We start from the raw sequence: 57671 nt of genomic DNA, 5'->3' as shown, positions 1-57671 counted from the left end.
GCGGCAATAAATCCGCCCACAATTGCCCAGCTCATGCCCGATAAAAACAGCACGAAAATGCCCGATGCGGCAACCAAAATCGAGGTGCCTAGGTCAGGTTGTTTGGCAATTAAAAGCGTCGGCACTAAGAGGATCACTGCTGCGCCCGCAAGGTAGCGTTTCTTCGGTGGCAGAGGGAACTTACTGATATACCAAGCCATAGTAATGGGGAAGGCGAGCTTAATCAGCTCCGAAGGCTGAAACTCCATAAAGCCTAAGTTCAACCAGCGCTGTGCGCCTTTGTTAATTTCCCCAAAAAAATGTACCCCAAGCAGCAGCACAATCCCCGCAAGGTAAATCGGTAGGGCCCAGCGTTTGAGCGCCTCGGGATTGATCTGCGCCATAGTAAACATAATGCCTAGGGATAAAAACATCCTAAACAGTTGACGCTCCATCATGCCAAGGTCTTCACCGCTGGCGGAGTAGATAACGAACAGGCCAAAGCCCATGACGGCAAACAGGCCGAGCAGTAAGGGCAAGTCGATATGCAATCGTTGCCAGATGTTTTGACGTTGATGGGCACTCATGGCGTTGGTTTCCAAGTGTCTCTTAGCATGTATTCATCGAGCATGGCGCGGGCAACTGGGCCTGCGTTTGCGCCACCCCAGCCAGCGTTTTCCATCACCACAGCGAGGACGATTTTAGGATCTTCAAAGGGCGCGTAGGCGACCACGAGGGCGTTATCGCGGAAATGCTCGGCAATCTTATTGGCATCGTACTTAGTGTTTTCGGCCACGCCAATGACCTGTGCCGTACCAGTTTTCATCGCAGCCGTGTAACTGGCATCGGTGAAGCGAGACTTATGAGCCGTTTGGCGCATGGCTTCGTTGATGATTTTCCAGTTGCGCGGGTTCTTAAGTTCAATCGGCGGTAACTCGTTAATTGGTGAGTCAATTTTGGCCGTATTATCCTTAATCGACTTTAACAAATGTGGTGGGAAGCGGCGGCCATCATTGGCGAGAATGGCGGTGGCGCTGGCTAATTGCAATGGCGTTGCAGTCCAGTAACCTTGGCCGATACCGACAGAAATGGTGTCACCTATGTACCAAGCTTGGTTGTATTTTAAGCGCTTCCATTCCTTCGACGGCATATTGCCCGCCGACTCTTCGAAAATATCGACACCGGTATTTTGTCCAAAGCCGAATTGCTCCATAAAGCGGGCGATAGGATCGACACCAATTTTATAAGCCAATTCATAGAAGTAGGTATCGCAGGATTCCACGATGGCGCTGTAGACGTTCACCCAGCCATGGCCCCAACGTTTCCAGTCGCGGTATTTGCGCTCAACGCCGGGGATTTGCCAAAAGCCAGGGTCCCAAATACGAGTGTGTTCGGTGACGGCTTTTTCATCCAATCCCAGCAGGGCAATAATGGGTTTAACCGTCGATGCCGGCGCATACTGACCTTGGGTCGCGCGGTTAATCAGCGGGCGAGATTTATCATTCAATAAATCGCTGTAATCTTTGCTGTTAATCCCTTGAACGAACTGATTCGGGTCGTAACTTGGGCTTGAGACTAGGGCTAAGATGCCGCCGTCCCTCGGGTCGATAGCAACGATTGAGCCTTTATGGCCTTGGAGTAACTCCACAGCCTTTTGCTGCAATTGCAAATCTAGGGTTAAGTAAATATCTTGCCCTGGCTCTGGTGGCACGATTTTAAGGGTACGGATAGTACGCCCGCGGTTGTTCACTTCTTCTTCGAGGTGGCCCGGTGTGCCGTGCAGCAGAGATTCATAAAACTTTTCAATGCCTTGCTTACCAATATCCTTGGTGGCAGCATAGTTTTTCCATTGATCGTTACGCTCCAATTGGGCGCGATCGCGGGTGTTGATCTTGCCCACATAACCCAGCACATGGGTGAGTTGGCTTGCATAGGGGTAGTTACGTTTTAAACCCGCCTCGACGGAAATTCCGGGAAAGCGATGCTGGTTCACGCTAAAAATCGCCACTTGTTCTTCGGTCAGCTGATTTTTAAGGGTAAGTGGCTTAAAGCGGCGGTGAAACTTTAATGCCTCGGTAAAGGTTTCGCGCTCATCTGGGGTGATTTCGATTAACTTGCCTAGCTCGTCCAAGGTTTCGGACATATTGGCAATTTTCTCAGGCACCAGATCGAGGGAATAAAAGGGTTGGTTTTCGGCGAGGAGTACGCCGTTTCTGTCGTAAATCAGGCCACGGCTTGGGGCGATGGGCACGACACGAATACGGTTGTCATTAGAACGTGTTGCGTAATCTTTATAGGATTCAACCTGAAGGTGATAAAGATTGGTCACCAACACGCTCAGGAGGGCGACAACACAAAAAAAAGTGAACAGCGCACGGCGCTTAAACAGTGACGCCTCGGCGGCGTGGTCGTGCATGGTTATCCGCTTTTTTGGCGACACTTAGGCTATCTCCAGCTGATCCCATCCGGGTGGTTGACACTCGTTAACATCAAGATCCCGTTATTCTCTGTGATAAGGATGATTGTTGTTCACGCTCCACGCGCGGTATAAGCTTTCGGCAACCACAATCCGCACCAATGGATGGGGCAGGGTCAATGCCGACAGGCACCAACTCTGATGGGCGGCTTCCTTACAGGCGGGCGCTAAGCCTTCGGGGCCGCCAACCAGTAAGCTCACATCACGACCATCGAGTTGCCATTTGTTCATGGCGGTCGCCAGTTCTGGCGTAGTCCAGTTTTTGCCGGGAAGATCTAAGGTGACAATGTGATTGCCCTTAGGGATTGCCGCTAACATTTGCTCGCCTTCCTTTTGCAGGATACGAACGATATCAGCGTTTTTTCCGCGCTTGCCGGCAGGGATTTCAATCAGTTCCAGCGCCATATCTCGGGGGAAGCGGCGTTGGTACTCTTCAAAGCCGCGGGTGACCCAATCGGGCATCCGTGTCCCTACTGCGATAAGTTGCAACTTCATTAGGCTTGCTTTTCTGACCAGAGCTTTTCAAGCTGGTAGAAATCGCGGGTTTGGTCTTGCATAACATGCAGGATCACGTTGCCCATATCCACCAATACCCATTCGCTGCTGTCGCGGCCTTCGATACCGATTGGTGGAATGCCAGCGGCTTTTGCCTCGAGCACGAGGTTTTCGGCGATCGCTTTCACGTGAGTTTTAGATGTACCTGAACAAATCACCATATAGTCGGTGATGTTAGATTGGTTGCTGACATCGATAACCACGACGTCACGGGCTTTTAAATCGTCGATTTTGTCGACAACAAACTGCTTTAATTCGGCGCTCTGCACGCTGATGTACCTCATTTATTTTAAATAGCGCGCTAGTATATCAGTCTTAAGCGGTGGAATACATTATCTTAGCGGCCGAGTTTGTATTATTGGCGCGGGATTTTGGGCCTAGGAAAAATAAAGCCGTTGTTTTTGAATGTAATTTAAAGTGACGGGCAGCAGGGCATCCTGTGGAATTTCCCCCATCGCCAGTTGTGAGCGAATTTGGGTGGACGAAATATCCTGTGGGCTGATATCGACGGTAAAGATGCGTCCATGTTGCGGCGCGCTTGAGTGACTTAACGCATCAAGCGTTGCGTGACGTACGTTTAACTCATGCAGCATCGGGTGCCCTTCGGCTAAATGCCAGCCCGGGCGCTGACATACTACGATATTGGATAATTCAAACAATTGCTGCCATTGGTGCCAGCTTTGCAGATGAATAAACGAATCCATCCCCATGATAAAAAACAGTTCGTCATCGGGATAAAGCCGAGTTAACTGCTTAAGGGTGACAACCGTATAGGATGGACTGTCGCGTTTAGCTTCGATATCACAGAGCTCGAAGCCGGGTAAACTCGCACATACCTGCGCGACCATTTCGAGCCGCTGCGCCGTGCTCGAGTGGGTGGTGTTTTTATGCGGCGGAATATGGTTGGGCATCAGCAGGATTTTATCCAGCTTGAGGCTAGCTTTGACTTCCATCGCGGGGCGAATATGGCCGTAATGTATGGGGTCGAAGGTGCCGCCTAAAATACCGATACGCATTCAGTCAGTGCCTTAATCTAAGCTGATGTGGGCCAAATGGCCGTGGGCCTTGGGATCGAATAATAAGCACAGATGGCTGAGCCCTGTCCAATCTTCATGGCCTAATTGCTTTAGGTTCAGCTCTAGCTTAGACGCGAAGGCAAGCATATGTTCGATTTGGGTGAGGCTTAAGCGCTGCAACGCGGTTTGGTACAAGGGTTTGCGTTTATCCCAAATTCGATGTTTACCAAAGAGACTATTTAAGGGCGCGCCTTGGGCTTGTTCACTCTTGAGGCTAAGCAGTAGCTGCAGCTCTTTAAACAAGGCCCAGAGTAAAATCGGCATGGCCGTGCCTTCACCGTTGAGTTGGGCCAGCATATGTTGAGCACTGTCTTGACGATTATTCAGCAGTGCATCGGTGAGCTGAAACACGGTAAAGCGGGATTGATCTTCAAAGTAATGGCTTAATTCGTCAGCACCAATAGGTTGGCTTGGGCTTAACAGTTGTAGCAACTGCATGGCCTGATCGGCGGCGAGTAAATTCCCTTCGTACAGGGTGTAGAGCATAGCGCGCGCATCGGGTTGTAAATTAAGCTTAAAGTGCGCAATGCGTGAGTCGAGCCAACGTCTGAATTGGTCGCCCTCTGGCGTGGTGCAGGGCAAATAAATCCCTAAGCTATCTAAGGTTTTAAACCACTTGCTATTGGTTTGCTCGCTGGCGAGTTTTGGGCCTTCGAGGATCAGCAGTACATCGGGATTAGGCGTTTGCAGTAACGCTTGCAGCGCCGCCGAACCATCTGCACCGGGTTTTGCGTTGGGCAGAGTTAGCTCAATGATGCGCCGACTAGAAAACAGGCTCATGGATTGCCATTCTTGGGTCAAGTCACCCCAGTTAAAACCCGTTTCTTGAATTAACTGAACGCGCTCTTCAAACCCTTGGCGTTTGGCCGCTTGGCGGATCTGATCCTTGGAGGTTTCGAGCAACCAAGGATCATCACCAAAAATCAGGTAGCAAGCGTGAAGCGGATTGAGATGGCGGGAGAGTTGATCAGGATAAACACGCATTTAAATCACTCTCCACATTTTGTTGCAGTGCCACATTAATTGGGACCCTGCATTAATTCACCTCAGTGCTGGCCATGGATTGCAGGATCCGGTCGGCCGCTTGGATACGCATTTCTTTGACTAACAGTTCCATCTCACGGCTTTTAGCCAGTGCGGTGCGAGGATCGTCTAAGTAATCGCGGCGAATTTCAATCTTGAAAGGCTGCGCCTCTTTGCCTGGCAAGGCCACGGCAAATTCGACGAAATAGATAAGCTCATACTCGGCCACATTGCCCGTTGGGTAAAGTGACAGGGTCGAACGCTCTAAGGAGTCGGTGATGAGCCTTAACACAGGCACATCATTGGCGGCATCGACAATCTTGACGTTGTTCAAACGTAACCGCTCACGCACCAAACGGGTGAGTTCGCTGTATTCGTCCGAGCTACTCAAACTGAGTTGATTGAGCTGCTCGGGGATTTGATAGCTACGTTGAAGCTTAAAACCGCAACCTGCGCTGGTCATAAGAACCAGCGCCATGATTGCGAAAGCTAAGCGTTTAATTAGCATAAGTTTTCGCGGTTTCCTGTTTGTCTTGTGGACAGCATCCGTTTATCACAGCAACGATGTTAGTTGGCAACGATGCTGAGCAGTTTACCGGGTACATAGATAACTTTACGAACCGTAACACCATCTAAGTACTTGATGACTTGCTCGTCCGCCATACCCAAAGCCTCAACAGACGCTTGGTCAGCATCGGCAGCGACAGTGATCTTAGCGCGTACTTTACCGTTCACTTGTACCACGATGAGCTTGCTGTCTTCTACCAGAGCAGATTCATCGACAACAGGCCATTGGCTGTCTTCGATGCTGTTGGTGTTGCCCAGTTCATTCCACAGGGTAAAGCTCACGTGTGGGATGATTGGATACAGTAAACGCACTACCGCAGTTAAGGCTTCGCCGATAATGGCTCGGTCTTGACCTGTGGTTTGTGGCGCTTTTTGCAGGTGGTTCATCAGTTCCATCACGGCGGCAACCGCGGTGTTGAACATCTGACGACGGCCGATATCATCGGTCACCTTAGCGATGGTCTTGTGCACTTCACGGCGCAGCGCTTTTTGCTCGCTAGTTAATTTGCTCACGTCTAACGCTTCGCTGTTGTCCTGCGCCACATAATCGCTGGCCAGTTTCCACAGACGTTTGATAAAGCGGTGCGCGCCTTCAACGCCAGACTCTTGCCATTCCAGGGTTAATTCTGGTGGAGAGGCGAACATCATAAACAAACGAACTGTGTCGGCGCCGTATTTCTCAACCATCACCTGAGGATCGATACCGTTGTTTTTCGACTTCGACATCTTGCTCATACCGGTATAAACCAGCTCGTTACCGTCTTTATCGATGGCTTTGGTGACTCGGCCTTTATCGTCTTTTTCTGTGGTTACTACATCCAGCGGAGACACCCATACACGGGCACCCTTGTCATTGGTGTAGTAGAAGGCATCGGCTAAAACCATGCCCTGAGTCAGCAGTTGTTTTGCTGGCTCGTTAGAGTTAACTAGACCCGCATCACGCAACAACTTGTGGAAGAAGCGGAAGTATAACAAGTGCATACAAGCGTGTTCGATACCACCAATATACTGATCTACTGGTAACCAGTAGTTAGCCTTAGTCGGATCTAACATTTGGTCTGCTTGTGGGCTGCAGTAACGGGCGTAATACCAAGAAGATTCCATAAAGGTATCGAAGGTATCGGTTTCGCGCAGCGCATCTTGGCCGTTAACTTGGGTTTTCGCCCATTCTTTGTCGGCCTTGATTGGGCTTTGAATACCATCCATCACCACATCTTCTGGCAGAATAACTGGCAGTTGATCTTCAGGCGTTGGAATAACAGTGCCGTCGGCTAAGGTCACCATAGGAATAGGTGCGCCCCAGTAACGTTGACGTGATACACCCCAGTCGCGCAGACGGTAGTTGACTTGGCGTTTGCCTTTACCTTCAGCCACTAACTTGTCGGCGATGGCATTGAAGGCGCCGTCAAAGTCTAAACCGTCGAACTCGCCAGAGTTAAACAGTACGCCTTTTTCGGTGTAAGCCGCTTCGCTGATGTCTAAGTCGCCATCAACAGGCTTGATTACCGCTTCGATGGACAGATTGTACTTTTTAGCAAATTCGTAATCGCGTTGGTCGTGGCCAGGGACTGACATCACGGCGCCGGTGCCGTAGTTCATCAGTACAAAGTTCGCCGCCCAAATGGGCACTTGTTTGCCAGAGATGGGGTGAATTGCGTATAGACCAGTCGCCACACCACGTTTTTCCATGGTGGCCAAATCGGCTTCTGAAGTGGTGCTGTTTTTGCACTCTTCAATAAATTGAGCCAGCTCTGGGTTAGATTGAGCGGCTAATTCTGCTAATGGATGACCCGCAGCAATAGCCACATAGGTTACGCCCATTAAGGTATCGGGACGCGTTGTGTAGATATCGAATGACTTATCGCTACCCGCTACACCGAAGGTCATTTCAACGCCTTCACTGCGACCAATCCAGTTGCGCTGCATGGTCTTAACTTGCTCAGGCCAGCCGTCTAAGGTGTCGATATCGTTTAACAGTTCTTCAGCGTAGGCGGTGATCTTAATGAACCACTGTGGAATTTCTTTTTGTTCTACAGGGGTATCACAACGCCAGCAGCAACCGTCTTGTACCTGCTCGTTTGCCAGTACGGTTTCATCGTTAGGGCACCAGTTAACAGAAGCTGTCTTCTTGTAAACTAAGCCTTTTTCGTACAGTTTAGTGAAGAACCATTGTTCCCAGCGGTAGTATTCTGGGGTACAAGTGGCGATTTCACGGCTCCAGTCATAGCCAAAACCTAACAGTTTTAGCTGATTCTTCATGTACTCAATATTTTGATAAGTCCATGGTGCTGGCGCTGTTTTGTTGTTGATTGCGGCGTTTTCTGCAGGCAAACCGAAAGAGTCCCAACCGATAGGTTGTAGCACGTTTTTGCCTTGAAGACGCTGGAAGCGGGCAACCACATCGCCTATGGTATAGTTGCGAACGTGTCCCATGTGGAGTCGACCTGAAGGATAGGGGAACATCGAAAGGCAATAAAACTTTTCTTTGTTCGCATCTTCAGTAACTTCAAAGGTTTTGTTGTCGTGCCAGTGCTTTTGCACTAAGGCTTCAATTTCTGAGGGATTATATTGCTCTTGCATCACGCTATTTCCGGCAGTGCCGCCTATTTATTTGATCTAACGCCATATCGACGCGAATAAGATCTGCATAGAATAAACTAGAAGCGATGCATTAAAAAGGTTCTATGAAGGAGTATTGGTTATGAATGATAGAAGTAGTGCGCTACTAGGATTGTATCAAGCCTTAATTAACGAAGTGAAAGCGCAATTTGCGGAAGATAACTCGCTGACTGCAAAGAATTTATTTAAGTCTGTCACTCAAGGGAAGGAGTTTTTACGCCTCAAAGAACAAGCAGGGGAAGATGAACTCGCCTTAGTGGAGCAATTCTTAAAGCGTGATATCGCCAGCTTTTTGCGTGAGCAAAATGCCGACAGCTTAAGTCACAGCCCGACGGTGATCACCCTTGAAAACACCCTTTGGCATTGGTTAAGTGAAATCACTGACCGCAGCCAAGTGGAGTGGCACGAGTTGACTCAAGACTTCAAGCACCACGGCTATTACCAAAGTGGCGATATTGTCAGCCAAGGGGTGATGGTATGCACTAACTGCGGCCATGAAATGAGTATCGAGTTCCCGGGAGTGATCCCTGATTGCCCCGAGTGTGACCATGAGGAGTTTACCCGCGAGGCGTTAACGCCTTAAGGATTTTTCTTCTGCTCGCATAAATAAAAAAACGACGCTTTGCGTCGTTTTTTTGTGAGTCATTAACAGCCTTGAACATTGATATCGTAAAGCGGCGGAGTGCTCGAATCGGCAGCTTGGGTGTAGCGGAAATAACACTGATCGTCATCTACGATAGAATTGTCATTTAAGTCGTAACCAATGTAAGTAATATCAATGCCTTGATATTGGATGACGAGTTTATCGTCTTTCGTTATCCATTTTTCGATATCGGTATTGTCCAGATATCCCCACTTGAGACGGGTGTCGGGGTCGCCATCACCATCGAGGTCGATGTCGATAATATCGTCACGGCCTACAACGGCTTGGCTTTGCAAACTGGGCATTTGGGTCTTGGAATAGGCCAAGGTATTGGCGGTTTTGACGCTGGCTTGGAGTTGCAGCAGACTTTTCTCCCGCGCCTCTTTGCTCATACCGATAAATTTCGGCGCCGCAATAACCGCTAAAATCCCGAGCACTATGATAACGACGACGAGTTCGATTAAGGTAAAACCTTGAATGCGTTTCTGATTAATCAATTTCTAACTCTATTGTTATTTTTTACGACGAATAAACCCGACGAACAGCAGCGCGCCACACAGCAGTAGCAGTGGTGTTTGGCCGATTTTGGCAAACCAAGTTTGGCCTGTAACCAGTGGAATCGTCGCGCTCAGTACACCCGTTTCGAATTGCGGTAGTGCAGCTGTGATATTGCCTTTCTCATCAACTACCGCGGTCACACCGTTGTTGGTGGCGCGCACTAGCGGACGGCCTAATTCGATGGCGCGCATTTGGGCAATTTCCATATGCTGCAACGGCCCATTTGAGGTACCAAACCACGCATCGTTCGATACGGTTAACAGCAGATCGGTGCCGAGGTTAACACTGTCACGCAGCTGTTCTGGGAAGGCGATTTCATAACAAATTGCCGGAGCAATTTTATGGCCTACGGCGCTCAAGTTCGGCTGTTGATAATCGCCCCGAGCGAAGGAGGACATCGGCAGATTGAAGAAAGGTGCAATCGGGCGCAGTAAGGCTTCAAAGGGTACAAACTCGCCGATAGGCAGTAGATGGTGTTTCTTAAACTGGTTGCTGCCATCGCTCTCATAATCCGGCGTATCTTGCTGCTTTTGATTATGGTTACCTAGCACGATCAAAGAGTTATAAAACTCGTTCTGTTGACGGCTAATAATCCCCGTGATGATGGAAGTGTGGTTAAGGTTGGCAACCTTGTTAGCATTATCCAAAAAGTCTTGCACCATAGATTCTGGCGCCGGGATAGCAGCTTCTGGCCAGACGATAATGTCAGCGTCGAAGTGCTCACGGGATAAATCCATGTATTTCAATAGGGTTGGCCAGAGCGCCTCGGGTTCCCATTTCATACTCTGGGGAATGTTTCCCTGCACCAATGCAACTTTAACTGATTCGCCTGTCGGCTGGATCTGCGTTAGCTTTGGGGCAACCCAAGCCGCAACTGCGATGATGGGCAGTAAAACCATCAGGCTTTTGTAGCGCTTGCTAAAACATAGGGCTAAGGCGCCTGCGAGCATCGCAATTAAGAAACTGAGTCCTAGGGCACCAATAATACTCGCGAGTTCCTTTAATGGACCTTGGGTTTGGGAGTAGCCGGCCCAGATCCAGGGAAATCCTGTCATCACCCAGCCTCTAGCCCATTCGGTTAAGACCCAAAGCGCGGGGAAGAGGAGCTGGTTACGCCATAGCGACGGAGTATTAGTGCGAGTCAACCATGCTAAACCGAGACCCGTTAAGGCCGGATAGAGGGCTAAATAGAGGGCTAACAGTGCCATTAGCCCCACTGACGCGGCTAAGGGTAGGCCACCGAAGGTGTCCATACTAACATGCACCCAACTGATCCCAACGGCAAAACAGCCAAAACCAAAGCTTAACCAATGGAAGAAGCTGGCTTTAGGAGTCAAGGAGCCACTCAGCCACAGGGCTAAGGCCATGGCGACGGGATAGATAATCCACAAGGAATAAGGGGCAAAGGAAAGCGCCGTACTGGCGCCTAAAATAAACGCCAGCACGAGCCGTAACACGCTCAGTCGGGACTTTTGTTGGGCAAAAGCCCGAATGTTAGTTAGCACGGATAATTCTTCTTACACTGAGCGTTATTCTTACGCAGAGGCTTATTCTACGTCTTCACCGATATTGGGATCGGGGAGTTTAACTCTGAGTTGGATTAAGCGTCTGGTATCGGCATTGATGACTTTAAATTCAATACCTTCGATCATAATGCTCTCATTGCGCTCTGGCAGATGACCAAAGGCATGGGACACTAAACCACCGACGGTATCAAACTCTTCATCGCTGAAGTGAGTGTTGAATTCTTCGTTAAAATCCTCGATAGGCGTCAACGCTTTCACCATGTAGACAGTGTTACCGACCTTGCGGATCTCAGTGTCTTCAGGGCTATCGTGGTCGAATTCGTCTTCAATCTCACCGACAATTTCTTCGAGAATATCTTCAATGGTTACCAGACCCGATACGCCGCCGTATTCGTCGACGACAATCGCCATATGGTAACGCTGGGAGCGGAATTCTTTGAGTAACACATCGACGCGTTTGCTCTCAGGCACAACGACGGCGGGGCGGATCACGCGCTCAAGGGAGAAGGGTTCTTCACTGTTTGAGAAACCATAAGGGATCAAATCTTTAGCCAGTAAAATGCCTTCGATATGGTCTTTATCTTCGTTAACCACAGGGAAGCGAGAATGGCCTGAACCGATAACAGTTGCGAGCAATTCTTCGACGGTATTGTCGATTTGAATCGCAACAATTTGAGCTCGTGGGATCATAATATCCCGAACACGCATATCAGAAACTTCTAATACACCTTTGATCATTTCGCGGGTGTCTTCGGTGATTAACTCGCGCTGTTCTGCGCCATCAATCACATCGACTAAGTCTTCGCGATTTTGAGGTTCGCCCTGAAATAACTGACTTACTCTGTCAAACCAGCCTTTCTTTTGGGCGCTCGTACTCGGGGGGATATCGTCACTCATAGTTTTCTCATTAACCTTGATGCTGTGCACCGCGGTTAATTATTGTTCCTTATATGGGTCAGTAAAACCTAAGCTTTCAATGAGTTGAGTCTCTAACGACTCCATCTCTTCGGCTTCTTCGTCTTCAATGTGATCATAACCTAGCAGATGCAGGCAACCATGTACAACCATGTGTGCCCAATGGGCTTCTAGGGTTTTATCTTGTTCACGCGCTTCATTTTCAACGACTGCGGCACAAATGACAAGATCTCCAAGCAGTGGAAGTTCAATTTCTGGCGGTGCTTCAAAGGGAAACGACAACACATTGGTCGGTTTGTCTTTCCCTCTGTAGGTGCTGTTTAGCATTTGGCTTTCACGGGCATCGACGATGCGAATGGTCAGCTCCGCCTGTTCCATGCTGTTACCAATGGCGGTTTTTACCCAAAGAGCAAACTGCTCTTCACTGGGCAGATAGTCACTCGCCGTGGCGTATTGCACATCTAAGGCTAAATCAAGACTCATGCTTTAAGACTTCCTGTTGCGTTTGTGGATGCGCTTGTTGATAGTCGCGGCGCTCTTTCTCGGCCTTTAACGCTTGCTCCTTACGATCGTAAGCATCATAGGCTTCAACAATCCGAGCAACCACAGGGTGACGCACTACGTCTTGAGACACGAAGAAGTTAAAGCTGATTTCCTCGACTTGGCTCAGGACTTCAATGGCGTGGCGCAGACCCGACTTAACATGTTTGGGTAAGTCTGTCTGGGTGATGTCACCCGTGATCACCGCGCGCGAGTTAAAGCCAATACGGGTTAAGAACATCTTCATCTGTTCGACCGTGGTGTTCTGGCTCTCATCGAGAATAATAAAGGCATCGTTTAGGGTGCGACCACGCATATAGGCGAGCGGCGCCACTTCGATGACGTTTTTCTCAATTAAGCGTTCCACCTTTTCAAAGCCGAGCATTTCGAACAAGGCATCATAAAGTGGGCGCAGGTAAGGGTCGACTTTCTGGCTTAAATCACCGGGTAAGAAGCCGAGTTTTTCCCCTGCTTCAACCGCGGGGCGGGTGAGCAGAATACGGCGCACTTCTTGACGCTCTAATGCATCAACGGCGGCGGCCACTGCTAAGTAGGTTTTACCCGTTCCCGCAGGGCCAATACCAAAGGTAATATCATGGCGCACAATGTTGGCCACATAGGTGCTTTGGTTGGGGTTGCGCGGTTTAATCACACCACGGCGGGTTTTGATAAATAAAGATTTATCGTCACCGCTGTCGTCCTGTTCGAGGGCGATGGCTTCTTGAATTGCCAAATGCACCTGCTCAGGATCGAGGTCTGGCGTGCTGCCCTTGACCGTTTGGGTCTCGATATAGAGCTGCTTAAGTAAGTTATTGGCACTTAAACAGTTACGCGGCAGTCCGGTAATTTGAAAATGGTTGTTCTTACGGACTATCTCAACGCCAACGCGACGCTCAATCTGTTTGATATTGTCATCGAAGGGACCGCACAGCGAGGCCAAACGGCGGGTTTCTGCGGGTTCGAGATACAGATTCATTGTGGTTAATTTACTGGACAAATAGTACTCCTATTGTCAAATACCAAGCAAAGTGCTGAGTGAAAAGCCAAGTGCGATGCCTGTTTGCTATCGCAGTCTCTAATCAGAAGATAATCTCAGTTTACGAGCCATAGCGGATAATTGCTAACGGAAAATCGTTAAGCCCAAGGGTTTTGAATGACTGCTCTATAAAAGGCAAAAGTACACAAAACAAAAAGGGCGACACTGAGGTTAGCTAAACCATGTCGCCCTGATATAGGTGCTGCTTGCTCGATTTTAAACCCTTAAGGTTTAAATTGTGTCACACCGAGATCGTCATCCTGTTTGTGTTTGGCCAGAATATCCGATGGGCGCAGGTTGCGGCGCAGATCCATTTCATCTTCACCACGGATAAATTTACCGCGCAGTGAGTTAGTGTAAACGTCAACAATTTCGACATCCACAAAGCTACCAATGTGCTTTGGCAGACCTTCGAAGTTGACGACACGGTTGTTTTCGGTACGGCCGCGCAGCTCCATAGGGTTTTTCACCGATGGGCCTTCAACCAGAATACGTTGTACTGTGCCCATCATATGGCGGCTGTAACGCATAGCTTGTTGAGTGATACGGTCCTGCAGAATCGCCAGACGTTGTTTTTTCTCTTCCATATCAACGTCATCGGGTAAATCTGCCGCAGGTGTACCTGGGCGCGCACTGTAGATAAAGCTAAAGCTGTGGTCAAAGCCTACATCTTCAATCAGCTTCATGGTATCGGCGAAGTCTTCTTTGGTTTCGCCTGGGAAGCCAATGATAAAGTCAGAGCTGATTTGGATATCTGGGCGAGCTTTACGCAGACGGCGGATGATTGACTTGTACTCAATCGCCATATGGCCACGCTTCATTGCCGTCAGAATGCGGTCAGAACCGGATTGCACTGGTAAATGCAGGAAGCTGACTAATTCAGGGGTATCTTCGTAAACGTCGATAATGTCCTGCGTAAATTCTATCGGGTGACTGGTGGTGAAGCGAATACGGTCGATACCATCGATAGCGGCGACATAGCGTAATAGCTCGGCAAAGGTACAAATGCCGCCATCGTGGGTTGCACCACGGTAGGCGTTAACGTTTTGACCGAGCAGGTTGACTTCGCGCACACCTTGTTCTGCCAGTTGGGCAATCTCGAGGATGATGTCGTCCGATGGACGGCTGACTTCTTCACCACGGGTATAAGGCACCACGCAGAATGAACAGTACTTGCTGCAACCTTCCATGATAGACACAAACGCCGTTGGGCCTTCGGCGCGCGGTTCTGGTAGACGGTCAAATTTCTCGATTTCAGGGAAGCTCACGTCGATCACGGCCTTTTCGCCACGACGTACTTGGTCGATCATATCTGGCAGACGGTGCAGTGTCTGTGGTCCAAAGATGATGTCGACGCACTGAGCACGGTCTTTGATCGCCTTACCTTCCTGCGATGCAACACAACCACCCACACCAATAATCAGATCGGGATTTTTATCTTTGAGGGTTTTCCAACGACCTAACTGATGGAACACTTTTTCCTGCGCTTTTTCGCGGATAGAACAAGTGTTTAGCAGTAGAATATCTGCTTCTTCCGCTTCTTCAGTTAAGGTGTAACCTTGGTATTCGCCTAAAAGATCCGCCATCTTGGATGAGTCGTACTCATTCATTTGACAGCCCCAAGTTTTAATATGGAGTTTTTTGCTCATCAGTTGTGTTGCCCTACGCTGCCCTGTAAAAAGAGTCCCGAGCCGTCGTTGCCCCATAAAAAGGCCAACAGACTGCCCAGTCAAAATAGCGCGACATTTTACCCGCAGTTATGGCTGCTGACCAGCTTTGTCCACATTTTTACTCGCTAATCCCCTGAGATTGTGATACCCACAAAGAAGCTAGGTTTATCTCAGTTGGTTGATTTTGCGCGAGCGATGGTTGGCTAAATTGGGCGGCATTTGCCATTTCTAACAAGCTATTACGGGCTTGAATGCTAATGTCTTCACGGATTTCGAGTCGAAATACGCTCAACATTTCCGTGGTATGTATATATAAGGCATAATCGACGGGATCGCGGTAGCTGACGGTGATGGTTTCCATCGTTGGTATTGCGGCCAAGGCATAACTAAATGGGATCGCGCTGCAAATGAGTAGACTACTGGCTATCTGCAAGTGGATGAGTGTTTTCATGACATCCTCACAAACTCTATTAAGTGGATTCACTGGTAACTCGTCCCGAACGGCTAGGGCTCGCTAAGTGAGAGGCTAATCGGTTGAACCCCGCTGACAGCCTTAAATTCCCGCGGGGATGTTTTAGAGTGTAACGGGTTTAAGGGAAGGGAAAACTCGCCTTTGTAAGCAACTGTGAGCAAATGCCCCTCTAGCAACATTTGCTCACCGTTGAGCCGAAATTGACATGCTTTTAACAATGTCCCGATTAAGAGTGATGTGCTTTAACTGAGATAAAGTGCGTCAGATAAATGGAAAGAATTCTAAAGAGTGGTAATTAAGATGAGCCAAGCGATAAGCCAAACACAGCAACCAAGCCAGACAACCTCAGACACTCGCGTATTTGATGTGATCCTTGTCGGTGGCGGTATGGTGGGCGCGGCAACGGCTATCGGGCTGGCGAAGCAAGGCTTGCAGGTGGCGGTGATTGAATCATTTGCCCCCGAGGCTTATTCCCCCGAGCAGGCATTAGATGTCCGCGTGTCGGCGATAAGCGTAGCCTCTGAACAGTTACTCGAGCAGTTAGGCGCGCTCGAGAGTCTGCTTAACATGCGTAATGTGCCTTATCTGGGCTTAGAAACCTGGGAGCTTGATGGCTGCATTACTCAATTCCATAGCTCACAAATTGGCGCGAGCCATTTAGGGCATATTGTTGAAAACCGTTTGGTGCAACTTGCCCTGTGGGAGCAAATGCAGCAATGGGATGCGATTAAATTGTTTTGCCCCGAACGTGTAGCGACATTTTCGCGCCTCACAGACGGGGTAAGCGTGTACTTACAATCCGGTATTCAGCTTGAGGCAAAGCTGCTCATCGGGGCCGATGGTGCCAACTCGCAGGTGCGTCAATGGGCGGGGATTGGCATTTCGGGGTGGGACTATGCCCAATCGGCGATGCTGATTAATATCCAAACCGCTCAAGGTCAGCAAGATGTCACCTGGCAACAATTTACCCCTAACGGCCCGCGCTCGTTATTACCTCTACCCGGCAATCATGCGTCGTTAGTCTGGTATGACGATGCCAATCGCATTAAACAGTTAATTCAGCTGAATCATAAGCAGCTTGCCGACCAAATCCGCCAGCATTTCCCCGCTCGCTTAGACAGTGACTTTACAGTAGAAGCCAAAGGCAGTTTTGCCCTCACGCGCCGCCACGCGAATGCCTATTTTAAGTCGAATGTGGTGATTTTAGGGGATGCGGCGCACACCATTAACCCGTTGGCGGGCCAAGGAGTTAACCTCGGCTTTAAAGATGTCGAGGCCTTACTGGTGGTCATCAAGACTGCATTAACCGAAGATAAACCTTGGTGGTCTACCGAGGTATTAAATGCCTACCAAGCCAAACGTTATCGCGATAATCAACTGATGATGACGACCATGGATGTGTTTTACGCAGGCTTTAGTAATGACATTCTGCCACTTAAATTACTGCGTAACGGCGCGTTAAAACTGGCCAATATTAACTCCCCCATCAAGCGAACCGTGCTGAAGTATGCGATGGGGCTCAATTAGGCCACATCATTAGTGCTGACTCACTCGGCATTTGTTGACTTACGCATTGAGTGCTAAAATGCCGCGTTTTTAACGAGCATAAGCGGCATTATTAACTCAAGATGGTCGTCCATGTGCACTTTGCCATCGACCAATTAACACAGTATTGAGTGCCATTAGTGAGTGTCATGAGCGAAATTAAATTAATCGTAGGTCTTGCCAATCCGGGCGCTGAATATGCGCAGACTCGCCATAATGCGGGTGCTTGGTATGTGGAAGAATTGGCCCGCATCTGTGGCGTCAGCTTAGTGCCGGATAGCAAGTATTTTGGCCTCACCGCCAGAGCCGTATTGCATGGCAAAGATGTGCGTTTACTGATCCCAACGACTTATATGAACTTAAGCGGCAAAGCCGTGGGAGCTTTAGCGAATTTCTTCCGTATTACCCCTGAAGAAATTCTGGTGGCCCACGATGAGTTGGATATGCCGCCCGGTGTGGCTAAATTTAAACTCGGTGGCGGTCATGGTGGTCATAACGGTTTAAAAGACATTATTGCTAAACTGGCTAATGATAAAAACTTCTACCGTTTACGGATTGGGATTGGCCATCCCGGCGATAAGAATAAAGTAAGTGGTTACGTACTGGGTAAGGCGCCAGCTAAAGAACAAGAGCTGATCAACGCCGCCGTAGATGAAGCCGTACGTTCCACTGAAGTGCTATTTAAAGAAGACATGGTGAAAGCCATGACTCGCTTACACTCCTTTAAAGCGGAGTAAGCCCTGTGCTCGCGGCCTGCATAAAGGACAGCGAACACCAGGACAATAGAATTAATCAATGTACTGCCTAAGGGCAGGGTGACTATAAACTTGCTGGTGAGTGTGACTCGCCAGCCTATCATCGAGAGAAAGGTAAGAATATGGGTTTTAAATGCGGCATTGTTGGTCTTCCTAACGTAGGTAAATCAACGCTTTTTAATGCGTTAACTAAGGCTGGCATCGAAGCGGCAAACTTCCCGTTTTGTACCATCGAGCCAAACACTGGCGTTGTACCTGTGCCGGATCCACGCTTAGACGCGCTGGCGGCGATTGTTAATCCGCAACGTGTGCTGCCAACCACGATGGAATTCGTGGATATTGCCGGTCTAGTCGCGGGTGCGTCTAAAGGTGAAGGCTTAGGTAACAAGTTTCTTGCTAACATCCGCGAAACCGATGCTATCGGTCACGTTGTGCGTTGCTTTGAAGATGACAACATTGTCCACGTGGCTAACCGTGTTGACCCTGCGCGCGATATCGAAGTTATCAACACTGAATTGGCATTAGCCGACTTAGACAGCTTAGAGCGTGCGGTGATCCGTCAACAAAAACGCGCTAAGGGCGGCGACAAAGACGCTAAGTTTGAAGTGGATGTTCTCGAGAAGATGCGTCCAATCCTCGATGAAGGCCATATGTTGCGTTCTATGGAGCTGTCTAAAGAAGAATTAGAAGCGGTTGCTTACTTAAACTTCTTAACCTTAAAGCCAACCATGTACATCGCGAACGTGGCTGAAGATGGTTTCGAAAATAACCCACACTTAGATGCAGTGCGTGCCATTGCTGAAAAAGAAAACGCCATTGTTGTGTCTGTGTGCGCCGCCATTGAGTCAGAACTGGCTGAAATGGAGGCCGAAGAGCGTGATGAGTTTATGGCTGACCTCGGTTTAGAAGAGCCAGGGTTAGACCGCGTTATTCGCGCTGGTTACCAATTGCTGAGCCTGCAAACTTACTTTACAGCGGGTGTAAAAGAAGTGCGTGCTTGGACCGTTTCTGTGGGCGCGACTGCACCACAAGCAGCGGGTGTTATCCACACCGACTTCGAACGTGGCTTTATTCGTGCTCAAGTGATGGCATTTGACGACTTTATTACCTATAAAGGTGAAGCGGGCGCCAAAGAAGCGGGTAAGTTACGTGTAGAAGGCAAGACATACATTGTTCAAGACGGCGATGTAATGCACTTCCTGTTTAACGTATAACGGGTTTGACAAAGGGCTAAGCTTTAGAAAGTAAGGCAAAATACGGGCAACAGAGGTCGATTTAGCGCATCTGTTGCTCAGTTTGGTGAAGTAATAGCCGAACGGTTTGTCTCAAGGAAAATAGCGAAAAAAAGCTGTTGACCTCGATACCTCGAATAAGCATAATACGCCCCGTTCCTCGCTACGAGGGGCGCGCAATAACGAAGTGGCAATGTAGCTCAGCTGGTTAGAGCACAGCACTCATAATGCTGGGGTCGCAGGTTCAAGTCCCGCCATTGCTACCATTTCGTTATCCTAGCGTTTGCTAGCATCAATTCAGGATGTCAACTTGAAGCAGTGCGGGAATGGTGAAATTGGTAGACACGCCAGATTTAGGTTCTGGTGCCGAAAGGTGTGAGAGTTCAAGTCTCTCTTCCCGTACCATTATTTTTAAACATCGGCGTAAGCGGATGTATGAAACAAGTTAGTGATGGGGTATCGCCAAGCGGTAAGGCACCGGGTTTTGATCCCGGCATACCTAGGTTCGAATCCTAGTACCCCAGCCATCATTTCATGTTTCTCAGTTTTTGGGGTATCGCCAAGCGGTAAGGCACCGGGTTTTGATCCCGGCATACCTAGGTTCGAATCCTAGTACCCCAGCCATGGCAATGTAGCTCAGCTGGTTAGAGCACAGCACTCATAATGCTGGGGTCGCAGGTTCAAGTCCCGCCATTGCTACCATATTTAAATCCACGTTAAATCAATTTGATTTATCTGGTAAAAATCCAGAGACGCCTTTGTTTGCCAATCTGGTACATTTTGATGCGGGAATGGTGAAATTGGTAGACACGCCAGATTTAGGTTCTGGTGCCGCGAGGTGTGAGAGTTCAAGTCTCTCTTCCCGTACCATCAAAGTGAAACCTTCTAGGTTGATGAAAAGTTAATTGGGGTATCGCCAAGCGGTAAGGCACCGGGTTTTGATCCCGGCATACCTAGGTTCGAATCCTAGTACCCCAGCCATAGTTAAAAAGCCCGTCCTACGACGGGCTTTTTGCTTTCTGTCTTTTGTGATGTGCTTTTCGAGTCACTCCCTCATTACTTCGTTATTTTTCAATCTTCTCCGATATCGCTCGCGTGTTATGGCTTTACTCGAGCAAGCCTCGTGCTTGCACTTTGGCTATGTGCGAATGACTAAGATGTACTTTGGGGTTGGAATGGGTGCGTCATCGAGATAAAAAGCCACAGTGCTTAATAAACACTGTGGCTGACACCGACAAAAGTGAAATGCGACTAAAACGATTAGTTGTTATTGTATGGGTTTAACTTCTTTAACCGCTTCGGGAGCTGCGACTTCGCTCGCTGCCTTTTCAAGCACCGCTTCCTGTGTCGCTTTTACATCGCCTGTGACAACGGCTTTTAGGGGCGCAGCCGCTGGGATTTGTTCTTGCAGTTTTTCCGTGCCAGCATCTATCGCCTTTTGCTGTAGTTTTTGCGGATCTGTGTAGTCAGCGAGTTCTTTAGGCCAGCTTGGTACCAGTTTCTCAGCCTGATCGGTAAATTGCTCAGAGATAATTTTTGGCGAGCCACCCGTAAGCAACATCACCGCCATTTGGTTGGTTTCTGAGTTCCACACAAAGCCTGCTTTTTCGGCCATTTCCGGCACTGGCGTATAGGTCGAGACCATATAAAACAGTGGGCCTTCCTGCTGGATTTTATCGGCGGTTTTCAGCAGCGATACTGTGGTTTCGTAGTTGTCTCCGAGCAGAGCCTTCATTCGATCTTTAATCAGCGGCTGTTCGAATAGCCCCACGTCATTTGGATTTAATCCGACAAGGGGTTTTAGCAGTGCCCACATCAGTTGGCCTTGGGGTGACATCAATAGCAGCGGGGCAACACAGGCATTAAGCATTAGTGCGAGCCAGATAATATGTAGGCAACGCATTTTTTTGAGCAGAGTTGTACTCAAGATGATATTTCCTTTGGAAGTACCAGCAAGTCGCCGGCGGCGGATTGTAGCCGATTGCGATTCTGTAAACGAGAGGGGTGAATAAGTAAATTTTTACAGAGATTAGAGGGTAAAAGGTTAAGTTTTATCTAATTGAATTTATATTGGTTTTACAATTATTTCTGTTTTCTCCACCTCATTTCTCGCTCTGCGAGTTTGCGATATTTCCCATCAACTTTGCCGTTATACCGTACTCCTGATGTAAAGAATGTAAACCTGGGTTTTGTTGATAATAAATATCATTTACTCTCTATCCCATTAACTTTCGTTAATACAGGCTATTAGCTAACGGTTGGTGGCGATTTAGGCGCTTGCCTAATATCCCTTCTTGAGAGTCAGTCATTGAAATTAAAAGTTAGTAAATCATCACTTTCCTTCGCTCGGATTATTCATGTTTATGTCTCTATGGCACTGCTGCTGTTAATGCTGTTTTTTGCCGTAACCGGGATCACCTTAAACCATCCCAATTGGTTTTCATCAGCAGATCAAGAACCGCGACGTGAACAGTTTGATATTCCTAACTACTTGATACCCGCAGCGCCGCAGGAGCCAGAGTGGCGTTTAGCGGCGGGGCATTGGTTAAAAAGCCAGTGGGATATGGATATTGGCACTGCCGATATCGATGAGGATGAGATAAGCCTTGTGAATAAAGGCCCTGGCACGTATCGCACCGTCACCTTAGATCTGCTCGACGGCAAAGCCTATGTTGAGACCTTAGATTATGGCGTTGTTGCAGTGCTTAACGATCTGCACAAGGGGCGCAATACCGGGATAGTCTGGGCTTGGGTGTTAGATCTCTGCGCCTTGTTGATTATTCTCTTTTCGCTCACCGGCGCTTATTTGCTGCTGCCTCAAACGAAACGACTTAAAAAATCCTTGTTTTATATGGTGCTCGTCAGCTCAGGCTGTGCACTTGTGTACGTCTATTTTGTTCCATAGGGAGAACCGATTAATGATGCGTCAGCTTATTCGCACCAGCGCCATCGGTGCGTTGTTTGTGAGTTCTGCGGTATTTGCCGCGCCGAAAATGACCGTTGATTTGACCTTGCCTGAAATTACCGAAGGCCAGTATCACCGTCCCTATGTGGCCGTGTGGGTTGAGGATGCCAAGGGCCAAACCGTTAAAACTTTAAGCCTATGGGTATGGGACGAGGGCCATAAATGGCTTAAGGACATTCGCCGTTGGTGGCGAAAGGCGGGGCGTGAAGATATGAGTTTTGTCGACGGTATCGCCTCGGCGACCAAGCCAGCAGGCCATTACAAAATTGATTGGGACTTAACGGATGACGCGGGTAAACCGCTGACTCCTGCCTCTTACACTGTGTTTATCGAAGTGGTGCGCGAGCACGGCGGGCGTGACCTCGTGAGACAAAATATTGATTTAACGGCGGGGGATTTTACCGCCCAACTACCAGCGACCACTGAAACTGGCGTGATTGATATTCGCTTAAGCGGTATGACTCGCTAAGCCCTGCACTTTACTGAAAGGATATGAAGATGAAACTACGTTTACTTGCCTTAGTTAGCGCGCTCTGCATCAGCCCATTGGCGAGCAGCCATGACCGCTGGATTTTACCTAGCCACTATAACGTCTCGGCCGAAAGCCTAGAGGCGGTGTGGATCACCTCGGATGTGTCCGCCAGTAACCAAGTCTTTATGTTTGATAAACCAGTCACCGCCAGCGATGTGCGAGTGTACTTACCCGATGGTAAGCCAAGCTCCCCAAGTTCAAGCTACACTGGCGGTCGTAAATCGGTTTTCGACGTGCAATTACTGCAAGACGGTACCTATAAGTTTGAAAAGGAAGTCACGCCGAGATACTTTTCTGTTTATAAAATCAAAGGTAAAGAAGGCATGGTTCGCAGTCGACTCGATAAAAAAGCGACAGCGGCCGTGATGCCAAAGGATGCCTATGAGCTAAAAGGTTCATTAAATGTGGCGCGGGTAGAAACCTATGTGACCCGTAACAAACCAACCGATAAGGTACTGGCGCCGAAAGGTGAATACTTGGAATTGGTGCCTATTACCCATCCCGCTGATATCGTTGAAAATGAACCCGCAACACTGCAGTTTGTTTACGATGGTAAGCCCGTCGAAGGCGTGAGTGTGGCGATCATGAAGGATGGCAGCCTGTACCGTAACAAGCCGGAAGAAATCAGTTTAACTTCGGATAAAGAAGGTAAAGTGGCTATGACGCTGCCAGCTGCTGGTCGTTATCTGCTGCATGCTTCAATCGAACGTCCAAGTCCTGATAAATCTCTTGCCGATAAAACAGTTAGCGAAATCTTTTTGACCTTCGAAGCTGGGCTTGAATAAGCGCATGCTTTAACGCTCCCCATGCCCACAAATTTATTTGTGGGCATTTTGCCCCACTTAAGTTCGCACTATTATACTTTGGCACTAGCATCTGAGCGTGAGCTTCAGTAAGCTGCACTGGTGCATAGTTCTTGATGCATCCCAAGCGCATAACGATTAGAATAGCGCAATTCCACCCTGATTTTACTGTGTTGACCTTTAGCGTCGGCACGGGTTGCTTTTGTTTTAAAGGAGACGAAAGAAGTTATGACTAAGGTTCCTATGACAGTTGTCGGTGCAGAACAGCTGCGTAAAGAGTTAGATATGCTCAAGTTTGAACGTCGCCCGAAAATCACTGAAGCGATTGCCTCAGCGAGAGAGTTAGGCGATCTGAAGGAAAACGCGGAATATCACGCAGCCCGTGAAGAGCAAGGGATCTGTGAAGCGCGTATCCGTGACATTGAAGGCAAACTTTCTAACGCGCAGATCATCGACGTGACTAAGATGGCGAACAATGGTCGTATCATTTTTGGTACCACTGTGACTATCCTTAATCTGGATACCGATGCGGAAGTGACTTACCGTATCGTGGGCGACGATGAAGCTAACATCAAAGAAAACCTGATTTCAGTCAACTCTCCGATTGCCCGTGGTTTAGTGGGTAAGAATGAAGGTGATGAAGTGTCGATCGCAACCCCTGGTGGATTGACCGATTACGAAATTATTTCGGTGCAATACATCTAAGTCTTGGTCTCACCAGACTCGATGGTTTACCGATAAGAAGCCGCCTAGTGCGGCTTTTTTATGGCCTTTTTTATACCTAGGGCACTGCAATATCAGTGTCCTTGGCGCACAAATAAGCAAGATGGATAAAGTTTAATTTGCCTCTGAGGCGGCGGTTACCTAAGCTGCACGCTTGGAGCTTTCTATGCATTCATCAAGGTTCTTTACGAAAGCTATCCAAAAAAGTGTTGTTTCTTCTGCGAATATTTCATCACGTAAAAGTTGCGTGTACCCAATTAGGAACTGAGTTTGATTAAGCACTGGCGCCAAGGATTAATGTTACTCTGTGTGTCGATCATTTTGATCGCCCATGCGGGTGGCTATGCGCCGCGCAGCTTAACTGCTCAGCAGCTGCATCTGGCGCCTAAAATGGTAGCGACAACGGTAGTCACAACTGCGCCTACCGCGGATACGCCGTCACTCACTGCGCAAGATAGCACTGCATCACATCACTCAACGGCACAATCGACGGCGAGCGATAGCAAAGCTGTCTGCACCGATTCAGATAAAGCACAGGCCACCGATTGCTCAGAGTCAGAATTAGTCAGTCACTTGGATGATTTTAATTTTGCTCCGGCTAACTCCCAGCGTTTTATCAATCTTGTTCAGCATGATATGCGTGAGGTGAAGCCTGTTTACCTGTTGGCCTTTGAGTTTGAACCAGAGCCTGCGCCCGCATTAGGGGAAAATATTCGCCTCGATGCTCGCCCAGATTGGACCCTCTTAGCCGAATCTTCACCTGCGCGGATCTCGGGCTGGAAAGTCTCTAACCTCCAATATCGCTTCAGTCAGCAAGCCGCTTAACTCACCGCTCCCTGTAGCAAGTTAGCAAGGCTTATCCATAACTACCGTTTGAGTTCATCATCTGAACCAGAGGTCGTTATGGATGTCTTTGATTAACTTTGCATTTTGTCATCCGAAACCTGTACCCGATAACCTAGCATCAAAGCCTGCGGTGTGTACGCCGAAGGTGCGGCTAAATCACATTGGATTTAAATCCATCCGGTTTAGACGGGGTGAATCGGTTATCACCACTGAGTTTGCTCGCATTTAGCGTACTCCTTGTGGGATCCGTGTTTACAGGTTTCACCGTAATACAGTGATTGTTCGCTCATGTTTATTAGCACTATTTGCGCTGCAAATAGCTATTCGAGTGGGCAATATCATGCGAGTGATATCTATGGATAAAATTCAGAGTAAAAAGCTGCTAAATCATTATTCAGCTTGGAAATACGTTGTGCTTATCGTCACGATTATCGTGATGTTATTTAGCGCCTTACCGACTTGGTATGGAGAAGATGCCGCCGTGCAGGTGGGCGCTAAAGCGGGGCTTAATTTAACCCCCATCGAACTGCGGGATAAATTAAAGGCGCAGGGCGTTGATGTTAAGCGTATCGAAGTTAAGCATGCCCAACATGGCAACGCCAACAGCTCAGAAGACGGGCAAACCCTTATTGTACTGAATGATGACAGCGAGCAAACCTTAGTGAAGACCTTAGTGTCATCCATGGTCAGTGAGCCGAAAGAGCTCACGCTGGCACTGGTGAGTGCTGCGCCAAGTTGGCTGCAAAATATGGGTTTTGAACCGATTAAACTCGGGCTCGACTTGCGCGGAGGGGTGCAATTTTTGCTGGATGTGGATGTGCAGCCCGTCTATCAAGCTCAAGCCGATGCATTAGTCGAGTCCCTTCGACAGTTTTTGCGTGACCAGCAAATTCGCGGCGCCAGTGTGCGTATTGATAGCACGCGCGAAGATGCAGGGTTGCAAATCGCAATTGCATTTAATGACGCGGCTGAATCAACCAATAATGCGCGCTCAACCATTCGCCAGTTTATGCAGCAAAGCTACCCGACTTGGCAATTAACCAATGCGGATAATGGCTTAATCTTAAAGCTCGCTCAAGAAGAGCAAATCAAGTTACGTAATTTAACCGTGCAGCAAAACTTGCAAATTATGCGTAGCCGGATTGAAGAGCTGGGCATCACTGAGGCTTTAGTACAGCGTCAGGGCGAACACCGTATTCGCATCGAGCTGCCCGGTGTCCAAGACCCCGCCGCTGCGAAAAACGTGATTGGTGCGACCGCAAGTTTGGCCTTTTTTGAAGTTAAAGAATCGGGTTCAGTGAATGCGCAGGTGCTGAAGGATAAATCTGGCAATCCTGTTTATGTGGCACGCACGCCGGTATTGGGCGGCGATCATATTGTCGATGCCCGCGCCAATATTGGCGAAATGGGCATGGCCGAAGTGAACATTCACCTCGACCGAATCGGTGGCCAAAAAATGTCGGAATTTTCCCGCGCCAATATCGGTAAGCCGATGGCAACATCCTACAGCGAATATAGCCGGGATGAGCAGGGCAAAGCCAAGCAGACCCAAGAGATCATTAGTGTCGCGACCATTCAATCACAGCTGGGAGATCGTTTTAGGATCACTGGCGCAGGCACCTATCAAGAGGCGCAGCAATTAGCCTTGTTGCTACGCGCGGGCTCAATGACGGCGCCTGTAACTATTGTTGAAGAACGCACCATTGGCCCAACCCTTGGCGCCGAAAACATTCAAAACGGCTTTGCAGCGCTCGGCCTTGGTATGGGAATTACCTTGTTGTTTATGGCGCTCTGGTATCGCCGTCTCGGGTGGGTGGCCAACGTGGCCTTGATTGCCAACATGGTGATCCTCTTTGGTTTGCTGGCGCTGATCCCCGGCGCAGTACTGACCTTACCCGGCATTGCCGGTCTGGTGTTGACGGTTGGTATGGCGGTCGATACCAACGTGCTGATCTTCGAGCGGATTAAAGACAAGTTAAAAGAGGGGCGCAGCTTCGCCCTGGCGATTGACACTGGCTTTGACAGTGCGTTCTCAACCATTTTTGACGCTAACTTCACCACTATGATCACCGCGGTAGTGCTCTATTCCATCGGTAATGGCCCCATCCAAGGCTTTGCCTTGACCTTAGGTTTAGGTCTGCTGACCAGTATGTTTACCGGTATTTTTGCCTCAAGAGCCTTAATCAACCTAGTGTATGGGCGTGATGCGCGCCGCCATGTGAGGGTATAACTATGAAGAATCTCAATCTGACCAAATGGCGTTATGTGTCGAGCGCTATCTCTATCTTTTTAATGTTGGCCTCTCTCACCATCATCGGGATGAAAGGCTTTAACTGGGGTTTAGACTTTACAGGCGGTGTGGTGACCGAGGTTCAGCTCGACAGACGGATCACCAGCAGCGAGCTGCAACCGCTATTGAACGCGGCTTATCAGCAAGAGGTGACTGTGATTTCGGCCAGTGAGCCCGGACGTTGGGTATTACGCTATGCCGACACTGCGCAAAGTAATGTCGATATTGCGCAAGCCTTAGCGCCTGTGGGTGAAGTGCAAGTACTGAACACCAGTATTGTCGGCCCGCAAGTGGGTAAAGAGTTAGCCGAGCAGGGCGGCCTTGCTTTGTTAGTGGCCATGCTGTGTATCTTAGGCTATTTGAGTTATCGCTTCGAATGGCGTCTCGCCTCCGGTGCGTTGTTTGCGCTGGTGCACGACGTGATTTTCGTGCTCGCCTTTTTCTCATTAACCCAAATGGAGTTTAATTTAACCGTGCTCGCCGCCGTGCTGGCGATTTTAGGCTATTCGCTCAACGATTCGATCATTATTGCCGACCGGATCCGGGAGTTATTGATTGCTAAGCCAAAGCTTGCGGTTCAGGAGATTAACAACCAAGCGATTGTCGCGACATTTTCCCGTACCATGGTAACCTCGGGAACCACCTTAATGACAGTGGGAGCGTTATGGATTATGGGCGGTGGGCCGTTGGAAGGATTCTCAATAGCCATGTTTATCGGCATTTTAACTGGCACTTTCTCATCAATATCGGTCGGGACTTCATTGCCCGAATTTTTGGGATTAACGCCAGAGCATTATAAAGTGCAAGTCATCACAGATACGCCATAAGTGCTAAAAACAAAACGGCCACTCGCTTGAGTGGCCGTTTTGTTTAAGGCTGGAAAATTACTTAGCTCTTGGCAGGGCAATTTTCATTTCAGGCGATTGACGATAAATCACCAGAATATGACCAATAAGTTGCACTTTTGCAGATTGAGTTTCACGTACTATGGCATCAACGATGGCATTTTTTAGCTCTCTATCGGTAGAGGCTACTTTCACTTTAATCAGTTCATGATAAGCGAGTGCGCTTTCAATTTCAGCGAGTACACCTTCAGTCAATCCATTGGCACCAAGCAGCACCACTGGCTTTAAATTGTGCGCCAGACCTTTTAAATGCTGTTTTTGTTTGGTTGTTAAGTTCATTTCTACCAACTTTTGCTGAGTTACTGTTGAAAAACCGCTATTCTACCCTTATATAGCCCTTGTGTAACTCTCAATTGTTGCGGATTTTAAATGTCAGGTAAAAAACGTACGGCCAGTTCCACCCGTTGGATGCAGGAACACTTTGATGATCATTATGTCAAACTAGCACAGAAACGGGGATTGCGTTCTCGCGCTGCGTTCAAGCTTGAGGAGCTCCAGGAGAAGGACCAATTGATCCGCCCAGGTATGACTGTGGTGGACTTAGGTGCGGCTCCTGGTGGTTGGTCTCAAATAGCCGTCAAGCTGACCGGAGATAAAGGTAAAGTGATCGCCTGTGATATTTTGCCAATGGATCCCATCGTCGGCGTGGATTTCTTGCAAGGGGACTTTCGTGAAGAGAAAGTGCTCGAAGCATTGCTAACTCGCGTCGGTGCGGATAAGGTTGACGTTGTATTGTCTGATATGGCGCCCAACATGAGTGGTTCCGATGGTGTCGATCAACCGCGCGCCATGTATTTAGTCGAACTGGCGTTAGATATGTGTCATCAAGTATTGGCACCTAACGGCAGTTTTGCGGTCAAAGTCTTTCAGGGGGAGGGGTTTGACGAATATATGAAGGCGGTAAAAGACGCATTCAAAGTAGTTAAAACACGTAAACCGGACTCGTCGCGGGCACGCTCCCGTGAAGTCTATCTTGTGGCGACAGGGTACAAGTTGTAGTACCCTAGCGTTAATCATCGCAAGACTTTATGAGGTCTAGTAATTTGAGTGACATGGCAAAAAATCTAATACTCTGGGTTGTCATCGCCGTTGTGCTGATGTCAGTGTTTCAGGGTTACTCCCCCTCTTCTTCGTCATCGCAGAAGATGGATTATTCTACGTTCCTAGACAATGTTCGTGATGGACAAGTCGCCAGTGTTGAAGTGAAAAGTGACCAACGTACTATCGAAGGTTCTAAGCGCACGGGCGAAAAATTCACGACCATCATGCCACTGTATGACCAAGATTTAATTAATGATCTTGACCGTAAAGGCATCACCATGAAAGGCCAAGAAGCCGAAGAGTCGGGGTTCTTAACCCAGATCTTTATTTCTTGGTTCCCAATGTTGCTGCTGATTGGGGTATGGATTTTCTTTATGCGCCAGATGCAGGGCGGCGGTGGCAAAGGCGCTATGTCCTTTGGCAAGAGCAAAGCCAAGCTGATGAGCGAAGATCAAATCAAGACCACTTTTGCTGACGTTGCTGGCTGTGATGAAGCCAAAGAAGAAGTGAAAGAGCTGGTCGATTATCTGCGTGATCCAACCAAATTCCAAAAACTGGGTGGCCGTATTCCAACGGGCGTGCTCATGGTTGGCCCACCAGGAACAGGTAAAACCTTACTGGCTAAAGCGATTGCGGGCGAGTCAAAGGTACCTTTCTTTACCATTTCAGGTTCTGACTTCGTAGAAATGTTCGTCGGTGTCGGTGCTTCTCGCGTGCGTGACATGTTCGAACAAGCGAAAAAATCAGCTCCTTGTATTATCTTCATCGACGAAATCGATGCCGTAGGTCGCCAACGTGGCGCAGGCTTAGGTGGTGGTCACGATGAGCGTGAACAAACCCTTAACCAAATGCTGGTTGAGATGGACGGCTTCGAAGGTAACGAAGGGATTATCGTGATTGCGGCGACCAACCGTCCAGACGTATTGGACTCTGCGCTGCTGCGTCCAGGTCGTTTCGACCGTCAAGTGGTTGTGGGTCTGCCAGACGTTCGCGGTCGTGAGCAAATCCTTAAAGTGCATATGCGTAAAGTGCCGCTTTCTGAAGATGTGAAAGCAAGCGTAATTGCTCGCGGTACGCCAGGTTTCTCCGGTGCCGATTTAGCCAACTTAGTCAACGAAGCTGCACTATTTGCGGCGCGCGGTAATCGCCGTGTTGTCGGTATGGAAGAATTCGAGCGTGCAAAAGACAAGATCATGATGGGGGCTGAGCGCCGCTCTATGGTGATGTCTGAAGCCGAGAAAGAAATGACGGCATACCACGAAGCAGGCCACGCGATTGTGGGATGTTTAGTGCCAGAGCATGACCCTGTGCATAAGGTAACCATTATCCCGCGTGGTCGTGCACTGGGGGTGACCTTCTTCTTACCTGAAGCTGATGCGATTAGCCAAAGCCGTCGTAAGTTAGAAAGCCAGATTTCGGTTGCCTACGGTGGTCGTTTAGCCGAAGAGCTGATCTACGGCAGCGAAAAAGTGTCTACAGGTGCTTCGCAAGACATTAAATACGCGACATCGATTGCCCGTAACATGGTGACCCAATGGGGCTTCTCCGACAAACTCGGTCCATTACTTTATGCCGAGGAAGAAGGTGAAGTGTTCTTAGGTCGTAGCATGGGTAAAGCCAAGGCAATGTCCGATGAAACCGCGACAGTTATCGATGCCGAGGTGAAAGCCTTTATCGATAAAAACTATGGTCGTGCTAAGCAAATTCTGCTGGATAACATCGATATTCTGCACTCGATGAAAGACGCGCTGATGAAGTATGAAACCATTGACTCACTACAAATTGACGATTTGATGAACCGTCGTGAAGTGCGTCAGCCTGCCGATTGGCAAGCGGATGACAATGGTTCAAACGACAAAGGCAATGGCAAAGGTGAACCTGCCGTTAAAGTTGACGAAGTGGTAAAGACCGCTCCCGTTGAGGCAGAGCTGAAAGATGCCAATGAGTCACCCGTTAAGTAGCGGTTGTTAATTGAAAGAGAACCCCGTTAAGGGGTTTTCTTGTTTTATCTTGCTAGAAAATTGACTGCGCTGTCATTCAATATAAACAGTCACATGAATGAACCAGCGCAGCAAACGGATGAAACGCGCTAGCAAGCTGTCCCATATGGAGTCAATGCGTGTTTGAATTAATTGCTGGAACCAAACGCTTATCCTTAGCTTCGCCCGTCGTGATGGGCATTCTGAATGTTACTCCCGATTCTTTTTCCGACGGTGGAAAGTTCTCTTCCTTTGAATTAGCTTGCCAACATGCTGATGACATGGTGGCCCAAGGTGCGCTTATCATCGATATCGGCGGCGAGTCGACAAGGCCTGGTGCGGCCGATGTGACGGTTGAGGATGAGCTCGCCCGTGTGATCCCTCTGGTGGAATATGTCGCTAAACACCATGATGTGTGGATTTCAGTCGATACCAGTAAACCGGAAGTGATGCGACAAGCGGTGAATGCTGGTGCGCATTTAATCAACGATGTGCGAGCCTTGTTAGAGCCAGGGGCATTAGAGACAGCGGCGCAGCTAAATGTGCCCATCTGTTTAATGCACATGCAGGGCGCACCGCGCAGTATGCAAACTGCACCCGAATACCAAGACGTGGTTGTCGATGTTACTGAGTTTTTACTCGAGCGTATTCAAGCATGTATCGATGCGGGGATCCCGCGGGAGCGATTGTTAATCGACCCGGGCTTTGGTTTTGGCAAAACCTTAGAGCATAACTATGAACTGCTCGCGAAGTTAGAGCGTTTTGAGCAGTTTGAGTTGCCGATATTGATAGGTTTATCCCGTAAGAGCATGATAGGAAACCTTCTCGCTAGACCGACCTCCGAGCGTCTAGCGGGGAGCCTTGCTGGTGCCATGATAGCGGCCCAGAAAGGGGCACATATCATTCGTGTCCATGATGTCCCTGAAACTGTTGATATGCTGAAAGTGTTACAAGCGACACAGGCATATCTATAAAGGCTATTTTTGTTAAGTATCTCATTAATATTATGATCCCAACCGAGGGACACATTGAAGTTTGTGGGGCGTTATGAGCGAACGTAAATTTTTTGGAACCGATGGTATTCGTGGCAAGGTAGGTTCAGGCCAGATGACTCCCGAGCTGGCATTAAAGTTGGGTTGGGCGGCTGGACGTGTGTTATCCCGCAGCGGCACGAAAAAAGTGATTATTGGTAAAGATACTCGTATTTCGGGTTATATGTTTGAGTCTGCCTTAGAGGCGGGGCTTTCGGCAGCGGGCCTCAATGTGATGTTAATGGGGCCAATGCCAACACCCGCTGTGGCATATCTTACTCGCACTTTCCGCGCAGAAGCGGGTGTGGTGATTAGTGCATCCCACAATCCATACTACGATAACGGCATTAAATTTTTCTCCAACGATGGCAGCAAGCTCGACGATAACTTAGAGCTTGAAATTGAAGCCGAATTAGAAAAGCCCTTAGAGTGTGTTGAGTCGCATTTATTGGGCAAAGTGTCACGTATTGAAGATGCGCGTGGCCGTTATATCGAATATTGCAAGGGTAACTTCCCTGCGGATCAAACCCTCACAGGGTTAAAAATTGTGGTGGACTGTGCTCACGGAGCGACCTATCACATTGCACCTGCGGTATTCCGTGAGTTAGGCGCAGAGGTGATTGCCATTGGTGATAAGCCCAATGGCGTCAACATCAATGACAAAGTGGGCGCCACGTCCATGGCGAAAATTTGCGAAACCGTATTGACCGAGGGCGCCGATTTAGGGATTGCACTCGATGGTGACGGTGACCGTATTATGATGGTCAACAGCCGTGGTGAAGTTATCGATGGTGACCAAATTCTCTTTATTTTGGCCTGCGATGCTAAAGCCCGTGGCGTGCTGCGTGGTGGCGTTGTCGGCACGCTAATGTCTAACCTAGGCCTCGATTTAGCCTTACAAGCCTTAGATATTCCCTTTGCCCGCTCTAAAGTGGGTGACCGTTATGTGATGGAGTTATTGAAAGAACTCGATTGGCGTATTGGCGGTGAAAACTCGGGCCATATCCTTAACCTTGACCATGGTACAACGGGTGATGGTATCGTGGCGGGGATTTTAGTGCTGGCGGCAATGCGTCGACAAAATGCCACATTAGAGCAACTCACAGCCCCGATGGAGATGCTGCCACAGGTGTTAGTGAATGTGCGCTTTGAGGGGGAACACGACCCATTAAGCTCAGATAAAGTCAAAGCCGCTCAAGCTCAGGTTGAATCACAACTGGGTGCCCGAGGTCGCGTATTACTACGTAAATCAGGTACTGAACCGTTAATTCGCGTAATGGTTGAAGGTGATGATCACAATACTGTGTTAGCGCACGCCAATTTGATTGCAGATGCGGTAAAATCGGCGAGCTAATCAAACCAATCTTTAGTCGAGTGCAGCTGATACCGATTAAAAATGAAGGTGTTAGCTGCATTAATGAGCAAGAATAGGGTTTGGCGTGTAAAAAGTAAGCATTCCAACCTAATATCTGAAAAATTTCGAATTTAGCTATTGTAACTTAATAAGTGGTTCGCTATTATTCACGCCGCTTTCAGAGGAGACAGTGATGGCACTCAGACGTCCTATGGTAGCTGGCAATTGGAAGATGAACGGCAGCGCGGCATTAGCCCAAGAGTTGTTCAAGAAATTTGCCTCAAAGCTCCAAAATGATTCAGCTGAAGTGGTTTTATGCCCGCCTTCTATCTATCTAGAAAGCGTAAGGCAACTGCTAGAAGCAAACAAGGAAGCGCTAGACGGTTCACTTGTTAGGATGGGCGCTCAAAATTTAAGTCAACATGACTTTGGCGCTTATACCGGAGAAGTTTCTGGCCAGATGCTTAAAGATTGCGGATGTCGATATGTCATTATCGGGCATTCAGAACGTCGCCGTATGTACGGAGAGACGAGTAATATCGTAGCGGAGAAATTCGCTGCAGCACAAAAGCACGGTTTAACCCCCATTTTATGCGTGGGTGAGTCGGGTCCAGCACGTGAAGCAAGACGTACCTTCGAGGTGATTGCGGAAGAGTTGGATATAGTGATCCAGAAAAATGGCACTATGGCTTTTGATAACGCCATTATCGCTTACGAGCCGTTATGGGCCGTAGGGACTGGTAAGAGCGCGACACCAGAGCAGGCACAAGAAGTACATGCGTTTATACGCAAGCGTCTCTCTGAAGTGTCTCCGTTTATCGGAGAAAATATCAGGATTTTGTACGGTGGCAGTGTGACACCGAGTAATGCGGCAGATTTATTTGCCCAACCTGATGTTGATGGTGGACTGATTGGCGGTGCCAGTTTAAACTCTACCGAGTTTTTAAGTCTGTGTACCATAGCGATGAGCGCATAATATGTATGAAGTTTTAGTAGTTGTTTACTTGTTGGTTGCATTAGGTTTAATTGGCCTGATCTTAATCCAGCAAGGCAAAGGAGCTGACATGGGGGCCTCATTTGGCGCCGGTGCATCAGGTACCTTATTCGGTTCAAGCGGTTCAGGTAACTTCCTGACACGCACAACGGCGATTCTGGCCATTGCGTTTTTCACGTTAAGTCTGCTGATTGGCAACTTAAGTGCAAACCACGCAAAAAATGAAGATGCATGGAAAAATTTAGGTTCTGATGAACAGGTTACTCAACCAGTTGATCAAGCAACCGAAAAGTCAGAAACTAAAATTCCTGACTAGTAAAAGGTGTCGCCGAGGTGGTGAAATTGGTAGACGCGCAGCCTTGAGGTGGCTGTGTCCTAACGGACGTGCGGGTTCAAGTCCCGCTCTCGGCACCATAATATAGCTAAGTGAGACGAAGTAAGCGCTGACTTAGTTATTGCAAGCAAAGACGATAGTCAATATACTTGCACACAGTTGACGCGGGGTGGAGCAGCTTGGTAGCTCGTCGGGCTCATAACCCGAAGGTCGTCGGTTCAAATCCGGCCCCCGCAACCAGCTCCTAGTAACGAATAGTGTTTGAATTCGTTATGGTTTACAGGTTCTTGAAGCTAATAACCTCGTCATTACGGGGTTTTTTGTTATCTGGGACTTTTAAATTTGTCGTATCCGATGCGACGTTTTACTAGGGCTATTAAGCCCTTTTTTGTTTTTTCCGGGGGTCAATTTTGGCAACATTAGAATCCAGACTGGCAGACATGCTCAAAGTGCCTGTGGAGGCATTAGGCTTCCAACTTTGGGGCATTGAATATGTACAAGCGGGTAAACATTCAATCCTGCGCGTGTTCATTGATGGTGAGAATGGTATCAATATCGAAGATTGTGCCAACGTAAGTCGCCAAGTCAGCGCTGTACTCGATGTTGAAGACCCTATTTCTACTGAATATACCTTAGAGGTATCTTCGCCAGGCGTAGATAGACCCTTATTTACTGCTGAGCAATATGCGGCCTATGTCGGCGAGGATGTCAAGCTTCAACTGACTATGCCTGTCGCGGGCAGTCGTAATTTAAAAGGCGCCATTACACAGGTTGACGGCCAAATGTTGTCACTCAATGTGAATGGTAAAGAGCTGGTTGTCGCCTTGGATAATATCCGTAAAGGCAACATCATCGCTAAGTTTTGATGGTTTCAAGGTGAACGAGGCAAGACGAAATGAATAAAGAGATTCTGCTAGTCGCTGAGGCGGTTTCAAATGAAAAGGCCGTTCCACGCGAGAAAATTTTTGAAGCGCTAGAAACTGCGCTGGCAACTGCAACCAAGAAAAAATACGAAGGCGATATCGACGTTCGTGTTTCTATCGATCGTAAAACTGGCGCCTATGAAACGTTCCGCCGCTGGATGGTTATCGACGATAACGGTGTTGCGTTAGAAAACCCATACCGCGAAATCACCTTGGAAGCTGCGCGTTACGAAAACCCAGAAATCCAACCTGGCGATTTTATCGAAGACGAGATCGAATCTGTCGCCTTCGACCGTATTACGACGCAAACCGCTAAGCAAGTGATCGTACAAAAAGTACGTGAAGCTGAGCGTGCGCAAGTCGTTGAACAGTTCCAAGATAAAGAAGGCGAACTGATCACTGGTGTGGTGAAAAAAGCGACCCGTGAAAGCGTGGTTGTTGACTTAGGTAACAACGCTGACGGCGTATTATTCCGTGAAGATTTAATTTCACGCGAATCTTTCCGTCCTGGCGACCGTGTCCGTGCACTGCTGTATTCAGTACGTCCAGAGGCACGTGGCGCGCAGTTGTTCTTAACTCGCACTAAGCCAGACATGCTGATTGAGCTGTTCCGTGTTGAAGTACCGGAAATTGCCGATGAGCTGATCGAAGTCATGGGCGCTGCGCGCGACCCAGGTGCACGCGCTAAGATCGCCGTGAAGTCAAACGATCGTCGTATCGACCCAATCGGTGCTTGCGTTGGTATGCGTGGTGCACGCGTACAAGCAGTATCGAATGAACTCGGTGGCGAGCGTGTCGATATCGTGTTGTGGGATGATAATCCAGCACAATATGTGATCAACGCAATGGCGCCTGCCGATGTGGCTTCTATCATCGTTGATGAAGACAACCACTCAATGGATATCGCCGTTGAAGCGGAAAGTCTGGCACAAGCCATTGGCCGTAACGGTCAAAACGTACGTTTAGCGACTCAGCTGACTGGCTGGGAACTAAATGTGATGACAGTGGAAGACATGAACAAGAAGCACCAAGCCGAGAGCGCTAAGGTGAAGAGCTTATTCATAAACGCACTGGATGTAGATGAAGATTTTGCTCAAGTACTGGCTGACGAAGGTTTTACTTCTCTCGAAGAAGTGGCTTACGTGCCTGTATCTGAATTATTAGCAATTGATGGCTTCGATGAAGATATCGTTGAAGCATTACGTGAGCGTGCAAAAGCGGCGATCTCAACTCGAGCTCTCGCCACTGAAGAAGCACTAGATGGTGTGGAGCCAAGTGAAGAGTTATTAGCACTTGAAGGTGTTGAAAGACACTTAGCCTATGTTTTAGCAAGCAAAGGTATCGTGACTCTAGAAGACTTGGCTGAACAAGGCATTGATGATTTGATCGAAATTGAAGAATTGACAGAAGAAAAAGCAGGTGCGCTGATCATGGCTGCCCGCAACATCTGTTGGTTTGGCGAAGAAGCATAAGTCGATCAACAGGGGGATTTAACTGATGGCAGATACTACCGTAGAGAAATTGGCCACGGAAGTGGGTAAAAGTGTTGAACGTCTGATTGAGCAATTCTCTCAGGCCGGAATTAAGAAAGGCCAAACTGATAACGTTTCTGAAGCTGAGAAGCAACAGTTACTGGATTATCTGAAGAAGCAGCATGGCGGCGAAAGCGCACCGACCAAAATGACACTGCAACGTAAAACCGTATCGACCCTGAGTGTGGCCGGTAATGGTGGTCAATCTAAAGACGTTAAAGTAGAAGTACGTAAAACCCGTACTTTCGTTAAGCGTGACGTGAGCGAAGCGGTTCTGAAAGCTGAAGAAGAAGCCAAAGCGAAGGCAGAAGCCGAAGCTCAGGCAAAAGCTGAAGCAGAAGCCAAGGCCAAAGCGGAAGCCGAAGCTAAGGCTAAAGCAGACGCCGAAGCAAAAGCAGAAGCCAAGGCGAAAGCGGATGCTGAAGCAAAAGCTAAAGCCAAAGCGACGACTGATGCGAAAACCACCAAAGACACTTCGCCAGAAGCGGAAGCGGCGCGTGTTGAAGCTGAGCGTTTAAAAGCGGCTCAAGCTGAAGCGACTAAGCGTAAGCAAGACGAAGAAGCGGCTAAAGCGGCTGAAAAAGCACGTCTGTTAGCGGAAGAAAACTCTAAGCGTTGGGACGAAGAAGAGCGTCAACGTAAAGAGGCTGAGCGTTATAGCGATCACCATATCACTACCTCTAAAGTGGCCCGTGCTGCTGAAGATTCATCGGATATGGATGAAGAAAAACGTGGTCGTCGTGCTCGTAACAAAAATACCGCCAAGACTAAACGTGGTGGTAAAGATGCTCGCGATGGTCGCGAAAAACACATGCGTAACCGCAGCACAGCGCCAGAATCAATGGCACACGGCTTTAACAAGCCAGTGGCTGCTGTTAACCGTGATGTGCGTATCGGTGAAACTGTTACTGTGGCAGAACTTGCCCACTTAATGGCTGTTAAAGCGACTGAAATAATCAAGCAAATGATGAAGATGGGCTCAATGGTGACGATCAACCAAGTGTTAGATCAAGAAACCGCCCAGTTAGTTGCCGAAGAAATGGGCCACAAAGTGGTACTGATCCGTGAAAACGAATTAGAGCAACAAGTACTGTCTGAGCGTGATGAAGAGGGTGGCGTTAAGCTTGAGCCTCGTGCGCCAGTTGTGACCATCATGGGTCACGTTGACCACGGTAAAACGTCTCTGCTTGACTATATCCGCCGCGCGAAAGTGGCAGCGGGTGAGGCCGGTGGTATTACTCAACATATCGGTGCATACCATGTTGAGACCGAAAACGGCATGATCACTTTCTTAGACACCCCAGGTCACGCCGCGTTTACCGCAATGCGTGCCCGTGGTGCTAAAGCGACTGACATCGTTGTACTGGTTGTTGCTGCCGATGACGGCGTAATGCCACAAACCATCGAAGCGATTCAACACGCTAAAGCCGGTAACGTGCCATTGATTGTTGCTGTCAACAAGATGGATAAACCAGAAGCCGATATCGACCGCGTGAAGAGTGAATTAGCGCAACACGGCGTTATGTCTGAAGATTGGGGCGGTGACAACATGTTCGCCTTCGTATCTGCTAAGACAGGTGCTGGCGTTGACGACCTACTCGAAGGCATTCTGCTGCAAGCTGAAGTATTAGAGCTTAAAGCGGTACGTGACGGTATGGCGGCAGGTGTGGTTATCGAATCACAACTGGACAAAGGTCGCGGCCCTGTGGCAACGATTCTGGTTCAAGAAGGTACACTGCGCCAAGGCGACATCGTTCTATGTGGTTTAGAGTACGGCAAAATCCGTGCGATGAAAGACGAGAACGGTCGTTCAATCACTGAAGCGGGCCCATCAATCCCTGTTGAGATCTTAGGTCTGTCAGGTGTGCCATCTGCCGGTGATGAAGCAACTGTTGTTCGCGACGAGCGTAAAGCCCGTGAAGTAGCCCTGTACCGTCAAGGCAAGTTCCGTGACGTGAAATTAGCGCGTCAGCAGAAGTCTAAGCTGGAAAACATGTTCGCGAACATGACCGAAGGCGAAGTGAAGGAACTGAACATCGTTCTGAAGGCAGACGTTCAAGGTTCACTCGAAGCGATTACCGACTCCTTAATGGGTCTGTCTACCGACGAAGTGAAAGTGAACATCATCGCTCGCGGTGTGGGTGCTCTGACCGAAACCGACGCGACTTTAGCTGCGGCTTCTAACGCGATCATGGTTGGCTTTAACGTCCGTGCCGATGCACAGGCGCGTAAGACTATCGAAAGCGAAAGTGTTGACCTGCGTTACTACAGCGTTATCTATAATCTGATTGATGAAGTGAAAGCGGCGATGACGGGTATGTTGTCACCAGAATTCAAGCAACAGATTATCGGTCTGGCTGAAGTACGTGACGTGTTCAAGTCACCAAAACTGGGCGCAATCGCCGGTTGTATGGTGACTGAAGGCACCATCAAGCGCAGCGCACCAATCCGCGTACTGCGTGATAACGTGGTGATCTTCGAAGGTGAACTCGAATCGCTACGTCGCTTTAAAGACGACGTTAACGAAGTTCGCAACGGCATGGAATGTGGTATCGGTGTTAAGAACTACAACGATGTCCGCGTGGGTGACCAAATCGAAGTATTCGAAACCGTCGAAGTGGCACGCACACTGTAACGATAAAGAGGGCGGCATTAGCCGCCCTTTCAATTTAATACATTAGCTATGGTAACTCTATTATGGCAAAAGAATTCAGTCGTACACGTCGCATAGCCCAGCAGTTGCAGCAAGAGCTGGCTGTTGTGTTACAACGCGACATGAAAGATCCCCGTATTGGTTTTGTAACCGTTAATGATGTCGATGTGTCCCGCGATTTAAGTTACGCGAAAGTGTTTGTGACTTTCTTCGAAGAAGACAAAGAGCTGGTGCAAGAAAAGCTCAATGCCTTGATTACAGCTGCGCCTTATATCCGTACATTAGTTGCGGGCCGCATGAAGCTGAGAGTCATGCCTGAAATTCGTTTCGTGTATGACAGTTCATTGGTTGAAGGTATGCGTATGTCTAACCTCGTCAGCCAAGTGATCAACAGCGATAAAGCCAAGCAGCAACAGTTTGGTAGCGCTGACGATGTGACTGAGAATGACATCGACGAAGCCGATGACACCGAAGGTAAAGCGTAATGGCGAGACGTTCGAAGGGCCGCTTTATCGACGGTATTGTGTTGTTGGACAAAGCCACTGGCATGAGTTCCAACTTTGCATTACAACGGGTAAAGCGCTTTTTTAATGCCAATAAAGCGGGGCACACGGGCGCACTCGATCCTTTGGCAACGGGTATGCTACCTGTGTGTTTAGGCGAAGCGACTAAGTTTTCGCAGCATTTGCTGGATTCGGATAAGCGTTATCTGGTTACCGCAAAACTGGGACAACGCACAGATACTAGCGACTCTGACGGTGAAGTGGTGCAGACTCGCCCGCTCGAATTTACTGAGGCGCAGTTAATGTCTGCCTTAGAGCATTTTCGTGGCGATACTCAGCAAGTGCCCTCCATGTATTCGGCGCTGAAATACCAAGGCCAGCCTTTGTATAAGTATGCCCGCGAGGGGATTGAAGTGCCGCGCGAGGCGCGCCCAATCACTGTCTTTGAACTGAACTTCATCGGTCTAGAAGGCGATGAGCTGACCTTAGACATTCATTGCTCTAAGGGCACTTATATTCGCACTATCATCGATGATTTAGGTGAGATGCTCGGTTGTGGCGCCCATGTGATTATGCTGCGTCGTACTCAAGTCGCGCATTATCCCTACGACAAAATGGTCACCTTGGAGCAACTCGAAGCCCTAGTCGCTAAGGCGCAGGAAGAGCAGCTTGACCCAAGCAGTTTGCTGGACTCGTTGCTGCTGCCTATGGATACCGCTGTTGCTGACTTTCCCGAGGTTAATGTGCCAGATGCAAGCGCAGCTTACTTAATGCAAGGTCAGGCGGTACGTGTCTCTGGACTCGTTGCAGATAAGTTGGTGCGCATTACGTTGGGCACTGAGCGTCGTTTCGTTGGAATTGGCGAGATGAACGAAGATGGCTTATTGGCGCCTAAGCGCTTAGTTGTGCTCCACGACCAAGCTAAAGCATCTTAATTGATTATCTTGGGTTATTAATCCATCGCATTTATTGCGCGCGCCAAGGATTATGGGTAGAATAGCGCGCCCTCTGGCTGAGTTAGTGATCGGCTAGAGATTCACATTTTATATTTGGAGAGACACATGTCACTAAGTACTGAAGCGAAAGCAAAGATCCTGGCTGAATTTGGCCGTGGCGCAAACGACACTGGTTCAACTGAAGTTCAAGTTGCGCTGTTAACTGCTCAAATCAACCATTTGCAAGATCACTTCAAAGAGCACATCCACGATCACCACTCACGTCGTGGTCTGTTACGCATGGTTAGCGCTCGTCGTAAGTTATTAGCTTACCTGAAGCGTACTGAAGCAGCGCGTTACAATGAGCTGATCCAAAAGTTAGGTTTACGTCGTTAATCACGCGTTTACTGACATAAAAAAGGAGGCTAAGCCTCCTTTTTTATTGCCTTAAATTCAGTATTTTACACTCTATCTTCGGTGCGTTAGGCGCCACGAAATCCATCAATATTGCTAATGGTTGCTGTTTGGTTGGCAATATACAGCGCTTCAAACTCTGCCTGTGGTAACGGCTGGCTAAAATAGAAGCCTTGACCTATTTGGCATTGATTACGCTTGAGCCAATCGAGTTGCTGCTCGTTTTCAATCCCTTCGGCCACAATCGTAAGATTCAATTGTTTACCTAACATCAAAATGGTCGAGGCAATCGCGCTGTCCCCTGGTAAGTCGGACACGAAGCAGCGGTCGATTTTCATGGTCGTGATCGGCAAATGGCGCAGATAAGACAGGGAAGAGTAGCCTGTTCCAAAGTCATCGACGGCAATACCAAATCCGGCCGACTTGAGCTGTTCTAACTTGTTGATCGCAAGCTCAATGTCATTCATCAACGATGTTTCGGTGATTTCAATTTCGAGTAATTCCGGTTGAATTTGGTAACGCAGCGCCATTTGTTTAATGTCCGACACTAAGCTGGCATCGGCAAATTGTTGTGACGCGACATTAATGGCAATCGGTATCGCATAGTTATATTTCTTCTGCCAGTCGCGCAATACGCGGCAGCTCTGCTCGATAACCCAACGTCCAATCGGAATAATAATGCCGGTTTCTTCCGCCACCGGAATAAAGGAGATAGGGCTGATTAAGCGGCCATCCTTTTGCCAACGGATCAGAGCTTCACAAGCGGTGATCTTGCCGGTTTGTAAATCTAATTTGGGCTGAAAGTAGAGCAAAAATTCATTGTTTTTCAATGCGTCATGCAGTGATGCTTCGGTACGGAGTCGCACCGCCGCACGCTCGGTCATCTGTTGTTTGAAGAAGGCCCATTGATTCGATCCTGCGGCCTTTGCGCTGTACATGGCGATATCGGCATGGCGGATAAGATCTTCGGCGCTGTTGCCATCTTCTGGATAGATGGAAATCCCAATCGATGCTGCTGGGTGAATCGCATGTTCATTCAGCTGAATCGGCACGTTGAGCTGCACTAACAGTTTATCGACAAAGTCGGCAGCTTGGTCGGGGGAGTGAACTGAGTCGGCAAGAATCACGAATTCATCGCCGCCTAGGCGTGATACTGACCCTTTATCGCCCACCACGCGTTCCAAAATACGGGCGATGCGGGCGAGGAATTGATCGCCAAGGGCGTGTCCGAGGGAGTCATTGATATTTTTGAAACGGTCTAAGTCGATAAACATCAAAGCAAAACTGCTTTTATGAACCCGTGAGCGCTGGATAGTCACGGCAATGGTTTCGAGTAATAGGGTTCGATTAGGAAGGCCTGTTAATGGGTCTCGGGTAGCCATTTTACGCAGTTTGGATTGGGTTTGACTGAATTGAATAAGGATCTGGTTAAACTTCGATGTCACTAGGCCTAATTCATCATCCTTATGGGCGTTGGACATGGGCAGCAGGTTTTCATCGGGTGAATCGGGGGAAATCTTATCAATGGCTTCGCTGATCCTGGCTATTGGCTGTGTCAAGAAGCGGTGGAATACGACAGACAGCACTAAGGTGAGTAACAGCGCGCGGGCTAAGGTGGCAAAAAAGCTGAAGCGTAACTGGCTAAAGAGGGTGTTGGTCAGCTCCTGCGTGTCGTAAAAAATGGTTAACGTGCCGATAAGCTGCTGTTTTTGAGTGCCTTCAAAGTAAAAGGGTCGATACAAGGGCCGTGAAATTTCTTTTAAGTCATCGAAGAGTTTGTTGCTGAGGCTGATAAAGGTTTGTGAGTTGTTTTTTTTATTATTGCTCACGGAAACAAACATCGAGCCGTCATCGAGTTCAATCACCGCAGAGCCCACATGCTCGACTTTAATCGCCCCCTCTAGGGTTTGCCTCGCCAAATTATCATCTAAAGCCCAGACGGCGTTGGCGGCGGGTTGTTCTACAGAATCGAGTAATTCTTGTTGAGTGGTAGTGAGTTGCTGCTTGGTGGAGACGACGACGAGGGCGATTTCAACAATGAAGATGGCGATAGCGAAAAAAAGCGCTGTAAAAACGACGAGATTTGTTTGTTTCCAAGTTAGGGATTTAAAGCGACCCGTCATTCAACACATCCTTTATTATTGTTTTCGCTATGGGGATCTTGTGACATTAAGTTACAGCATAACTCTTTGTTCGTTTACCCACTTTAGTGAAAAGATAGACCTTTGTCATCATTATCTGCTCTTTATCTATTGTGGATAATTGCAGTATACTTACGCGCGTAATTCAAGGTCATTAATTAAGGAATGGGTCACGTGAATCCAATTGTAAAGAGTTTTGAGTATGGTCAACATACAGTCACCCTGGAAACAGGTGTTATTGCACGTCAAGCAGACGCTGCCGTTTTAGCTAGCATGGGTGACACGACAGTGTTAGTCACTGTTGTTGGTAAAAAAGAAGCTGAAGCAGGCCGTGACTTCTTTCCTCTGACTGTTAACTATCAAGAAAAGACCTACGCAGCAGGTAAAATTCCTGGTGGTTTCTTTAAGCGTGAAGGCCGTCCTTCAGAAGATGAGACATTAATCGCTCGCCTGATCGACCGTCCAATTCGTCCTCTTTTCCCTAATGGCTTCACAAACGAAGTTCAAGTGATCATTACTGTTGTATCTGTCGATCCACAAATCGAGCCGGATATTATTTCAATGATCGGTACTTCGGCTGCGCTTGCTATTTCGGGTATCCCATTCAGCGGCCCATTAGGTGCAGCGCGCGTGGGTTACATCAATGGCGAATACGTACTGAACCCAACAGTGACTCAGTTAGAAAGCAGCCAACTGAACCTAGTTGTTGCCGGTACTGAGAGCGCGGTATTGATGGTTGAGTCAGAAGCTCAAGCATTACCAGAAGAAGTGATGTTAGGCTCAGTGGTTTATGGCCATGACCAACAACAAGTGGTTATCAAAGCGATTGCTGAATTCAAAGCAGAAGCGGGTAAACCAGCTTGGAATTGGACTGCACCAGTTGCCAATGAAGCCTTAGTTGCTCAAGTTAAAGAATTAGCTGAAGACGGTTTAGCGCAAGCGTATCAAATTCAAGTTAAACAAGATCGTTATGCTCAAGTTGCTGTGGTTAAAGCCGCAGCTAAAGAAGCACTGTTGGCTGCAAACCCAGACGTCGATTTACGTGAAGTTGACGGTCTGCTCGGTAGCTTAGAGAAGAAAGTGGTTCGTGGTCGCATCATCCGTGGTGAGCCGCGCATCGACGGTCGTGAGCCAGACATGGTTCGTGCTCTCAGCGTATTAGCAGGCGTATTACCACGTACTCACGGTAGTGCACTGTTTACCCGTGGCGAAACTCAAGCACTGGTAACTTGTACTCTAGGTACTGAGCGTGACGCACAGAAGATTGATAGCATCATGGGCGAGCGTACTAACCGCTTTATGCTGCACTACAACTTCCCTCCTTACTCTGTGGGTGAGACAGGTATGGTGGGTTCACCTAAGCGTCGTGAAATCGGTCACGGTAAATTAGCGTGGCGCGGTATCAACGCAGTAATGCCAACCGCTGAAGAATTCCCATACAGCGTTCGCGTGGTTTCTGAAATCACTGAATCTAACGGTTCAAGCTCTATGGCATCAGTGTGTGGTACGTCTCTTGCTCTGATGGATGCGGGTGTACCCATCAAGACTTCTGTAGCGGGTATCGCTATGGGTCTGGTGAAAGAAGGCGATGACTTCGTTGTTCTGTCTGACATCTTAGGTGACGAAGACCACTTAGGTGACATGGACTTCAAAGTAGCGGGTACCCGTGACGGTGTGACTGCACTGCAGATGGACATCAAGATCGAAGGTATCACCAAAGAAATCATGGAAATTGCACTGCAACAAGCCTACGGCGCACGTGTACATATCCTGAACGTAATGGACCAAGCGATTGGTTCACACCGTGATGATATCTCTGACCACGCTCCACGTATCACAACGATCAAGATCAACCCTGAGAAGATCCGTGATGTTATCGGTAAAGGCGGCGCGGTTATTCGTGCGCTGACCGAAGAAACTGGCACCACTATCGAACTGGAAGATGACGGTACTGTGAAGATTGCTTCGTCGAATGGCGATGCAACCCGTGAAGCCATCCGTCGTATCGAAGAAATCACTTCAGAAGTTGAAGTGGGTCGTATCTACAACGGTAAAGTTATCCGTATCGTAGACTTCGGTGCCTTCGTTAACATTCTGCCAGGCAAAGATGGTTTAGTGCACATTTCGCAAATCAGCGATGAGCGTGTTGCTAACGTCTCTGACCACCTTGAACTGAACCAAGAAGTTACCGTTAAGGTAATGGAAGTGGATCGTCAAGGTCGTGTAAGACTGTCAATCAAAGAAGCACAGACTAAAGAAGCCGCTGCTGAATAATCGTCTTCACTGACATTATCGGCGTCAGTTTCGACATGACGTGACTAAAAGGAGATCAATTGATCTCCTTTTTGTTTGTTTAGGTTTAATAAAATTGCGTTTAATGCTATTCCTCAATAGCAGTCCTGAAGTGGGATTGCTATCATGAACATTCTTCTGCGTGGGTTGGGAATCTAAAAAGGTAGAAATGGATGAGTCTTAAAATTAGAACCGCTGTTGTTGCTGTGCTGGCGGGTGCCAGCTTGATGTTGGCTGGATGTGCGACCACTAAGTCTCCCTTAGACAACCAAAATGACGTTGAAGGCAAGTTAGTCATCGCTCCCGTGATGCCAGACTATAAAGTTGAAGTCACCCTTGCCAAGCTGAATGAAATATTATCGGCGGTTGAGCTAACCAACGAGCAGCGCGCACGTTTTCATTACGACCGTGGCGTGATTTACGACAGCGTCGGTTTACGCTTAATGGCGCGTATCGATTTTATGCAGGCGCTTAAACTGCAACCCGACTTAGCCGATGCCTATAATTTCCTTGGTATTTATTACACTCAAGAGGGTGAATACGATAGCGCTTATGAAGCGTTTGATGGGGTATTAGAGCTGTCTCCAAACTATGATTATGCCTACTTGAATCGCGGCATTGCGCTTTATTATGGCGATCGGAACGATCTCGCCTTAAAAGATATGCAGGCGTTTTACGCCGGCGACAATAAAGACGGCTACCGCGCCCTGTGGTTATATCTCATCCAGTCAAAGGATAACGCTGAGGAAGCTAAACGTCAGTTACAGGAGCACCGAAAGGGACTGGAAGCCGATGCCTGGTCAACCGTGATTGTTGATTATTACCTAGGCGTTAAGAGCCGCGAGCAGGTTTTTGCCGATGCCAAATTAGGCCTGACCCATCCCAAAGAATATGCTGAGCGTCTCTGTGAAGCGTATTTCTATCTCGCGAAAATCGAAATCGCCAAGAATCAATACCAAGAGGCGGCGAATTATTTCCGCCTTGCCCTCGCGACCAATATCTATGACTTTGTTGAGCACAGATACGCGCGAATTGAGCTAGCCAAAGTTAAAGGTTTGCTCGAAGGCACAAAATAAGCCATATCGCCCGAGACACATCTTGGGCTTTACCTAGCCAAGTTCGCACTGAGGCGCTATAATTTGCGCCTTTTTTAGCGATACGAGTGCATAGGTTAAATGTCAGACAATAAAGTAGAGGTCGATAAACGTCGCACCTTCGCGATTATATCGCACCCCGACGCGGGTAAAACCACCATTACCGAAAAAGTGCTGTTATTCGGAAACGCGCTGCAGAAAGCGGGTACCGTTAAGGGCAAAAAATCGGGTCAGCATGCTAAGTCTGACTGGATGGAAATGGAAAAAGACCGTGGTATTTCGATTACTACGTCTGTCATGCAGTTCCCCTATGGTGGCGCGCTCGTTAACCTACTCGACACTCCCGGCCACGAAGACTTCTCGGAAGATACTTACCGCACCTTGACGGCGGTTGACTCTTGCTTGATGGTTATCGACTCGGCAAAAGGCGTAGAGGATCGTACCATCAAATTGATGGAAGTCACGCGTCTTCGTGATACGCCTATCGTCACCTTTATGAACAAACTCGACCGTGATATTCGCGATCCCATCGAACTGATGGATGAGGTTGAAGATGTTCTCAATATCGCCTGTGCGCCTATCACTTGGCCTATTGGTAGCGGTAAAGAGTTCAAAGGTGTTTACCATATTCTGCGTGATGAAGTGGTACTGTACCAGAGCGGTATGGGACACACGATTCAAGAGCGCCGCGTGATTGAAGGCATCGATAACCCTGAGCTGGATAAAGCGATTGGTAGTTATGCTGCTGATTTACGTGATGAAATGGAGCTGGTTCGCGGTGCATCGAATGAATTTGATCATCAAGCCTTCTTAAAGGGTGAGCTTACGCCAGTCTTCTTCGGTACCGCTTTGGGTAACTTCGGTGTTGATCATATCCTCGATGGTATTGTGGAGTGGGCGCCAAAGCCGTTGCCTCGTGAAAGCGATGCGCGGATGATCATGCCTGACGAAGAAAAATTCACCGGTTTTGTGTTTAAAATCCAAGCTAACATGGATCCTAAACACCGTGACCGCGTTGCCTTTATGCGCGTTTGCTCTGGTCGTTATGAGCAAGGCATGAAGATGCACCATGTGCGCATTGGTAAAGATGTTAACGTCAGCGATGCCTTGACCTTTATGGCGGGTGACCGTGAACGCGCTGAAGTGGCATATCCTGGTGATATTATTGGTTTACATAACCATGGGACCATTCGTATCGGTGATACCTTCACCCAAGGTGAAAAGTTCCGCTTTACTGGTGTACCTAACTTCGCACCTGAAATGTTCCGCCGTATTCGTCTGCGCGATCCACTCAAGCAAAAACAATTGCTTAAGGGCCTAGTACAATTGTCTGAAGAAGGCGCCGTACAGGTGTTCCGTCCATTAGATACCAACGATCTAATCGTCGGCGCCGTGGGTGTGCTGCAGTTTGAAGTGGTTGTCGGCCGCTTAAAGAGCGAGTACAACGTTGAAGCGATTTACGAAGGTATTAGCGTTTCAACGGCACGCTGGGTTTATTGTAAAGATGAGCGTAAGCTAGAAGAGTTCCGCCGTAAGTGCAGCCAAAACTTGGCGCTCGATGGTGGCGATAACTTAACTTATATTGCGCCAACTATGGTTAACTTAAATCTTTCGATGGAAAGATACCCTGATATCGAGTTCGCTAAAACGCGCGAACACTAACAGGTAAGTAACCTAGGGTAAAAGGCGGTGATTCACCGCCTTTTTTGTATCTACAATTTGTGGGATGACTCATGATTCATTGGATAACTCGGGCGTGGCGTGCCTATATTCGTTGGTGTGACAAGATGGGGCTGAAGCCAGAGAATCGCCGTTGTTGTATGCCTCGATTGGAGGACCCGCCATTAGCCCGCAACAAGCCGAATTGCCAAGAAAAGGCGCCTGCACCCCAAGGAGAAACAAAATCGGAGTAACAGATTGATGATGCTAGATACCCACGCACACCTCGATTTCGCAGAGTTTGATAGTGACCGCGAACAGGTCGTGCAGCGTATGCGACAAGCGGGCATCGATAATCTGATTATTCCGGGAGTTTCCCCGCTGCATTGGGAAAAGCAGTTGGCGATTGCAGAGCAATATCAATGTTATTTTGCCTTAGGTATCCATCCTTGGTTTTGCCCCGAAGATGTTGATAAGGCTATTTCTGCATTAACATTTCAAGTTTCTCAGTTACGAGAATGTCCCCGTTTTGTTGCTATTGGTGAATGCGGATTAGACAAACTTTATGCTGATAATTGGAGTAAACAGTTAGCATTTTTCGATGCGCAGCTTACTCTCGCCAATGAGCTGAACTTGCCCGTTATCGTCCATGCAGTCAAAGCTCATCAAGAGGTATTGTCCCATTTAAAGCGCTACAAACTCCCAAAAGGTGGCGTAATACACGCCTTTTCTGGCAGTCCCGATATAGCTGCTGAATATATTAAGTTGGGTTTTAAGCTAGGTATTGGGGGCTTAGTGATGAATCCCAATGCGAAAAAACTGCTCAAAACCGTCAGCGAATTGCCCCTAGACAGCTTCCTACTTGAGACTGATTCTCCTGCCATGACCCCGCAAAATGTTACAGAAAAACGGAATCAACCCGCTAACGCTGTACTTTTTATAGACAAAATTGCAACTTTGCAAAAAAAATCTAGTGTTCTAATATCAGAACACTTGGTGTTGAATGCAATGCAACTGTTTGACCTTTAGTTGTTTTTGGTTAAACAGGTGTAGGTCGCAATAGCATTTTGCTCTAAGCGGTTGAAATTAAACTCCAAAATTTTGATCAAAACGACGATTTTCGACTTTCTCTCGGGTATAATCTGACTCGGAAATAGGTTGATTAACAACATAATTAAAAAGTGTTAACAATAGGGTGATGGTTAATGAATATATTGATGAGCTTAGTAGGGGTGGTCGTCCTACTTGCGATAGGTTTCCTCCTATCGAATAACAAAAAAGCAATTAACTTACGTACTGTGGGTGGTGCATTAGCCATCCAGGCCGCCTTCGGTGGTTTTGTACTGTGGGTTCCAGTTGGTAAAGACGTTCTAAAATATGTGTCTGATAAAGTATCCATTGTAATTAGTTACGCACAAAACGGTATTGGCTTCCTGTTCGGTGATTTAGCTAACTTCAAACTTGGCTTTATCTTCGCGGTAAACGTGTTGCCAGTTATCGTGTTCTTCTCTTCTCTGATCGCCGTTCTGTACTACTTAGGCATCATGCAGTGGATCATCCGTATCATCGGTGGTGGTCTGCAAAAAGCATTAGGCACAAGCCGTACTGAATCTATGTCAGCGACTGCTAACATCTTCGTTGGTCAAACTGAAGCGCCGTTAGTGGTTCGTCCATTCATCCCAACTATGACTCAATCAGAACTGTTTGCGATCATGGTGGGTGGTTTAGCTTCTATCGCAGGTTCAGTACTTGCTGGTTACGCGCAAATGGGCGTGCCTATTGAGTACTTAGTTGCTGCGTCATTCATGGCGGCACCAGGTGGTCTATTAATGGCTAAACTGATGCACCCAGAGACTGAAGTTGCTAAAAACGATATGGATGAATTACCAGAAGATCCTGATAAGCCAGCTAACGTATTAGACGCTGCTGCTGCGGGTGCTTCATCTGGTATGCACTTAGCATTAAACGTAGGTGCAATGCTGTTAGCCTTCGTTGGTTTGATCGCAATGATCAACGGCATGATCGGTGGTGTAGGTGGTTGGTTTGGTGTTGAAGGTTTAACACTGGAGCTGATCCTTGGTTACATCTTCATGCCTTTAGCTTTCTTAATCGGTGTACCTTGGAACGAAGCACTGGTTGCTGGTTCTTTCATCGGTCAGAAGATCGTTGTTAACGAATTCGTTGCTTACCTGAACTTTGCTCCATACCTAAAAGACATCGCTGATGGCGGTATGGTTGTCGCTGAAACTGGTTTAGCAATGACTGACAGAACCAAAGCGATTGTTTCGTTTGCTCTGTGTGGTTTCGCTAACTTGTCTTCTATTGCGATTCTGCTAGGTGGTTTAGGTGCTATGGCTCCTAACCGTCGTCACGATTTAGCGAAGTTAGGTATCCGTGCAGTTATCGCCGGTTCTTTAGCTAACTTAATGAGTGCAACAATTGCAGGTCTGTTCTTAGCTATCTAAGCATAGACGTGTAGGGGAGACGCTCCCCACTAACTGGGTCCTGACCATGCAGGGCGGGACCTAAGTTAATTCAACCATTTTCCAGTAGTGAATATTTCCCGATTGTATAGGCCAGATTACAACTAGACTTTAGCTGTGATGCTGTCTTAACGGTCGTGACGTACGGTTAAGTTAATTAGTCGTAAACAATAAGTCGCGACTTTGTTCACAATTAAGAATTTTGTGTTCGTGATTTTACGCCAGATTATTGAGATTTTTTTTAATCGAGGTAGAATGCGAGCGCCACAAAAAGAACGCTACCCTTGACGGTAGCAAACAAAATAATGGGGTTGATGATGAAAAACGTTAAAACTTTAGCTTTAGCTGCTACAGCAGTAGCTGCAATGTCTGGTAACGCATTTGCTGCAGACCGTTCAGACCTTCACGGTTCTGACTACAAGTGGATGCAGTTCAACGCTATGTACTCTATCGGCGAAAAGCCTGATAACCCAGCTACTGGCGACCAACACAACTATTTAGAAATGGAATTCGGCGGCCGTTCAGGTATTTTCGATCTGTATGGTTATGTTGACGTATTCAACTTAGCAAACCAATCAAGCAGCAACGGTGACAAGAACCCAGGTTCAGGCACCAGCAAACTGTTCATGAAATTTGCTCCACGTGTTTCTATCGATGCATTAACTGGTAAAGATTTATCTTTCGGTCCAGTACAAGAAGTTTACTTCTCTACTCTGTTCAACTGGGACGGTCTGAACGGTGAAGGCGTTAACTCTACTTTCTGGGGTGTTGGTGCTGACGTAAACGTGCCTTGGTTAGGCAAAACAGGTATGAACCTGTACGGTTACTACGACATGAACGCGAAAGAGTGGAACGGTTACCAATTCTCTGCTAACTGGTTCAAGCCTTTCTACTTCTTCGACAACAAGAGCTTCCTGTCATTCCAAGGTTACATCGATTACCAATTCGGTGCTGACGAAGACAAGACTGCTTTCGTACCAAAAACCTCTAACGGTGGTAACATCTTCTTCGGTCTATACTGGCACTCAGATCGTTACGCTCTGGGCTATGGCCTGAAAGGCTTCAAAGACGTTTACCTGTTAGAAGACGGTGCTGGTGCACTGGCTCTAGAATCAACAGGTTGGTCTCACTACCTGTCAGCTACTTACAAGTTCTAATTTCTTGTAAGAGCCGTTGGAGCCGCGATGGCGGCTCCATCTTTTATGTGTCATGAATCTTTATCTAAACCCATTTATAATTTGAGCAGTGCGTTTATATAAAGGTTTGTGTTTTTCTCGCGCTAAAACGGATTTTTCGCGGAAAAGTAGGAACAAGACATTATTCGTATCCTCTCTTCCGGTCTTCAAGGATTCAAGTCGTGATCACTTATAGTTCATTTAAGTGTCAGGATGCGTATGTGTTATGCATAGGCAAGATTGAATACCTAATAAAAATGTAATTTGCCCTACACAAATTACTCGGCATCGCCTGAAGGCCCGGCCATATAAAAATAATCAAAATAATGCCAGCTCTGAGCGTTGCGTATAAGCGACTGATTTCTATTTATTTGTTTTTATTTTGGAGAGCTATTATGACTGATTTAAAAAAAGCAGCACAACGCGCCATCGAACTTATGGATTTAACCACCTTAAACGATGACGACACCGATCAGAAAGTGATCGACCTGTGTCACAAAGCCGTGACGCCAGCGGGTAATACTGCTGCCATCTGTATCTACCCTCGCTTCATTCCTATCGCACGTAAGACCCTCGATGAGCTAGGCGCAGAAGACATTCAAATCGCGACAGTAACCAACTTCCCACACGGTAACGATGATATTGCTATTGCAGTATTAGAAACCCGTGCCGCCGTTGCCTATGGTGCCGATGAAGTCGACGTGGTATTCCCTTACCGCGCGCTGATGGAAGGTAACGAAAGTGTCGGTTACGAGTTAGTCAAAGCCTGTAAAGAGGCCTGTGGCGATGTATTACTGAAAGTGATCATCGAATCTGGTGTATTAGCCGATCCTGCGCTTATCCGCCGAGCCTCTGAATTGTCTATCGATGCGGGTGCTGATTTCATCAAGACCTCTACCGGTAAAGTTCCTGTCAACGCGACCCTTGAAGCGGCCGAAATCATGCTGACTGTGATCAGTGAAAAGAACACCAAAGTGGGCTTTAAGCCTGCTGGCGGCGTACGTGATGCTGCTCAAGCTGCAGAGTTTTTAGGTGTGGCTGAGCGTATTCTCGGTGCGGATTGGGTCTCTCCACGTACCTTTAGATTTGGTGCTTCAAGCTTACTCAACAGCTTGTTACACACATTAGAATTAGCCGATGCGCCTAAGCCGACTCAAGGCTATTAATCGAACATTGGATCTCGATTAATACCAAAATCGTATATCGAAACTAATTAAGTGTGACCTAAATCTAGTTGGAAACATCAAAACTTCGATAGCATGTAATTGTAATATTGCTACAGTTTTGATGTTTCATTGCAAAGCTAAATAACGGATATGTTGTATTAGTATTTAGCTTGGAGGCAGTATCATGTTTCTAGCTCAGGAAATTATACGTAAGAAACGCAATGGGTTAGCCTTAAGCACCGAAGAGATCCAGTTCTTCGTTAAGGGCATAACCACTAATGCAGTGTCGGAAGGTCAGATCGCCGCACTAGGCATGGCTGTGTATTTTAATGACATGAATATGGATGAAAGAATCGCTTTGACCACGGCAATGCGCGATTCTGGCACTGTACTCAATTGGCAATCACTTGGTCTTAATGGCCCAGTCATCGATAAACACAGTACGGGTGGTGTCGGTGATGTGATTAGTCTCATGCTCGGCCCCATGGCTGCCGCTTGCGGTGGTTATGTGCCGATGATTTCGGGTCGCGGACTCGGACACACAGGCGGCACGCTCGATAAGTTCGACGCTATTCCCGGTTATCAAACCGAACCTTCGAGTGAATTGTTCCGCAAAGTGGTTAAAGACGTTGGTGTGGCGATTATCGGCCAAACTGGCGATCTGGTTCCCGCCGATAAACGTTTCTACTCCATCCGTGACAACACTGCGACCGTCGAATCCATCTCCCTCATTACTGCCTCTATTCTCTCTAAGAAATTAGCTTGTAGTCTCGATGCATTGGCGATGGATGTTAAAGTCGGTAGCGGCGCATTTATGCCAACTTACGAAGCCTCTGAAGAGCTTGCTCGCAGCATTGCGGCGGTAGCCAATGGCGCAGGTACTAAAACGACGGCCTTACTCACCGACATGAACCAAGTATTAGCCTCATGTGCGGGTAATGCGGTTGAAGTGAAAGAAGCCATCGACTTCTTAACTGGTGCTTACCGTAATCCTCGTCTGTACGCTGTGACTATGGGTCTTTGTGCCGAGATGTTACTCCTAGGTGGCCTCGCCACCGATGAAGCGGATGCCCGTGCCAAGTTAAACCGCGTATTAGATAACGGCCGCGCTGCCGAGATCTTTGGCAAGATGGTTTCAGGCCTCGGTGGCCCAGTCGATTTTGTCGAAAACTACAGTAAGTACTTACCGCAATCACAAATTATTCGCCCAGTCTTTGCGGATACCCAAGGCTATGCCCACAGCATGGACACCCGTGAACTCGGTTTGGCCGTGGTTACCTTAGGTGGTGGTCGTCGCAAGCCTGGTGATGCACTCGACTACAGTGTTGGTTTGACGCAAGTCTGTGCCCTTGGCGATAAGATTGATGCTTCAACGCCGATTGCCGTGATCCACGCGCAATCTGAAGATGCCTTTGCTCAGGCGGAAGAAGCCGTGAAAAAAGCGATTCGTATTGATGAAGTCGCTCCAGAAAAAACACCTGAGATCTATGCTTATATCCGAGCTGCGGATCTTTAAGGAAGAATTATGAAACGTACAGTTATAATGATGTTGGATTCCTTTGGCGTGGGCGCCGCTGGCGATGCCGCCAAGTTTGGGGATCTAGGTTCTGATACTTTTGGTCATATCGCTAAAGCGTGTGCTGAAGGTAAAGCCGATATCGGCCGTGAAGGTCCGTTAACGCTGCCAAACTTGGCGCGTTTAGGTTTGGCCCATGCCGCGATGGAAAGCACGGGAGCGTTTGCTCCAGGCTTTGCGGACAATGTTGAGCTGATTGGTGCCTATGGCCACGCTCAGGAGTTAAGTTCGGGTAAAGATACCCCGAGCGGCCACTGGGAAATGGCGGGTGTGCCCGTATTATTTGACTGGGGCTATTTCAGCGAGCATCAAAACTCGTTCCCTAAAGAGCTGACAGATAAGATTCTCGCCCGTGCCGGACTCGATGGCTTTTTAGGTAACTGCCATGCTTCTGGTACCACGATTCTGGAAGAATTAGGCGAAGAGCACATGCGTTCAGGCAAGCCGATTTTTTACACTTCGGCGGATTCGGTATTCCAGATTGCCTGCCATGAAGGCACATTTGGTTTAGAAAACTTATATCGTCTTTGCGAAATCGCCCGTGAAGAGTTAGAGCCTTACAACATTGGTCGCGTGATTGCGCGTCCATTCGATGGCACAGGCCCAAGCGACTTTGCTCGTACTGGTAACCGTAAGGATTACTCCCTCGAGCCGCCAGCGAAGACAGTTTTAGATAAGTTAAAAGCCGCGGGTGGTGAAGTCGTGAGTGTGGGCAAGATTGCCGATATTTACGCTTACTGCGGCATCACCAAAAAGGTGAAGGCAAACGGTTTAGAAGCGCTATTTGATGCGACTTTAGCCGAAGTGAAATCAGCGGGTGAAAATACTATTGTATTCACTAACTTTGTTGATTTTGACTCCCACTATGGTCACCGCCGTGATGTGGCAGGTTATGCGAAAGGGCTGGAGTATTTCGACTCGCGTTTACCTGAAATGCTTGCGCTGCTGGATGAGGACGATCTGTTAATCCTCACCGCTGACCATGGTTGCGACCCAACATGGCAAGGTACTGACCATACCCGTGAATATGTGCCTGTATTGGCCTATGGCGCAGGGCTGAAAGCGGGTTCACTCGGTCGCCGTAACAGTTTTGCCGATATCGGCCAATCTATCGCGAGCTACTTCAAGCTTGAGCCGATGGAATACGGTGAGTCGTTTATCTAAGTAAACGTGCAAGATCTCGATTTGGCGGCCAACATTGGGCCGCCAGTAAACAAAGACTTAAGTCTTAATAAAATAAACAGGGGTTATTTCGATGGCAACACCACACATTAATGCTGTAGAGGGCGCATTCGCTGAGACAGTTCTGTTTCCTGGCGATCCATTACGTGCAAAATATATTGCTGAAACATTCTTAGAAAATGTTGAGCAAGTGACTGACGTTCGAAACATGCTAGGTTTTACCGGTACGTACAAAGGTAAACGTATTTCTGTTATGGGTTCAGGCATGGGTATTCCTTCATGCTCAATCTATGCAACTGAATTAATTAAAGACTACGGCGTTAAGAATCTGATCCGCGTGGGTACTTGTGGCGCGATCAGCACTGACGTTAAAGTGCGCGATGTGATCATCGGCATGGGTGCTTGTACCGATTCGCAAGTTAACCGTTTACGTTTCAAAGGCCAAGATTTCGCTGCTATCGCGAACTACGAGCTGATGAATGCCGTGATTGAATCTGCCAAAGTGAAAGGCACTAAGATCCGTGTTGGTAACGTTTTCTCTGCCGACCTGTTCTACACTCCTGATCCACAAATGTTTGACGTGATGGAAAAAATGGGCGTGTTAGGCGTAGAGATGGAAGCCGCTGGTTTATACGGTGTTGCCCATGAGTTCGGTGCCCGTGCACTGTGTGTGGTAACTGTATCTGACCATATCCGTACTGGCGAAAAAACCACTTCTGATGAGCGTCAAACCACGTTCAACGATATGATCGTGATGACATTAGACGCAGCAATTACGCTGTAATGTGTCGCTAATTTCGTTATAAGAAAAGGGTTCGCACTGCGAACCCTTTTTATTTTTAGCCCAAAACCACCTACTTCAGTAGGTGGTTATCATCATTTGAGGCTTTGCCTGTATACCTACCCATGTTAAATGCATCTTTGATTTTTAGCGAAGTCAAAAGAGGCAAATAACATGA

52 protein-coding genes and 9 tRNA genes (1 of these 61 running past the window's edge) are annotated in these 57671 nt (G+C 48.1%); 43 read left to right on the top strand and 18 right to left on the bottom strand.

Translation table 11 applies throughout. The features are described 5' to 3' along the window. The 8 genes from rodA to leuS form a co-directional block, all read right to left on the bottom strand. On the bottom strand, positions 1-566 hold the 5' portion of the coding sequence (rodA, locus tag CBX96_RS13325; protein WP_011621782.1) for a rod shape-determining protein RodA. Its footprint begins 538 nt before the window's first position; 566 of the gene's 1104 nt are visible here — the first part of the coding sequence; it begins with the start codon at positions 564-566; its stop codon lies beyond the left edge, outside the window. After that, positions 563-2419, bottom strand: coding sequence for a penicillin-binding protein 2 (gene mrdA / locus CBX96_RS13320; protein WP_011621783.1), 1857 nt, complete (start codon positions 2417-2419; stop codon positions 563-565). Before mrdA ends, rodA begins: the two co-directional genes overlap by 4 nt. A gap of 60 nt (positions 2420-2479) precedes the next feature. Then, positions 2480-2950, bottom strand: a complete 471-nt coding sequence (rlmH, locus tag CBX96_RS13315) for a 23S rRNA (pseudouridine(1915)-N(3))-methyltransferase RlmH (RefSeq protein ID WP_011625473.1) — start codon at positions 2948-2950, stop codon at positions 2480-2482. Beyond that, positions 2950-3279, bottom strand: a complete 330-nt coding sequence (gene rsfS, locus CBX96_RS13310) for a ribosome silencing factor (protein ID WP_037430791.1) — start codon at positions 3277-3279, stop codon at positions 2950-2952. The genes rlmH and rsfS overlap by 1 nt, the downstream gene beginning before the upstream one ends. A 108-nt stretch (positions 3280-3387) precedes the next feature. Further along, on the bottom strand, positions 3388-4026 hold the full coding sequence (gene nadD / locus CBX96_RS13305; RefSeq protein ID WP_109287019.1) for a nicotinate-nucleotide adenylyltransferase: 639 nt from the start codon (positions 4024-4026) through the stop codon (positions 3388-3390). Positions 4027-4038: 12 nt separating this feature from the next. Continuing rightward, entirely contained in the window at positions 4039-5070 is a 1032-nt protein-coding gene (gene holA, locus CBX96_RS13300) for a DNA polymerase III subunit delta (protein ID WP_023268302.1), read from the bottom strand. Positions 5071-5122: 52 nt separating this feature from the next. Beyond that, positions 5123-5617, bottom strand: coding sequence for an LPS assembly lipoprotein LptE (gene lptE, locus CBX96_RS13295; RefSeq protein WP_055648086.1), 495 nt, complete (start codon positions 5615-5617; stop codon positions 5123-5125). A 59-nt stretch (positions 5618-5676) separates the two neighbouring features. Beyond that, on the bottom strand, positions 5677-8256 hold the full coding sequence (gene leuS, locus CBX96_RS13290; protein ID WP_109287018.1) for a leucine--tRNA ligase: 2580 nt from the start codon (positions 8254-8256) through the stop codon (positions 5677-5679). Between the two features lie 121 nt (positions 8257-8377). On the opposite strand from leuS, the gene CBX96_RS13285 reads away from it, so the two are divergent. After that, the gene (locus CBX96_RS13285) at positions 8378-8878 is read left to right on the top strand and encodes a zinc ribbon-containing protein (protein WP_011621790.1); all 501 of its coding nucleotides are present in this window, start codon (positions 8378-8380) and stop codon (positions 8876-8878) included. A 62-nt stretch (positions 8879-8940) separates the two neighbouring features. Here CBX96_RS13285 and CBX96_RS13280 read toward each other — a convergent pair whose 3' ends face one another. The 7 genes from CBX96_RS13280 to CBX96_RS13250 form a co-directional block, all read right to left on the bottom strand. Continuing rightward, positions 8941-9435 (bottom strand): type II secretion system protein, encoded by a 495-nt coding sequence (locus CBX96_RS13280; RefSeq protein ID WP_181382204.1) that lies wholly within the window; start codon positions 9433-9435, stop codon positions 8941-8943. Between the two features lie 15 nt (positions 9436-9450). After that, positions 9451-11001 (bottom strand): apolipoprotein N-acyltransferase, encoded by a 1551-nt coding sequence (lnt, locus tag CBX96_RS13275; RefSeq protein WP_109287017.1) that lies wholly within the window; start codon positions 10999-11001, stop codon positions 9451-9453. Between the two features lie 42 nt (positions 11002-11043). Further along, entirely contained in the window at positions 11044-11919 is an 876-nt protein-coding gene (corC, locus tag CBX96_RS13270; protein WP_039978917.1) for a CNNM family magnesium/cobalt transport protein CorC, read from the bottom strand. A 39-nt stretch (positions 11920-11958) separates the two neighbouring features. Further along, complete coding sequence (ybeY, locus tag CBX96_RS13265) at positions 11959-12420, bottom strand: rRNA maturation RNase YbeY (protein WP_023268295.1); 462 nt, start codon at positions 12418-12420, stop codon at positions 11959-11961. Next, positions 12410-13474: a PhoH family protein gene (locus CBX96_RS13260; protein WP_011716124.1), complete on the bottom strand. Its 1065-nt coding sequence runs from the start codon at positions 13472-13474 to the stop codon at positions 12410-12412. Before CBX96_RS13260 ends, ybeY begins: the two co-directional genes overlap by 11 nt. Positions 13475-13737: 263 nt before the next feature. Beyond that, a complete protein-coding gene (gene miaB, locus CBX96_RS13255) occupies positions 13738-15162 on the bottom strand; it encodes a tRNA (N6-isopentenyl adenosine(37)-C2)-methylthiotransferase MiaB (protein ID WP_023268293.1) in 1425 nt (474 codons plus the stop codon). Between the two features lie 139 nt (positions 15163-15301). Continuing rightward, complete coding sequence (locus CBX96_RS13250) at positions 15302-15634, bottom strand: hypothetical protein (RefSeq protein ID WP_109287016.1); 333 nt, start codon at positions 15632-15634, stop codon at positions 15302-15304. A gap of 321 nt (positions 15635-15955) precedes the next feature. On the opposite strand from CBX96_RS13250, the gene CBX96_RS13245 reads away from it, so the two are divergent. The 10 genes from CBX96_RS13245 to CBX96_RS13200 all read left to right on the top strand — a co-directional run bounded on the left by CBX96_RS13245 (position 15956) and on the right by CBX96_RS13200 (position 20168). Then, entirely contained in the window at positions 15956-17182 is a 1227-nt protein-coding gene (locus tag CBX96_RS13245) for an FAD-dependent monooxygenase (RefSeq protein ID WP_181382203.1), read from the top strand. 167 nt (positions 17183-17349) lie between these two features. Next, positions 17350-17937, top strand: coding sequence for an aminoacyl-tRNA hydrolase (gene pth, locus CBX96_RS13240; RefSeq protein ID WP_011621799.1), 588 nt, complete (start codon positions 17350-17352; stop codon positions 17935-17937). A gap of 140 nt (positions 17938-18077) precedes the next feature. After that, complete coding sequence (gene ychF / locus CBX96_RS13235) at positions 18078-19169, top strand: redox-regulated ATPase YchF (protein WP_011621800.1); 1092 nt, start codon at positions 18078-18080, stop codon at positions 19167-19169. Positions 19170-19376: 207 nt separating this feature from the next. Continuing rightward, a tRNA-Met gene (locus CBX96_RS13230) sits at positions 19377-19453 on the top strand. A gap of 54 nt (positions 19454-19507) precedes the next feature. After that, positions 19508-19592, top strand: a tRNA-Leu gene (locus CBX96_RS13225). 47 nt (positions 19593-19639) lie between these two features. Further along, positions 19640-19714 (top strand) — tRNA-Gln (locus tag CBX96_RS13220). A gap of 22 nt (positions 19715-19736) precedes the next feature. Further along, positions 19737-19811 (top strand) — tRNA-Gln (locus CBX96_RS13215). A 1-nt stretch (position 19812) separates the two neighbouring features. After that, positions 19813-19889 (top strand) — tRNA-Met (locus CBX96_RS13210). Between the two features lie 83 nt (positions 19890-19972). Further along, positions 19973-20057, top strand: a tRNA-Leu gene (locus CBX96_RS13205). Between the two features lie 36 nt (positions 20058-20093). Then, a tRNA-Gln gene (locus CBX96_RS13200) sits at positions 20094-20168 on the top strand. A 286-nt stretch (positions 20169-20454) separates the two neighbouring features. On the opposite strand, the gene CBX96_RS13195 is transcribed toward CBX96_RS13200, so the two are convergent. Continuing rightward, positions 20455-21090: a hypothetical protein gene (locus CBX96_RS13195; protein ID WP_181382206.1), complete on the bottom strand. Its 636-nt coding sequence runs from the start codon at positions 21088-21090 to the stop codon at positions 20455-20457. A gap of 405 nt (positions 21091-21495) precedes the next feature. On the opposite strand from CBX96_RS13195, the gene CBX96_RS13190 reads away from it, so the two are divergent. The 7 genes from CBX96_RS13190 (at position 21496) to secF (ending at position 28173) form a co-directional block, all read left to right on the top strand. Further along, entirely contained in the window at positions 21496-22092 is a 597-nt protein-coding gene (locus tag CBX96_RS13190) for a PepSY-associated TM helix domain-containing protein (protein ID WP_086903712.1), read from the top strand. Between the two features lie 16 nt (positions 22093-22108). Next, positions 22109-22621, top strand: a complete 513-nt coding sequence (locus tag CBX96_RS13185; RefSeq protein ID WP_167373712.1) for a DUF2271 domain-containing protein — start codon at positions 22109-22111, stop codon at positions 22619-22621. 29 nt (positions 22622-22650) lie between these two features. Next, positions 22651-23469 carry a DUF4198 domain-containing protein gene (locus CBX96_RS13180; RefSeq protein WP_109287014.1) on the top strand — a complete coding sequence of 273 codons (819 nt, stop codon included), beginning with the start codon at positions 22651-22653 and terminating at the stop codon, positions 23467-23469. A 246-nt stretch (positions 23470-23715) separates the two neighbouring features. Next, positions 23716-24192 carry a transcription elongation factor GreA gene (gene greA, locus CBX96_RS13175; protein ID WP_011621805.1) on the top strand — a complete coding sequence of 159 codons (477 nt, stop codon included), beginning with the start codon at positions 23716-23718 and terminating at the stop codon, positions 24190-24192. A gap of 315 nt (positions 24193-24507) precedes the next feature. Next, entirely contained in the window at positions 24508-25035 is a 528-nt protein-coding gene (locus tag CBX96_RS13170) for a hypothetical protein (protein ID WP_109287067.1), read from the top strand. A gap of 376 nt (positions 25036-25411) precedes the next feature. Next, a complete protein-coding gene (secD, locus tag CBX96_RS13165) occupies positions 25412-27286 on the top strand; it encodes a protein translocase subunit SecD (RefSeq protein ID WP_109287013.1) in 1875 nt (624 codons plus the stop codon). 2 nt (positions 27287-27288) lie between these two features. Then, entirely contained in the window at positions 27289-28173 is an 885-nt protein-coding gene (secF, locus tag CBX96_RS13160) for a protein translocase subunit SecF (protein ID WP_109287012.1), read from the top strand. Positions 28174-28230: 57 nt separating this feature from the next. Here secF and yhbY read toward each other — a convergent pair whose 3' ends face one another. Continuing rightward, positions 28231-28530, bottom strand: coding sequence for a ribosome assembly RNA-binding protein YhbY (gene yhbY, locus CBX96_RS13155; protein WP_011716136.1), 300 nt, complete (start codon positions 28528-28530; stop codon positions 28231-28233). A gap of 90 nt (positions 28531-28620) precedes the next feature. Here yhbY and rlmE point away from each other — a divergent pair, with 90 nt between their 5' ends. From rlmE to rpsO, 14 genes are all read left to right on the top strand, one after another. Continuing rightward, positions 28621-29250 (top strand): 23S rRNA (uridine(2552)-2'-O)-methyltransferase RlmE, encoded by a 630-nt coding sequence (rlmE, locus tag CBX96_RS13150; RefSeq protein WP_011621809.1) that lies wholly within the window; start codon positions 28621-28623, stop codon positions 29248-29250. A 29-nt stretch (positions 29251-29279) separates the two neighbouring features. Then, positions 29280-31253, top strand: coding sequence for an ATP-dependent zinc metalloprotease FtsH (gene ftsH / locus CBX96_RS13145; RefSeq protein ID WP_181382202.1), 1974 nt, complete (start codon positions 29280-29282; stop codon positions 31251-31253). 158 nt (positions 31254-31411) lie between these two features. After that, entirely contained in the window at positions 31412-32245 is an 834-nt protein-coding gene (folP, locus tag CBX96_RS13140; protein WP_109287010.1) for a dihydropteroate synthase, read from the top strand. A 73-nt stretch (positions 32246-32318) separates the two neighbouring features. Beyond that, the gene (gene glmM / locus CBX96_RS13135; protein ID WP_109287009.1) at positions 32319-33656 is read left to right on the top strand and encodes a phosphoglucosamine mutase; all 1338 of its coding nucleotides are present in this window, start codon (positions 32319-32321) and stop codon (positions 33654-33656) included. Positions 33657-33849: 193 nt separating this feature from the next. Then, positions 33850-34632: a triose-phosphate isomerase gene (gene tpiA, locus CBX96_RS13130; protein ID WP_011071430.1), complete on the top strand. Its 783-nt coding sequence runs from the start codon at positions 33850-33852 to the stop codon at positions 34630-34632. A gap of 1 nt (position 34633) precedes the next feature. Beyond that, positions 34634-34966, top strand: coding sequence for a preprotein translocase subunit SecG (gene secG / locus CBX96_RS13125; RefSeq protein ID WP_011625494.1), 333 nt, complete (start codon positions 34634-34636; stop codon positions 34964-34966). Positions 34967-34977: 11 nt separating this feature from the next. Further along, positions 34978-35064 (top strand) — tRNA-Leu (locus CBX96_RS13120). Positions 35065-35147: 83 nt separating this feature from the next. Continuing rightward, positions 35148-35224: transfer RNA gene (locus CBX96_RS13115), tRNA-Met, on the top strand. 170 nt (positions 35225-35394) lie between these two features. Next, positions 35395-35850: a ribosome maturation factor RimP gene (gene rimP / locus CBX96_RS13110; protein WP_011716141.1), complete on the top strand. Its 456-nt coding sequence runs from the start codon at positions 35395-35397 to the stop codon at positions 35848-35850. A gap of 29 nt (positions 35851-35879) precedes the next feature. Next, a complete protein-coding gene (nusA, locus tag CBX96_RS13105; RefSeq protein WP_109287008.1) occupies positions 35880-37379 on the top strand; it encodes a transcription termination factor NusA in 1500 nt (499 codons plus the stop codon). Positions 37380-37404: 25 nt separating this feature from the next. Continuing rightward, on the top strand, positions 37405-40074 hold the full coding sequence (infB, locus tag CBX96_RS13100) for a translation initiation factor IF-2 (RefSeq protein WP_109287007.1): 2670 nt from the start codon (positions 37405-37407) through the stop codon (positions 40072-40074). A gap of 62 nt (positions 40075-40136) precedes the next feature. Continuing rightward, positions 40137-40577: a 30S ribosome-binding factor RbfA gene (rbfA, locus tag CBX96_RS13095; protein ID WP_086903703.1), complete on the top strand. Its 441-nt coding sequence runs from the start codon at positions 40137-40139 to the stop codon at positions 40575-40577. Further along, positions 40577-41530, top strand: coding sequence for a tRNA pseudouridine(55) synthase TruB (gene truB, locus CBX96_RS13090; protein ID WP_109287006.1), 954 nt, complete (start codon positions 40577-40579; stop codon positions 41528-41530). The genes rbfA and truB overlap by 1 nt, the downstream gene beginning before the upstream one ends. Before the next feature lie 126 nt (positions 41531-41656). Beyond that, positions 41657-41926 carry a 30S ribosomal protein S15 gene (gene rpsO / locus CBX96_RS13085; RefSeq protein WP_011621820.1) on the top strand — a complete coding sequence of 90 codons (270 nt, stop codon included), beginning with the start codon at positions 41657-41659 and terminating at the stop codon, positions 41924-41926. A gap of 86 nt (positions 41927-42012) precedes the next feature. On the opposite strand, the gene CBX96_RS13080 is transcribed toward rpsO, so the two are convergent. After that, complete coding sequence (locus CBX96_RS13080) at positions 42013-44067, bottom strand: bifunctional diguanylate cyclase/phosphodiesterase (protein ID WP_109287005.1); 2055 nt, start codon at positions 44065-44067, stop codon at positions 42013-42015. Positions 44068-44259: 192 nt separating this feature from the next. Here CBX96_RS13080 and pnp point away from each other — a divergent pair, with 192 nt between their 5' ends. The 11 genes from pnp to deoD all read left to right on the top strand — a co-directional run bounded on the left by pnp (position 44260) and on the right by deoD (position 57496). Next, on the top strand, positions 44260-46359 hold the full coding sequence (gene pnp, locus CBX96_RS13075) for a polyribonucleotide nucleotidyltransferase (protein WP_086903700.1): 2100 nt from the start codon (positions 44260-44262) through the stop codon (positions 46357-46359). 191 nt (positions 46360-46550) lie between these two features. Beyond that, the gene (nlpI, locus tag CBX96_RS13070; protein WP_086903699.1) at positions 46551-47453 is read left to right on the top strand and encodes a lipoprotein NlpI; all 903 of its coding nucleotides are present in this window, start codon (positions 46551-46553) and stop codon (positions 47451-47453) included. A 99-nt stretch (positions 47454-47552) separates the two neighbouring features. Continuing rightward, a complete protein-coding gene (prfC, locus tag CBX96_RS13065; RefSeq protein WP_011621824.1) occupies positions 47553-49133 on the top strand; it encodes a peptide chain release factor 3 in 1581 nt (526 codons plus the stop codon). Positions 49134-49204: 71 nt separating this feature from the next. Then, positions 49205-49384, top strand: a complete 180-nt coding sequence (locus tag CBX96_RS21730) for a hypothetical protein (protein WP_109287004.1) — start codon at positions 49205-49207, stop codon at positions 49382-49384. Positions 49385-49394: 10 nt separating this feature from the next. Next, a complete protein-coding gene (locus tag CBX96_RS13055; RefSeq protein ID WP_181382205.1) occupies positions 49395-50159 on the top strand; it encodes a TatD family hydrolase in 765 nt (254 codons plus the stop codon). 176 nt (positions 50160-50335) lie between these two features. After that, positions 50336-51595, top strand: a complete 1260-nt coding sequence (locus tag CBX96_RS13050; RefSeq protein WP_109287002.1) for a NupC/NupG family nucleoside CNT transporter — start codon at positions 50336-50338, stop codon at positions 51593-51595. A gap of 335 nt (positions 51596-51930) precedes the next feature. Then, a complete protein-coding gene (locus CBX96_RS13045) occupies positions 51931-52770 on the top strand; it encodes an outer membrane protein OmpK (RefSeq protein ID WP_086903697.1) in 840 nt (279 codons plus the stop codon). A 413-nt stretch (positions 52771-53183) separates the two neighbouring features. Beyond that, on the top strand, positions 53184-53954 hold the full coding sequence (gene deoC, locus CBX96_RS13040; RefSeq protein WP_011716152.1) for a deoxyribose-phosphate aldolase: 771 nt from the start codon (positions 53184-53186) through the stop codon (positions 53952-53954). Positions 53955-54138: 184 nt separating this feature from the next. Next, positions 54139-55470: a thymidine phosphorylase gene (deoA, locus tag CBX96_RS13035; RefSeq protein ID WP_011625502.1), complete on the top strand. Its 1332-nt coding sequence runs from the start codon at positions 54139-54141 to the stop codon at positions 55468-55470. Between the two features lie 9 nt (positions 55471-55479). After that, positions 55480-56694: a phosphopentomutase gene (locus tag CBX96_RS13030; protein WP_055647280.1), complete on the top strand. Its 1215-nt coding sequence runs from the start codon at positions 55480-55482 to the stop codon at positions 56692-56694. Positions 56695-56785: 91 nt separating this feature from the next. After that, entirely contained in the window at positions 56786-57496 is a 711-nt protein-coding gene (gene deoD, locus CBX96_RS13025; RefSeq protein ID WP_011621831.1) for a purine-nucleoside phosphorylase, read from the top strand. The last annotated feature ends 175 nt before the right edge of the window (positions 57497-57671 follow it).

Source organism: Shewanella sp. BC20 (assembly GCF_003129585.1).
Classification (GTDB): domain Bacteria; phylum Pseudomonadota; class Gammaproteobacteria; order Enterobacterales; family Shewanellaceae; genus Shewanella; species Shewanella seohaensis.
This window is presented reverse-complemented; position numbering and strand designations above follow the sequence as displayed.

Bases quoted from the DNA above. Each gene is read 5' to 3' on its own strand.
- rlmH (WP_011625473.1), bottom strand. From the start codon at position 2,950: ATGAAGTTGCAACTTATCGCAGTAGGGACACGGATGCCCGATTGGGTC.
- nadD (WP_109287019.1), bottom strand. From the start codon at position 4,026: ATGCGTATCGGTATTTTAGGCGGCACCTTCGACCCCATACATTACGGC.
- holA (WP_023268302.1), bottom strand. From the start codon at position 5,070: ATGCGTGTTTATCCTGATCAACTCTCCCGCCATCTCAATCCGCTTCAC.
- lptE (WP_055648086.1), bottom strand. From the start codon at position 5,617: ATGCTAATTAAACGCTTAGCTTTCGCAATCATGGCGCTGGTTCTTATG.
- leuS (WP_109287018.1), bottom strand. From the start codon at position 8,256: ATGCAAGAGCAATATAATCCCTCAGAAATTGAAGCCTTAGTGCAAAAG.
- CBX96_RS13285 (WP_011621790.1), top strand. From the start codon at position 8,378: ATGAATGATAGAAGTAGTGCGCTACTAGGATTGTATCAAGCCTTAATT.
- corC (WP_039978917.1), bottom strand. From the start codon at position 11,919: ATGAGTGACGATATCCCCCCGAGTACGAGCGCCCAAAAGAAAGGCTGG.
- ybeY (WP_023268295.1), bottom strand. From the start codon at position 12,420: ATGAGTCTTGATTTAGCCTTAGATGTGCAATACGCCACGGCGAGTGAC.
- miaB (WP_023268293.1), bottom strand. From the start codon at position 15,162: ATGAGCAAAAAACTCCATATTAAAACTTGGGGCTGTCAAATGAATGAG.
- CBX96_RS13250 (WP_109287016.1), bottom strand. From the start codon at position 15,634: ATGAAAACACTCATCCACTTGCAGATAGCCAGTAGTCTACTCATTTGC.
- CBX96_RS13245 (WP_181382203.1), top strand. From the start codon at position 15,956: ATGAGCCAAGCGATAAGCCAAACACAGCAACCAAGCCAGACAACCTCA.
- pth (WP_011621799.1), top strand. From the start codon at position 17,350: ATGAGCGAAATTAAATTAATCGTAGGTCTTGCCAATCCGGGCGCTGAA.
- ychF (WP_011621800.1), top strand. From the start codon at position 18,078: ATGGGTTTTAAATGCGGCATTGTTGGTCTTCCTAACGTAGGTAAATCA.
- CBX96_RS13195 (WP_181382206.1), bottom strand. From the start codon at position 21,090: ATGCGTTGCCTACATATTATCTGGCTCGCACTAATGCTTAATGCCTGT.
- CBX96_RS13185 (WP_167373712.1), top strand. From the start codon at position 22,109: ATGCGTCAGCTTATTCGCACCAGCGCCATCGGTGCGTTGTTTGTGAGT.
- CBX96_RS13180 (WP_109287014.1), top strand. From the start codon at position 22,651: ATGAAACTACGTTTACTTGCCTTAGTTAGCGCGCTCTGCATCAGCCCA.
- greA (WP_011621805.1), top strand. From the start codon at position 23,716: ATGACTAAGGTTCCTATGACAGTTGTCGGTGCAGAACAGCTGCGTAAA.
- CBX96_RS13170 (WP_109287067.1), top strand. From the start codon at position 24,508: ATGTTACTCTGTGTGTCGATCATTTTGATCGCCCATGCGGGTGGCTAT.
- secD (WP_109287013.1), top strand. From the start codon at position 25,412: ATGGATAAAATTCAGAGTAAAAAGCTGCTAAATCATTATTCAGCTTGG.
- secF (WP_109287012.1), top strand. From the start codon at position 27,289: ATGAAGAATCTCAATCTGACCAAATGGCGTTATGTGTCGAGCGCTATC.
- yhbY (WP_011716136.1), bottom strand. From the start codon at position 28,530: ATGAACTTAACAACCAAACAAAAACAGCATTTAAAAGGTCTGGCGCAC.
- rlmE (WP_011621809.1), top strand. From the start codon at position 28,621: ATGTCAGGTAAAAAACGTACGGCCAGTTCCACCCGTTGGATGCAGGAA.
- ftsH (WP_181382202.1), top strand. From the start codon at position 29,280: ATGAGGTCTAGTAATTTGAGTGACATGGCAAAAAATCTAATACTCTGG.
- glmM (WP_109287009.1), top strand. From the start codon at position 32,319: ATGAGCGAACGTAAATTTTTTGGAACCGATGGTATTCGTGGCAAGGTA.
- tpiA (WP_011071430.1), top strand. From the start codon at position 33,850: ATGGCACTCAGACGTCCTATGGTAGCTGGCAATTGGAAGATGAACGGC.
- secG (WP_011625494.1), top strand. From the start codon at position 34,634: ATGTATGAAGTTTTAGTAGTTGTTTACTTGTTGGTTGCATTAGGTTTA.
- nusA (WP_109287008.1), top strand. From the start codon at position 35,880: ATGAATAAAGAGATTCTGCTAGTCGCTGAGGCGGTTTCAAATGAAAAG.
- infB (WP_109287007.1), top strand. From the start codon at position 37,405: ATGGCAGATACTACCGTAGAGAAATTGGCCACGGAAGTGGGTAAAAGT.
- rbfA (WP_086903703.1), top strand. From the start codon at position 40,137: ATGGCAAAAGAATTCAGTCGTACACGTCGCATAGCCCAGCAGTTGCAG.
- truB (WP_109287006.1), top strand. From the start codon at position 40,577: ATGGCGAGACGTTCGAAGGGCCGCTTTATCGACGGTATTGTGTTGTTG.
- rpsO (WP_011621820.1), top strand. From the start codon at position 41,657: ATGTCACTAAGTACTGAAGCGAAAGCAAAGATCCTGGCTGAATTTGGC.
- CBX96_RS13080 (WP_109287005.1), bottom strand. From the start codon at position 44,067: ATGACGGGTCGCTTTAAATCCCTAACTTGGAAACAAACAAATCTCGTC.
- nlpI (WP_086903699.1), top strand. From the start codon at position 46,551: ATGAGTCTTAAAATTAGAACCGCTGTTGTTGCTGTGCTGGCGGGTGCC.
- prfC (WP_011621824.1), top strand. From the start codon at position 47,553: ATGTCAGACAATAAAGTAGAGGTCGATAAACGTCGCACCTTCGCGATT.
- CBX96_RS21730 (WP_109287004.1), top strand. From the start codon at position 49,205: ATGATTCATTGGATAACTCGGGCGTGGCGTGCCTATATTCGTTGGTGT.
- CBX96_RS13055 (WP_181382205.1), top strand. From the start codon at position 49,395: ATGCTAGATACCCACGCACACCTCGATTTCGCAGAGTTTGATAGTGAC.
- CBX96_RS13050 (WP_109287002.1), top strand. From the start codon at position 50,336: ATGAATATATTGATGAGCTTAGTAGGGGTGGTCGTCCTACTTGCGATA.
- CBX96_RS13045 (WP_086903697.1), top strand. From the start codon at position 51,931: ATGAAAAACGTTAAAACTTTAGCTTTAGCTGCTACAGCAGTAGCTGCA.
- deoC (WP_011716152.1), top strand. From the start codon at position 53,184: ATGACTGATTTAAAAAAAGCAGCACAACGCGCCATCGAACTTATGGAT.
- deoA (WP_011625502.1), top strand. From the start codon at position 54,139: ATGTTTCTAGCTCAGGAAATTATACGTAAGAAACGCAATGGGTTAGCC.
- CBX96_RS13030 (WP_055647280.1), top strand. From the start codon at position 55,480: ATGAAACGTACAGTTATAATGATGTTGGATTCCTTTGGCGTGGGCGCC.
- deoD (WP_011621831.1), top strand. From the start codon at position 56,786: ATGGCAACACCACACATTAATGCTGTAGAGGGCGCATTCGCTGAGACA.